56 protein-coding genes (1 of these 56 only partly in view) are annotated in these 54,906 nt (G+C 66.5%); 25 read left to right on the top strand and 31 right to left on the bottom strand.

What is annotated here, in order from left to right; translation table 11 throughout:
* Together EPK82_RS17280 and EPK82_RS17275 are read left to right on the top strand one after the other, a co-directional pair.
* Window positions 1–45, top strand: partial view of an aminotransferase class V-fold PLP-dependent enzyme gene (locus EPK82_RS17280; RefSeq protein ID WP_134677463.1) — the 3' portion only. Its footprint begins 1,161 nt before the window's first position; 45 of the gene's 1,206 nt are visible here — the last part of the coding sequence; the start codon falls outside the window, past its left edge; the stop codon is at window positions 43–45.
* An 85-nt stretch (window positions 46–130) separates the two neighbouring features.
* Window positions 131–535: a SufE family protein gene (locus EPK82_RS17275; protein ID WP_134677462.1), complete on the top strand. Its 405-nt coding sequence runs from the start codon at window positions 131–133 to the stop codon at window positions 533–535.
* Window positions 536–598: 63 nt separating this feature from the next.
* Here EPK82_RS17275 and EPK82_RS17270 read toward each other — a convergent pair whose 3' ends face one another.
* From EPK82_RS17270 to tcdA, 3 genes are all read right to left on the bottom strand, one after another.
* Window positions 599–1,066, bottom strand: coding sequence for a YehS family protein (locus EPK82_RS17270; protein WP_037053711.1), 468 nt, complete (start codon window positions 1,064–1,066; stop codon window positions 599–601).
* 33 nt (window positions 1,067–1,099) lie between these two features.
* Entirely contained in the window at window positions 1,100–1,894 is a 795-nt protein-coding gene (locus EPK82_RS17265; RefSeq protein WP_134677461.1) for a substrate-binding periplasmic protein, read from the bottom strand.
* Between the two features lie 150 nt (window positions 1,895–2,044).
* A complete protein-coding gene (gene tcdA / locus EPK82_RS17260) occupies window positions 2,045–2,854 on the bottom strand; it encodes a tRNA cyclic N6-threonylcarbamoyladenosine(37) synthase TcdA (protein WP_134677460.1) in 810 nt (269 codons plus the stop codon).
* 195 nt (window positions 2,855–3,049) lie between these two features.
* Here tcdA and dapE point away from each other — a divergent pair, with 195 nt between their 5' ends.
* From dapE to EPK82_RS17245, 3 genes are read left to right on the top strand one after another with little or no spacing between them, the layout of a single operon-like run.
* On the top strand, window positions 3,050–4,195 hold the full coding sequence (dapE, locus tag EPK82_RS17255) for a succinyl-diaminopimelate desuccinylase (protein ID WP_134677459.1): 1,146 nt from the start codon (window positions 3,050–3,052) through the stop codon (window positions 4,193–4,195).
* A complete protein-coding gene (locus EPK82_RS17250; RefSeq protein WP_037053699.1) occupies window positions 4,189–5,013 on the top strand; it encodes a putative RNA methyltransferase in 825 nt (274 codons plus the stop codon). The genes dapE and EPK82_RS17250 overlap by 7 nt, the downstream gene beginning before the upstream one ends.
* A gap of 5 nt (window positions 5,014–5,018) precedes the next feature.
* Complete coding sequence (locus EPK82_RS17245; protein ID WP_047592131.1) at window positions 5,019–5,390, top strand: hypothetical protein; 372 nt, start codon at window positions 5,019–5,021, stop codon at window positions 5,388–5,390.
* A 346-nt stretch (window positions 5,391–5,736) separates the two neighbouring features.
* Here the strand turns inward: EPK82_RS17245 and EPK82_RS17240 are convergent, their stop codons facing one another.
* The 7 genes from EPK82_RS17240 to EPK82_RS17210 form a co-directional block, all read right to left on the bottom strand.
* Entirely contained in the window at window positions 5,737–6,051 is a 315-nt protein-coding gene (locus EPK82_RS17240; RefSeq protein WP_134677458.1) for a type II toxin-antitoxin system RelE family toxin, read from the bottom strand.
* Window positions 6,017–6,289 (bottom strand): type II toxin-antitoxin system Phd/YefM family antitoxin, encoded by a 273-nt coding sequence (locus EPK82_RS17235; protein WP_172979170.1) that lies wholly within the window; start codon window positions 6,287–6,289, stop codon window positions 6,017–6,019. Before EPK82_RS17235 ends, EPK82_RS17240 begins: the two co-directional genes overlap by 35 nt.
* 302 nt (window positions 6,290–6,591) lie before the next feature.
* Window positions 6,592–6,801, bottom strand: a complete 210-nt coding sequence (locus tag EPK82_RS17230) for a cold-shock protein (protein WP_024308925.1) — start codon at window positions 6,799–6,801, stop codon at window positions 6,592–6,594.
* Window positions 6,802–7,035: 234 nt separating this feature from the next.
* Entirely contained in the window at window positions 7,036–8,025 is a 990-nt protein-coding gene (locus EPK82_RS17225) for a DUF4340 domain-containing protein (protein WP_134677457.1), read from the bottom strand.
* A gap of 707 nt (window positions 8,026–8,732) precedes the next feature.
* Window positions 8,733–10,565: a GldG family protein gene (locus EPK82_RS17220; protein WP_134677456.1), complete on the bottom strand. Its 1,833-nt coding sequence runs from the start codon at window positions 10,563–10,565 to the stop codon at window positions 8,733–8,735.
* Between the two features lie 9 nt (window positions 10,566–10,574).
* Window positions 10,575–11,306: an ABC transporter permease subunit gene (locus EPK82_RS17215; RefSeq protein ID WP_037053684.1), complete on the bottom strand. Its 732-nt coding sequence runs from the start codon at window positions 11,304–11,306 to the stop codon at window positions 10,575–10,577.
* A complete protein-coding gene (locus tag EPK82_RS17210; protein WP_037053680.1) occupies window positions 11,303–12,226 on the bottom strand; it encodes an ABC transporter ATP-binding protein in 924 nt (307 codons plus the stop codon). The genes EPK82_RS17215 and EPK82_RS17210 overlap by 4 nt, the downstream gene beginning before the upstream one ends.
* 347 nt (window positions 12,227–12,573) lie before the next feature.
* Between EPK82_RS17210 and EPK82_RS17205 the strand changes: the two genes are divergently transcribed.
* From EPK82_RS17205 to EPK82_RS17185, 5 genes are all read left to right on the top strand, one after another.
* The gene (locus EPK82_RS17205; RefSeq protein ID WP_134677455.1) at window positions 12,574–12,849 is read left to right on the top strand and encodes a hypothetical protein; all 276 of its coding nucleotides are present in this window, start codon (window positions 12,574–12,576) and stop codon (window positions 12,847–12,849) included.
* A 111-nt stretch (window positions 12,850–12,960) separates the two neighbouring features.
* Complete coding sequence (rpsU, locus tag EPK82_RS17200; RefSeq protein WP_134677454.1) at window positions 12,961–13,215, top strand: 30S ribosomal protein S21; 255 nt, start codon at window positions 12,961–12,963, stop codon at window positions 13,213–13,215.
* Window positions 13,216–13,297: 82 nt separating this feature from the next.
* Window positions 13,298–13,648, top strand: coding sequence for a VOC family protein (locus EPK82_RS17195; protein WP_134677453.1), 351 nt, complete (start codon window positions 13,298–13,300; stop codon window positions 13,646–13,648).
* Window positions 13,641–14,039: a hypothetical protein gene (locus EPK82_RS17190; protein ID WP_134677452.1), complete on the top strand. Its 399-nt coding sequence runs from the start codon at window positions 13,641–13,643 to the stop codon at window positions 14,037–14,039. Before EPK82_RS17195 ends, EPK82_RS17190 begins: the two co-directional genes overlap by 8 nt.
* Window positions 14,040–14,128: 89 nt before the next feature.
* The gene (locus EPK82_RS17185; RefSeq protein WP_037053676.1) at window positions 14,129–14,761 is read left to right on the top strand and encodes a LysE family translocator; all 633 of its coding nucleotides are present in this window, start codon (window positions 14,129–14,131) and stop codon (window positions 14,759–14,761) included.
* Between the two features lie 42 nt (window positions 14,762–14,803).
* Here the strand turns inward: EPK82_RS17185 and EPK82_RS17180 are convergent, their stop codons facing one another.
* A complete protein-coding gene (locus EPK82_RS17180) occupies window positions 14,804–16,708 on the bottom strand; it encodes a sensor domain-containing diguanylate cyclase (protein WP_244230010.1) in 1,905 nt (634 codons plus the stop codon).
* A gap of 263 nt (window positions 16,709–16,971) precedes the next feature.
* On the opposite strand from EPK82_RS17180, the gene EPK82_RS17175 reads away from it, so the two are divergent.
* The 3 genes from EPK82_RS17175 to EPK82_RS17165 all read left to right on the top strand — a co-directional run bounded on the left by EPK82_RS17175 (window position 16,972) and on the right by EPK82_RS17165 (window position 21,488).
* Window positions 16,972–17,814, top strand: coding sequence for an EamA family transporter (locus EPK82_RS17175; RefSeq protein WP_037053675.1), 843 nt, complete (start codon window positions 16,972–16,974; stop codon window positions 17,812–17,814).
* Between the two features lie 329 nt (window positions 17,815–18,143).
* The gene (gene plsB / locus EPK82_RS17170) at window positions 18,144–20,627 is read left to right on the top strand and encodes a glycerol-3-phosphate 1-O-acyltransferase PlsB (protein WP_037053674.1); all 2,484 of its coding nucleotides are present in this window, start codon (window positions 18,144–18,146) and stop codon (window positions 20,625–20,627) included.
* Window positions 20,628–20,762: 135 nt separating this feature from the next.
* The gene (locus EPK82_RS17165) at window positions 20,763–21,488 is read left to right on the top strand and encodes a S1 family peptidase (RefSeq protein WP_037053673.1); all 726 of its coding nucleotides are present in this window, start codon (window positions 20,763–20,765) and stop codon (window positions 21,486–21,488) included.
* 44 nt (window positions 21,489–21,532) lie between these two features.
* On the opposite strand, the gene EPK82_RS17160 is transcribed toward EPK82_RS17165, so the two are convergent.
* From EPK82_RS17160 to EPK82_RS17145, 4 genes are read right to left on the bottom strand one after another with little or no spacing between them, the layout of a single operon-like run.
* Window positions 21,533–22,216 (bottom strand): LrgB family protein, encoded by a 684-nt coding sequence (locus tag EPK82_RS17160; protein ID WP_037053672.1) that lies wholly within the window; start codon window positions 22,214–22,216, stop codon window positions 21,533–21,535.
* Window positions 22,213–22,566 (bottom strand): CidA/LrgA family protein, encoded by a 354-nt coding sequence (locus tag EPK82_RS17155; protein WP_037053670.1) that lies wholly within the window; start codon window positions 22,564–22,566, stop codon window positions 22,213–22,215. Before EPK82_RS17155 ends, EPK82_RS17160 begins: the two co-directional genes overlap by 4 nt.
* The gene (locus tag EPK82_RS17150) at window positions 22,563–23,090 is read right to left on the bottom strand and encodes a DUF934 domain-containing protein (protein ID WP_134677451.1); all 528 of its coding nucleotides are present in this window, start codon (window positions 23,088–23,090) and stop codon (window positions 22,563–22,565) included. Before EPK82_RS17150 ends, EPK82_RS17155 begins: the two co-directional genes overlap by 4 nt.
* Complete coding sequence (locus EPK82_RS17145; protein WP_134677450.1) at window positions 23,087–24,754, bottom strand: nitrite/sulfite reductase; 1,668 nt, start codon at window positions 24,752–24,754, stop codon at window positions 23,087–23,089. Before EPK82_RS17145 ends, EPK82_RS17150 begins: the two co-directional genes overlap by 4 nt.
* 341 nt (window positions 24,755–25,095) lie before the next feature.
* On the opposite strand from EPK82_RS17145, the gene ccoG reads away from it, so the two are divergent.
* Together ccoG and mapR are read left to right on the top strand one after the other, a co-directional pair.
* Window positions 25,096–26,499, top strand: a complete 1,404-nt coding sequence (ccoG, locus tag EPK82_RS17140) for a cytochrome c oxidase accessory protein CcoG (RefSeq protein WP_134677449.1) — start codon at window positions 25,096–25,098, stop codon at window positions 26,497–26,499.
* A gap of 213 nt (window positions 26,500–26,712) precedes the next feature.
* Entirely contained in the window at window positions 26,713–28,125 is a 1,413-nt protein-coding gene (gene mapR / locus EPK82_RS17135) for a GntR family transcriptional regulator MpaR (RefSeq protein WP_037053662.1), read from the top strand.
* 482 nt (window positions 28,126–28,607) lie between these two features.
* On the opposite strand, the gene EPK82_RS17130 is transcribed toward mapR, so the two are convergent.
* The 9 genes from EPK82_RS17130 to EPK82_RS17090 all read right to left on the bottom strand — a co-directional run bounded on the left by EPK82_RS17130 (window position 28,608) and on the right by EPK82_RS17090 (window position 39,136).
* Window positions 28,608–29,846: a maltoporin gene (locus EPK82_RS17130; RefSeq protein WP_047586076.1), complete on the bottom strand. Its 1,239-nt coding sequence runs from the start codon at window positions 29,844–29,846 to the stop codon at window positions 28,608–28,610.
* Between the two features lie 135 nt (window positions 29,847–29,981).
* Window positions 29,982–31,148, bottom strand: coding sequence for an ABC transporter ATP-binding protein (locus EPK82_RS17125; RefSeq protein WP_134677448.1), 1,167 nt, complete (start codon window positions 31,146–31,148; stop codon window positions 29,982–29,984).
* Between the two features lie 24 nt (window positions 31,149–31,172).
* On the bottom strand, window positions 31,173–32,063 hold the full coding sequence (locus EPK82_RS17120; protein ID WP_244230002.1) for a carbohydrate ABC transporter permease: 891 nt from the start codon (window positions 32,061–32,063) through the stop codon (window positions 31,173–31,175).
* Window positions 32,056–32,964 carry a carbohydrate ABC transporter permease gene (locus tag EPK82_RS17115; protein WP_037053654.1) on the bottom strand — a complete coding sequence of 303 codons (909 nt, stop codon included), beginning with the start codon at window positions 32,962–32,964 and terminating at the stop codon, window positions 32,056–32,058. The genes EPK82_RS17120 and EPK82_RS17115 overlap by 8 nt, the downstream gene beginning before the upstream one ends.
* A 116-nt stretch (window positions 32,965–33,080) precedes the next feature.
* Entirely contained in the window at window positions 33,081–34,349 is a 1,269-nt protein-coding gene (locus EPK82_RS17110) for an ABC transporter substrate-binding protein (RefSeq protein WP_134677447.1), read from the bottom strand.
* Between the two features lie 104 nt (window positions 34,350–34,453).
* Window positions 34,454–35,698, bottom strand: a complete 1,245-nt coding sequence (locus tag EPK82_RS17105; protein ID WP_134677446.1) for a D-mannose isomerase — start codon at window positions 35,696–35,698, stop codon at window positions 34,454–34,456.
* A 252-nt stretch (window positions 35,699–35,950) separates the two neighbouring features.
* A complete protein-coding gene (locus tag EPK82_RS17100; RefSeq protein WP_134677445.1) occupies window positions 35,951–37,408 on the bottom strand; it encodes an ATP-binding protein in 1,458 nt (485 codons plus the stop codon).
* Window positions 37,398–38,132 (bottom strand): response regulator, encoded by a 735-nt coding sequence (locus tag EPK82_RS17095; protein WP_037053646.1) that lies wholly within the window; start codon window positions 38,130–38,132, stop codon window positions 37,398–37,400. Before EPK82_RS17095 ends, EPK82_RS17100 begins: the two co-directional genes overlap by 11 nt.
* Window positions 38,133–38,173: 41 nt before the next feature.
* Entirely contained in the window at window positions 38,174–39,136 is a 963-nt protein-coding gene (locus tag EPK82_RS17090; RefSeq protein ID WP_134677444.1) for a glucokinase, read from the bottom strand.
* 353 nt (window positions 39,137–39,489) lie between these two features.
* Here EPK82_RS17090 and ubiM point away from each other — a divergent pair, with 353 nt between their 5' ends.
* The 3 genes from ubiM to EPK82_RS17075 all read left to right on the top strand — a co-directional run bounded on the left by ubiM (window position 39,490) and on the right by EPK82_RS17075 (window position 42,476).
* Window positions 39,490–40,662, top strand: coding sequence for a 5-demethoxyubiquinol-8 5-hydroxylase UbiM (ubiM, locus tag EPK82_RS17085; RefSeq protein ID WP_134677443.1), 1,173 nt, complete (start codon window positions 39,490–39,492; stop codon window positions 40,660–40,662).
* A 157-nt stretch (window positions 40,663–40,819) separates the two neighbouring features.
* Window positions 40,820–42,253 (top strand): cytochrome-c oxidase, cbb3-type subunit I, encoded by a 1,434-nt coding sequence (gene ccoN / locus EPK82_RS17080; protein WP_134677442.1) that lies wholly within the window; start codon window positions 40,820–40,822, stop codon window positions 42,251–42,253.
* Window positions 42,243–42,476, top strand: coding sequence for a cytochrome Cbb oxidase CcoQ (locus tag EPK82_RS17075; protein ID WP_037057372.1), 234 nt, complete (start codon window positions 42,243–42,245; stop codon window positions 42,474–42,476). Before ccoN ends, EPK82_RS17075 begins: the two co-directional genes overlap by 11 nt.
* Window positions 42,477–42,480: 4 nt before the next feature.
* Here the strand turns inward: EPK82_RS17075 and EPK82_RS17070 are convergent, their stop codons facing one another.
* From EPK82_RS17070 to EPK82_RS17060, 3 genes are all read right to left on the bottom strand, one after another.
* Window positions 42,481–43,149, bottom strand: coding sequence for a TIGR04211 family SH3 domain-containing protein (locus tag EPK82_RS17070; RefSeq protein WP_037057374.1), 669 nt, complete (start codon window positions 43,147–43,149; stop codon window positions 42,481–42,483).
* 229 nt (window positions 43,150–43,378) lie between these two features.
* Window positions 43,379–44,740 carry an EAL domain-containing protein gene (locus tag EPK82_RS17065; RefSeq protein ID WP_134677441.1) on the bottom strand — a complete coding sequence of 454 codons (1,362 nt, stop codon included), beginning with the start codon at window positions 44,738–44,740 and terminating at the stop codon, window positions 43,379–43,381.
* 68 nt (window positions 44,741–44,808) lie between these two features.
* Window positions 44,809–45,708, bottom strand: coding sequence for a LysR family transcriptional regulator (locus tag EPK82_RS17060; RefSeq protein WP_134677440.1), 900 nt, complete (start codon window positions 45,706–45,708; stop codon window positions 44,809–44,811).
* Window positions 45,709–45,806: 98 nt separating this feature from the next.
* Here EPK82_RS17060 and EPK82_RS17055 point away from each other — a divergent pair, with 98 nt between their 5' ends.
* From EPK82_RS17055 to EPK82_RS17035, 5 genes are all read left to right on the top strand, one after another.
* Window positions 45,807–46,670, top strand: coding sequence for an MBL fold metallo-hydrolase (locus EPK82_RS17055; RefSeq protein ID WP_037057380.1), 864 nt, complete (start codon window positions 45,807–45,809; stop codon window positions 46,668–46,670).
* On the top strand, window positions 46,667–47,359 hold the full coding sequence (locus tag EPK82_RS17050; protein ID WP_218953016.1) for an SDR family oxidoreductase: 693 nt from the start codon (window positions 46,667–46,669) through the stop codon (window positions 47,357–47,359). Before EPK82_RS17055 ends, EPK82_RS17050 begins: the two co-directional genes overlap by 4 nt.
* A 331-nt stretch (window positions 47,360–47,690) precedes the next feature.
* Window positions 47,691–48,236 carry a chalcone isomerase family protein gene (locus tag EPK82_RS17045; RefSeq protein WP_134677438.1) on the top strand — a complete coding sequence of 182 codons (546 nt, stop codon included), beginning with the start codon at window positions 47,691–47,693 and terminating at the stop codon, window positions 48,234–48,236.
* An 8-nt stretch (window positions 48,237–48,244) separates the two neighbouring features.
* On the top strand, window positions 48,245–48,778 hold the full coding sequence (locus tag EPK82_RS17040) for a DUF3833 domain-containing protein (RefSeq protein ID WP_134677437.1): 534 nt from the start codon (window positions 48,245–48,247) through the stop codon (window positions 48,776–48,778).
* Window positions 48,775–49,482, top strand: coding sequence for an SDR family NAD(P)-dependent oxidoreductase (locus EPK82_RS17035; RefSeq protein ID WP_134677436.1), 708 nt, complete (start codon window positions 48,775–48,777; stop codon window positions 49,480–49,482). Before EPK82_RS17040 ends, EPK82_RS17035 begins: the two co-directional genes overlap by 4 nt.
* A 6-nt stretch (window positions 49,483–49,488) precedes the next feature.
* Here EPK82_RS17035 and EPK82_RS17030 read toward each other — a convergent pair whose 3' ends face one another.
* A complete protein-coding gene (locus EPK82_RS17030) occupies window positions 49,489–49,890 on the bottom strand; it encodes a hypothetical protein (protein ID WP_037057389.1) in 402 nt (133 codons plus the stop codon).
* A gap of 117 nt (window positions 49,891–50,007) precedes the next feature.
* Between EPK82_RS17030 and EPK82_RS17025 the strand changes: the two genes are divergently transcribed.
* Entirely contained in the window at window positions 50,008–50,685 is a 678-nt protein-coding gene (locus EPK82_RS17025) for a DUF4197 domain-containing protein (protein ID WP_037057390.1), read from the top strand.
* 46 nt (window positions 50,686–50,731) lie between these two features.
* On the opposite strand, the gene EPK82_RS17020 is transcribed toward EPK82_RS17025, so the two are convergent.
* On the bottom strand, window positions 50,732–51,646 hold the full coding sequence (locus tag EPK82_RS17020) for a LysR family transcriptional regulator (RefSeq protein WP_134677435.1): 915 nt from the start codon (window positions 51,644–51,646) through the stop codon (window positions 50,732–50,734).
* Window positions 51,647–51,712: 66 nt separating this feature from the next.
* Here EPK82_RS17020 and EPK82_RS17015 point away from each other — a divergent pair, with 66 nt between their 5' ends.
* On the top strand, window positions 51,713–52,330 hold the full coding sequence (locus EPK82_RS17015; protein WP_134677434.1) for a LysE family translocator: 618 nt from the start codon (window positions 51,713–51,715) through the stop codon (window positions 52,328–52,330).
* Window positions 52,331–52,391: 61 nt separating this feature from the next.
* Here EPK82_RS17015 and acs read toward each other — a convergent pair whose 3' ends face one another.
* Entirely contained in the window at window positions 52,392–54,353 is a 1,962-nt protein-coding gene (gene acs, locus EPK82_RS17010; RefSeq protein WP_047592968.1) for an acetate--CoA ligase, read from the bottom strand.
* Between the two features lie 314 nt (window positions 54,354–54,667).
* The coding region (locus EPK82_RS17005) for a TRAP transporter large permease subunit (RefSeq protein ID WP_134677432.1) at window positions 54,668–54,906 on the bottom strand (239 nt) is incomplete at its 5' end.

Genomic DNA, 54,906 nt, shown 5'->3' with positions numbered 1-54,906 from the left:
CGCTTCTTCGCCGCACTGGACAACGCCCTGGAGCTGTTGCGATGAGCGTGCCCCGGTTTTCCGCAGGAGCCGCCGTTGCAGCCGTGATCGCGGCTGAAGCCGCTCCTACGGGTTCAGGGGGAGATCGGGAATGAGCCTGCCCAATGCCGCTCAGGAAGCTTTCGACGCCTTTACCACCTGCCACGGCTGGGAGCAGCGCGCCCGCCTGCTGATGCAATGGGGCGAGCGTCTGGCGCCGCTGAGCGACGCCGAGCGCAGCGAGGCCAACCGCGTGCACGGCTGCGAGAGCCTGGTCTGGCTGCTCGCCGAGCAGCATGAAGGCCGCTGGCGCTTCCGTGCGACCAGCGATGCACGTCTGCTGCGCGGCTTGCTGACCGTGCTGCTGGCGCGCGTCGAAGGCTTGAGCAGCAACGAGTTGGCGCAGCTCGATCTGAATGACTGGTTCGGCCAGCTGGGCCTGCAACGCCAGCTGTCGCCCTCGCGCAGCAACGGCCTGCATGCCGTGTTACGGCGCATGGCCGAACTGACGGGCTGAGCCTGTTGCCCCGGATTGCATCCGGGCTACGAACTGCTTGCCCCCTGCCAGGCCAGCCCTGGCTCAGGCCTGAGCGCGTTCGCGCTGGGTCAGCCCACGCAGGAAGTTACGCAGGATCTGGTCGCCACACTCGCGGTAGTGCCGGTGCCCCGGCGCGCGAAACAGCGCCCCGAGCTCGGCCTTGGTCATCGGCAGGTCGGCGGCCTGCAGGATGGCCTGGATGTCGTCGTCGCGCAGCTCGAAGGCGACGCGCAGTTTCTTCAGCACGATGTTGTTGCTCAGGCGCTTCTCCACCGCCTGGCGCGGACGGCTGTCATCCCGACCCCGCTTGTGGAACACCAGCCCTTCGAGGACATGGGCGAGCAGCACGTCGCTGCAGGCGCGGTACCCGGCTTCGTCCTCGCGCAGCAGGCAGGCCGAGATCAGCCCGGGCTCCACCGGGTAATCGGCCAGCCGGCACAAGGCCTCCAGCTTGCTGTCGTTGACGTTCAGCAGATAGCGCAAGCTGCGCAGCACATCGTTGTTGAGCATGAAAATCCTTGGCAGGCGCAGGACGAGCGTCGCTCAGTCCTGCGCAACGTGATGTGAGGTACTGGGCTGCCAGCTGTCGGCATTGCCCGAGTTCAGGGCCTGCTGCAGACGCTCCAGATCACCGCGCTTGGCAAAAGCTCGCAGCCCGGCGTTGAACAGGCGCAACAGCTCCGCCCCTTCGGCGTCATCCTTGCGAAACAGCAGGCGCAGCGGCTCCTTGTTCAGGTAGCGCGGATGGTGCGTGATATGACTGGCGTCCTTGGGGAACAGCTGGCGCAACATGGCATAGCCTACCGCACGATCCTGTGGGTGCAGGTCGATGCGCCCCAGTTCCAGCAGGCGGAAGCTGGTGTCTTCCTTGCCGCTCTGCTGCACCATCAGGCGACCGCCGGCCAGCGCCTCGTCGAACTCCGGCCCGTAGGAGTAACCCAGGGTCGTGCCGATGCGATAGTTGAACAGGTCGTCGACCTTCTGCCAGTCGAACGCCTGGTCGGCGCGATGGAACAGGACCACCTCGCCGCGCACCAGCGGATCGCTGCAAACACCGTAATTGAGACGGCTGGGGCTGCAGCTGTAGGGCATGATCGCGCTCAGCTGCCCCTGCTGCAACATCAGCACATTGCGGTCCCAGGGATGAAAGATGTATTCGACCCGATAGCCGGCCTCGGCGAACACCGCACTGACCAGCCGCGCCAGGGCCCCGCCATCGGCGCGCTGCTGATCGACATAGGGCGCCCAGTCACCGGTGCCGATGCGCAGGGTCTGCGGCTCGGCCTGCACCGGGGCCAGCAGCAGGAGCCAGACAGGCAGCGTCAGGGAGGCGAGCATCCGTGCCCTGCGCCCTGTGCGAAAGACGCGCTCAAACCGGTAAGACACAAAATCACCTCTACTACGAATGACGTTCGATGCTTCCCTGTGTTCGTTTGCTGCACCTTTTCCGTTTATCCAGCATAGTCAAATGCGCAACGCGCAACGCCCTCAACCAGCAGCCTTGCGCTCTGCCGGGCGCCGGGCGCCGGCGACCAGCTTGTCCACCAGCCTGGCGGCGGCGGCCATGCCGAAACTGGCGGTGACCATCATCACCGCACCGAAACCGCCCGCGCAGTCCAGCCTCACCCCCTCACCGACGAAGCCCTTGGCCTGGCAGACGCTGCCGTCCGGCTTGGGATAGCGCAGCTGCTCGGTGGAGAACACGCACGGCACGCTGTAGGTGCGCCCCGGCGTACGGGAGAAGCCGTAGTCACGACGCAGCATGCTGCGCACCTTGGCCGCCAGCGGGTCGTTGAAGGTCTTGTTCAGGTCGGTGACCTGGATCTGCGTCGGGTCGACCTGGCCACCCGCACCGCCGGTGGTGACGATCTGGATCTTGCGCCGCTTGCACCAGGCGATCAGCGCGGCCTTGGCCGGCACGCTGTCGATGCAGTCGATCACGCCATCAAGCTGTTCGGTGATGTACTCGGCCATGGTCTCACGGGTGACGAAGTCGGCCACCGCATGCACCACGCACGCCGGGTTGATGGCACGGATGCGCGCGGCCATCTCGTCGACCTTGGCCTTGCCCACCGCGCCCTCGAGGGCGTGCACCTGACGATTGGTGTTGGTAATGCACACATCATCCAGGTCGAACAGGGAAATCTCGCCCACGCCGGAGCGCGCCAGGGCTTCCGCAGCCCAGGAGCCGACGCCACCGATGCCGACCACGGCCACATGCGCCGTAGCCAGGCGCTGGTAACCCTCCTGGCCATAAAGCCGGGCTATTCCGCCAAAGCGCTGATCGTCTGTATTCATCTATCCCCCTGCTGGACGGCGCGCATTATAGAGATAGCACCTTGCCCACCCAACCCCGAAAGGCAGGTCAGCCGTCGGTCGGCGCCATACCGCCAGCGCGTGAATGCATCCGCGCAGGCGCCGGATGACCTGATTGGTAACGACTTTTGCTTTAAGATGGCCAGCCTTCACGCCAGCCGCCGCATCGGAGCCGCAATGACCGCCCCCCTCACCCCGACTCTGGAACTCGCCTTCGACCTGATCCGCCGTCCGTCCGTCACCCCGGTCGACGAAGGCTGCCAGGAACTGATGATGCGTCGCCTCGCCGCCTGCGGCTTCGAGGTGGAGCGCATGCGCATCGAAGAGGTGGAGAACTTCTGGGCCCGGCGTGGTGGCGACGGCCCCGTGCTGTGCTTCGCCGGGCATACCGACGTGGTGCCCACCGGCCCGCTGGACGCCTGGCAGTACCAGCCATTCGACGTGCGCGTGGATGAGGACGGCATGCTCTGCGGCCGTGGCGCCGCCGACATGAAGGGCAGCCTGGCCAGCATGATCATCGCCGTCGAGCGTTTCGTCGCCGACCATCCGCAACACAAGGGCGCCATCAGCTTCCTCATCACCAGCGACGAGGAAGGCCCGGCGCAGCACGGCACCAAGGCCGTGGTCGAGCGCCTGCGCGAGCGCGGCGAGCGTCTGGACTGGTGCATCGTCGGTGAACCCTCGAGCACCACCCTGCTCGGCGACGTGGTCAAGAATGGCCGCCGCGGCTCGCTCGGCTGCACCCTCACCGTGTACGGCAAGCAGGGCCACGTGGCCTACCCGCACCTGGCGAAGAACCCGATTCACCTGGCCGCCCCGGCACTGGCCGAGCTGGCCGCCGAGCACTGGGACCACGGCAACGACTACTTCCCGCCGACCAGCTTCCAGGTCTCCAACCTCAACGCCGGCACCGGTGCCACCAACGTCATTCCGGGGGAGCTGAAGGCGGTGTTCAACTTCCGCTTCTCCACCGAATCCAGCGTCGAAGACCTGCAGCAGCGCGTCAGCGCCATCCTCGACAAGCATGGCCTGGACTACCACCTGGAGTGGGCGCTGTCCGGCCTGCCGTTCCTCACCCAGCCGGGGGACCTGCTCGACGCCGTGGCCGCCAGCATCCGCAGCGTGACCGGTCGCGAGACCACCCCGTCGACCAGCGGCGGTACCTCGGACGGGCGCTTCATCGCCACCCTCGGCACCCAGGTGGTCGAGCTCGGCCCGGTCAACGCCACCATCCACCAGATCAACGAACGCGTACTCGCCAGTGATCTGGACCTGCTCACCGAGGTCTACTACCAGACCATGGTCAAGCTCCTCGCATGCTGATCTGCCCCCTCTGCCAGACCGCGCTCGAACCCAGCGCCAGCGGCCTGGCCTGCGCCAACCGGCACAGCTTCGACCGCGCCCGCCAGGGCTACTTCAACCTGTTGCCGGTGCAGCACAAGAACAGCCGCGATCCGGGCGACAACCAGGCCATGGTCGAGGCTCGCCGGCGCTTTCTCGACGGCGGCCACTACGCACCGCTGGCCGCACGCCTGGCCCAGCTCGCGGCCGAACGCGCGCCGGCTCGCTGGCTGGATATCGGCTGCGGCGAGGGCTACTACACGCAGCAGATCGGCCACGCCCTGCCGGATGCCGACGGCTACGCCCTGGACATCTCCCGCGAGGCGGTCAAGCGCGCCTGCAAACGCGCCCCGCAGCTGAGCTGGCTGGTGGCGAGCATGGCCCGCGTGCCGCTGGCCGACGCCAGCTGCAACCTGCTGGCCAGCGTGTTCAGCCCGCTCGACTGGAGCGAGGCCGAGCGCCTGCTCGCCCCCGGTGGCGGCCTGCTGCGCATGGGCCCGACCCGCGGCCACCTGATGGAGCTGCGGCAGAAGCTGTATGACGAAGTGCGCGACTACGACGACGAGAAACACCTGGCGCTGATCCCGGCGGGCATGCACCTGGCGCACAGCGAGACCCTGCAGTTCCCCCTGCACCTGGCCGAGGCCCAGGCCCGCGCCGATCTGCTGGCCATGACCCCGCACGGTTGGCGCGCCAGTGCCGAACGCCGCGAAGCAGTGATCGCCACGCCCTTCGAAGTGACCGTCTCCATCCGCTACGATTGGATCGTCAAAACCCCGAGCATCAGCTCTCAGGACTAGAAGCCATGCGCCAACCCGATATCGAGATCTACCTGAAAGACGCCGAGCGCGACGCCGTGGCCCAGTGGCTGGGTGCAGCCCTGGGGCCTTGCAGCGACTGGCAGCAGAAAGGCCAGACCTTCAAGTGCAAGGCCGGCGAGGTACCGGTGACCTGGCTGCCCAAGGCGGTGGGCAAATGGCACAGCCTGTACCTGGAAAGCGACGCCACGCCCTGGGCCGACGACCTCGCCTGCGCCCGCGCCGCCTACGCCGCCCTTGGCGTGCAGGTTCGCTGCGCACCCGGCACCTGGGTCGAAGATGAAAGCGATGAAGAGGCCGACCGCTGGATCAAGGTCGATGCCGATGGCGAGACCGAGATCGTCTGGCGCACCGAATGAACGCGGCCGCCCGGCGGCCTGCTGATGCCCTCCCCCATTCATGGGAGAGGGTGCCCGAAGGGCGGGATAGGCTCAGGCGCCCCACGCTATGGGACCTTGCATCACCCCCGTAGCCCGGATGCAATCCGGGACCAGAGCGAGGCATTCACAAAGCGCATATACAGCGTTCAAGTTTCGCTGCGGCCACGATAAAGATCAAAGGGTTAGATTCGGCTAGCCCTTTGTCGTTTCGGAGTGACCACGCAGGTGCTTGCTGTAGCGCACCCCGCAACTCGCTCCCGACGAACCATCCCCGCCACGACTATTACTACGTAGATCAGCGGACCGTCACCCATAGCGAGGCCACTTACAAGCGGTTGGCGGCGCTGCCATAAACCTTGCTGCGCTCTCGCTTGCCCACAGCGATCACCGTCACAACCAAGCGGCTGTCGATCACTTCATAGACCAGGCGATAACCGATGGAGCGCAGCTTGATCTTGTAGCAGTTGGGCATATCCCGGAGCTTGTCCGCCTCGACTCGGGGATTCTCAAGGCGCTCCTTGAGCTTCCTGGCGAACTGCAATTGGATGGTGCTGCCCAGCTTGCCCCACTCCTTCAGTGCCTGGGCGTTGAACTCCAGGGCGTACTCAGTCGGCTCCGCCGGCTTGCGCGATGAGGTCATCGATATCTACTCGCACAGTGGGTTCACCACGTCGCTCGCGCACCACTTCGGCCAGGCGGGCATCGTCGATCATCTCCAGCATGGCTTCGTATAGCGCTGGAGGCACAGCATAGAAGGCTGGTTCATTGCGATTGAGGATCACGACGGTTTCACCACCGCCTTCGCGGATGGTGCCCATCGGGTCTTTCTTGAGGTCGGTCACCGATGCTGCAACATCGGCCAATACGGCATAAGTCATGGGTCTCTCCCTGCTTTCCTGGAAAGCACGGCAGAGCATAGCTCTTTTTAGAGTGCTTTTAAAAGCACTCTTATGGCTGACCCGCCCTGCAAGAGTCGCTATCCCCAGATGAGGCACTTGTTACGATTGGCCATGGCAGGTCGCTGGCGTGTGGCACTGGAGCCCTCGTATCTACTGGCTTACAGTCTCGACCAAGGGAGGTGGTGCTATTTCCCGAGTCGAGCTCAGGCTGGCGGGAATCCGGCCTACCCCAGAAACGAAAAGGCCCGTCGATGACGGGCCTTTGCATTGGAGTCTGGGGCTCAGACCGCAGAGACATCTTCCGCTTGCAGGCCTTTCTGGCCCTGGGTCACACCGAATTCGACCTTCTGGCCTTCGACCAGGGTGCGGTGACCTTCGCCACGGATGGCGCGGTAGTGAACGAACACGTCCGGGCCGCTTTCGCGCTGAATGAACCCGTAACCCTTGGAATCATTGAACCATTTGACGGTTCCGGTCTCACGATCTGCCATTACCAACTTCTCCAAACTCGCTATGTTTTTATTGTCCCGAAGGCGCTTTGACGGCTCGGTAAAAACGTTCTTCTCAGCGTTCGCCAACCCCGGCAATTCGAGCATGGAGCAGGTCAAGCGAGTAGCGTTCTTGCTGCAGCCGAAGGCCGAGTATAAAGCATGAACTGTGACTGAAAAGTACTTTTTTGGAGCCACCCCGCCACCTGGAAAAATGCGCTGTTCAGAGCGTTTTTGTCAGCTTTTGGCCAGCAGATCGCGCAACTTCTTCATCAACCGCTGCGCCTGATCGACGTCGAGGCGATAGGCCCAGTCAGGGCGCGCGCTGACTTCCTCCACCTTGAAACCTTCACGCGCCCCCAGCGTCAGCCAGTACTGTTCTCCCTGCCGGTACAGGGCACCGGCGAGCTGCTGCCCACCGAAACCACTGAGGCTGAAACGCAGCACCGGCGGCTGTTTGAAGCCCACCTGGTCGAGCGGCGCGGCATCAGCGAACTGCAGGCTGGAGAACAGCGTCGCCACGCTGTTGGCCGCGCCCTCGAAAGCGAGCTTCTGCGTTCCGGCCAGTTGCTCGACGGCAAAGTTGTACTGCTTGGCATCGGCCCGGTTCAGGGTGAGCACCTCGCCGTCGGCATGGCGCAGCTCGATGCGCTGGATATCGGTGTAGGGAATGTCACTGATGCGCCGGTCCAGCCAGTCCAGCTCGCGCGGCGGTACGTTCAGCTGGCGATCGATCAACCAGACCTGGTCCTCTCCAGCCAGGCGCACCAGTTGCCCGGTGCCTTGCTGGGCTGCCTTGCCCAGGCGCAGGCCGAGATCGGGGTGGCCGTCGAACTGCAGCTTCAGGCGCAGTGCCTGCTCACCCTCCGCGCCTTGCTCGGCCAGGCCCAGACGCGCGTGCCACTGCGCATTGGCGGTCTTGGCCTCCACCTTCCGCGCCTCGCGCAGCGCCCGCAGCAGGTCGGCCAGTACCTGCCTTGCCGCCGGGTAGTCGGCCTTCGCCGGCACCACCCAGTCCTCGCCGTGACGCTCGATGCGCACCGGAGGCTGGCCCGGCGCCTCGATGTCCAGCGCCTGCAGGCTGCCCAGGTAGTCCTGCTGCGCGGCCAGCCATGGCGCCTGTTCGACCGGCGCGATGGCCTGCTGCTGGTCATGCCGCAGCGCCAGATAGCCCAGCGCGCAGAGCAGCGCGATGACGAGCAATGCGCTCAGACCTTTCTTTCCCATGAAACCCTTCCCCCTTGAGTGAGATGGAGCCGCGTGGAGCGCACCGATGCCTCAGAGGCGGTGCGCCCGCCGCGCCCTTGCGGAAACCTGTCGTTTGCTGGCGGCGCTGCTACCCGCCGGATCGCAGCCGGGCTACGAACCCCCCGGCGTAGGGTGGATGCCGCTTCCTGCATCCACCACAGCGGTGGATCGGTAAAGCGTGATCCACCCTACTCACCACCCTGGATCGCAACCTGGATACAAAACCCTCGGTGTAGGGTGGATGCCGCTTCTTGCATCCACCACAGCAGTGGATCGGTAAAGCGTGATCCACCCTACGCACCACCCCGGATCGCAGCCAGGCCACGAAACCCTCGGCGTCGGGTGGATGCCGCTTCCTGCATCCACCACAGCGGTGGGTCGGTAAAGCGTGATCCACCCTACGCACCACCCCGGACTGCAGCCGGGATACGAACCCCTCGACGTAGGGTGGATGCCGCTTCTTGCATCCACCACAGCGGTGGATCGGTGAAGCGTGATCCACCCTACGTATCACCCCGGATCGCAGCCGGGCTACGAAACCCTCGGCGTAGGGTGGATGCCGCTTCCTGCATCCACCACAGCGGTGGGTCGGTAAAGCGTGATCCACCCTACGCATTACCCCGGATTGCAGCCGGGATACGAAACCCTACGCACACGCGCTGCAGCGCCTAGGGTCGCGCTGGCCGTCAGGCCTGACGACGCCGGCGCCACAGCCACAGGGCCAGCACCAGCAAGGTCAGCAGTGCCGGCACCAGGGCGATGTTGAGCACCTTCAGGGTACGTCCCAGCGCCTCGATATCGGCGTTGAGCTGATAGCGCACGTCGCGCAGCTCCTTGCGCAGCTCCAGTTTCTGCTGGATGAAGCGCTGCAGCGCGGTCTGCTGTTCCGGGGTCAGCTCCAGCGCCTTGTTCGGATCATCGCTGCGTTGCAGCGCGGCCAGTTGCTGCTCGGTCTCGGTCAGGCGCGCCTGCAGTGCCTGTTCCTTGTCACGCAAGCGCTGCTCGGCCGCCCGCTGCAGCTCCTCCACCACCACGAACGGACGGCTGAAGCGGCCACGCGAACGCACGCTGATCAGCGCCTCGGAACCGCTCAGGTTGTCCAGCGCGTTGATGACGAAGCTGCCGTTGTCAGCCCAGGGTTGTGGCATGCGCTGGCCGAAGAAGTCCTGCACCTGCACCCACAGGCGATCGCTGAGGATGTCGGTATCGGCCACCGCGATGACGTTGATGTTGTCGGCCTGCTTGAGGCCATCCTTGCGCCCCTCGATGCCGTCGGGGAAGGCACTCTGCGCCGGGCCATCGACCCGCGCGGCAATGGTGTAGCGCTCACCGGTCGGCTCCAGCTCACGGATCAGCTCCTCCGGGTTGCTGAGCATGGCGAAACGCTGGGCATCGAAGGGCATGGCGTACTCGGAGCTCTGCATCAGCGGCGTGAAGCGGCTCTTCGCCCCCTCCAGCGGTTCGAGGATGCCGGCCGTGGCGACGGTGATGCTCTCCAGCCCGGCCGTGGCGATATCGGTCTGGTCCAGCGCCTTGCGCGGCAGGCTCAGCCAGGCGGCATGACGCACCGGGCGCTGGCCCTGGCCCATGTTCACCGACATGGCATAGGCACCATCGCCCAGTACCTTGTCCGGGACCATGCGCAGGCCCCAGGCCTTGAACAGCGGCGCGAGGTTCGACGCCTTGTCCACCGCCACCTCACCGGGCATCTCGCCGCTGTCGGCCTCCGCGTAGGGGTCGACGAACACCATCAGCTTGCCGCCGCGCAGCACGAACTGGTCGATGGCATAGAGGGTCTGCTGCGGCAGGTTCTTCGGATGCACCAGCCAGAGCACCGAGACCTGCTCGGGAATCTGGTCGACATCGACCTTGAGGTTCTCGATCTTGAACAACTGGCGCACCTGCTCCAGCACCATCCATGGCGGCGTCGGCTGGCGCGCCATCATGTCGAAGCCACCGGTCATCGGCAGCCCGGACAGCACCCCGACCACCGGCAGTTCGGGTTTCGCCAGGGTCTGCACCAGGCGGCTCAGCTCGTACTCCAGGTGTTCCTCCTGATCCAGGGCGAAGAACGGAATGACCTGGGTATCGTCCAGCGAATTGGTGCCCGCCAGGCCGAAGTAGACCGAGTCGCCACCCTGCTGCAGCGGAATCCCCTGCAGGCCGTACTCGGCCGCCTTGTCCTCGTCCTCGGAGAAGGGCTGGGGATCGATGATGTGCAGGCGGATCTTGCCGTTCGCCTGCGCCTGGTAGGCCTTGAGCATCTCCTCCACGCGCTGTGCGTAGGTGCGCAGCGCCGGCAGGTCCTTGGCCACCTTGTCCGAGTAGAAGAAGTACAGGTTGATCGGCTCGTCCAGCTCACCGAGGATCTGCCGGGTGCCGTCGGAGATGGTGTAGAGCTTCTGCTCGGTGAGGTCCAGGCGCGCACCGCCCAGGCCGATACCGGCCAGCAGATTGAAGGCAACGAACGCCACCGCGATCAGCAGCAGCCCGGCGCCGGAATAGATCAGCTTTTTCATGGGCGCTCCTCAGTCGGCTTTCTTCAGATCGATGACCACCGCGGTGGCGGTCAGCCAGGCAGCGATCAGCGAGAGGAAATACAGCAGGTCGCGCAGGTCGATCACGCCCTTGCTGATGGCATCGAAGCGCACCAGGAAACTCAGCGAGGCGACGGCGTCCACCCACCATTGCGGCGCCCAGGCGAAGGCATCGAGCACCATCGGAAAGCCGCTGACGATGAACAGGAAGCAGGCGCTGACCGCGAGGATGAAGGCGATCACCTGGTTCTTGCTCAGCGCCGACATGCACGAACCGATGGCCAGGTAGGCCCCGGCCAGCAGCCAGCTGCCGAGGTAGCCGGTGATGATCGCGCCGTTGTCCGGCTCGCCCAGGTAGTTGACGGTGATGATCATCGGGAAGGTCAGCAGCAGCGCGATGCCGGCGAACACCCAGGCCGCCAGGAACTTGCCGGTGACCGCCTCGAAGCGGGTGATCGGCAGGGTCATCAGCAGCTCGATGGAGCCGGACTTGCGCTCCTCCGCCCACAGGCGCATGGCGATCGCCGGCACCAGGAACAGGTACAGCCAGGGGTGGAAATTGAAGAAGGCCGAGAGGTTGGCCTGGCCGCTCTCGAAGAAACCGCCCAGGTAGAAGGTGAACACCCCGGACAGCACCAGGAAGATCACGATGAACACATAGGCCAGCGGCGTGGCGAAGTAGCTCGCCAGCTCGCGCTTGAAGATCACGGGCAACTGGGTCATGGCTGCTCTCCTCGGGTCAGGCTGCGGAATACTTCATCGAGCCGACCGCGTTCCACGTTGAGCTCCCTGACCCTCCAGCCGCGCTGGGCGATCAGTGCATTGACCTGCGGGAAGATCACCTCGCCCGGCTGCGCCAGCACGCTCAGGCTGTGCTCGCGCGGGTTCTCCTCGACCCCGGCGACACCGGGCAGCGCCGCCAGCGCGGCCAGGTCCAGGGCCTCATCGGCCACCAGCGTCACCGCCTGGTGGTAGCGCGAACGGCTCTCCAGTTCCAGCGGCGTGCCATCGGCCAGCAGGCGGCCCTGGGCGATGACCACGGCGCGGGTGCAGAGCGCCGTGACTTCTTCGAGGATGTGGGTGGAAATGATCACGATCTTGTCGCGGGCCAGGCCCTGGATGAGCTGGCGCACCTGATGCTTCTGGTTCGGATCGAGGCCGTCGGTGGGCTCATCGAGAATCAGCACGCGCGGATCGTGCAGGATCGCCTGGGCCAGGCCGACACGGCGCTTGAAGCCCTTGGACAGCGTTTCGATGCTCTGCTCCAGCACCGCCTGCAACTCCACCTGGGCCACGGCATGCTCGACCCGCAGCGCCTTCTCGGCACCACGAAAACCGCGCACCTCGGCGATGAAGGAGAGGAAGCCGCGCACACTCATGTCGCCGTAGCACGGCGCGCCTTCGGGGAGGTAGCCGATCTGCCGCTGGGCCTTGAGCGTCTGCGTCTGGATATCGCAGCCGAGAATGCTCGCCGTGCCGGAGGTCGGCGCGAGAAACCCTGTGAGCATCTTCATCGTGGTGGATTTGCCAGCCCCGTTGGGGCCGAGAAAGCCCAGCACTTCCCCTGGCTGGACACTGAACGACAGGTCATCGACTGCCGTGTACTGCGCAAAACGCCTGGTCAGGTTTCTTATTTCGATCATGGCCTCTCACCGTCGCGAAAACGCCCGAGTCCCGCGTAACCACCGCGAGAACGCAGGCCGCAAGAATGCCGGGCAAAAGCGCACGCCCGGACGAAGGCATGACAACCCTCGTCCGGGAAAGTTCAGCGGCCCCGCATACCTCGGCAGAATGCGTCAGGCGAGGTTCAGCCTGCTCGCCCGACAAGGCCCGGGCGAGTGCTCGTGACGGTCGTTGCAGCCGCTCCGAAGCCTGCCTGCGAGCGGTCCAGCACCGTGATTGCCGGGCAGACGAAACGCCCCGCCCCATCCCCCGGCGCAGAGAACCTGCTAGGCTCAGCGCCCAGACCTACTTCGGAAAGCATTCACGGATGAATAATCAGACGCCTCGTTCGAAAGGGCTGCGAGCCTTCAATGCCCTGTGCGCCACCTGCCTGATCGGCGCGCTGATCTATCTGCTGACGATGGGCGTGCACGCCGTTGCCGTGGCCGCCATGCTGGTTTCCATCGCCGCAGTGGCTGTCCCGCTCACCTGGGGCGACGGCGGCATTCTGGAGGTGGTAACCGGGACGGTCGAGGCGATCATCGATGGACTTCTGGCCCTCATCGAGGGGATGATCAGCGCCGTCTCCGGCCTGTTCAGCTAGCCGCCGGAGCACGACCGGAATCACCCGCCGCGCCGGAACCCGGCAAGGCAACTCCCTTCCAGCGCATCAGCGCTACTGAATGGACAGGCGTCAGTCCGTAAAACGCCAGACATGCCCGTAACCGTCGACGTGACATCCGCTGACTCACTGGAAGTAGCACTCGCAAGATTGAACCGCCAGGTAAGCACCGAACTGGGCCGCCGCTGGTACAAGCGGCGGTTCGGCTACTTCGAGAAGCCTTCGGCGCTGCGCCGCAAGCGCAAGCAGATGGACAAACTGGCCATTGCCTCCGGCGGCGGCCTGTGCCTGAAAATCGGGCTGAAGGAGCAGTTCTGCAGACATGCAGGCAGTGGCGTCGGCCGCTGACGTCGGTGCAGGCGCACTCGCTCAACCCGGTGACTTGGCCTAACCTCGATAGCGCACGCTCGCTTACCCCCAAGGAAGCCACATGAACGTCAAACGGATCATTGCCAATCTTCACGCAGCGCAACCAGCGGAAGTGGATGAGTTCTATCGGCTGATCCTGGGCCTCGAACTGGTCATGGACCATGGCTGGATTCGCACCTATGCCGGTTCCGAGAGGATGGCGGTGCAGGTCAGCTTCGCCAGCGAGGGCGGCTCGGACACGCCAGTGCCCGACCTGTCCATCGAGGTGGATGATCTCGACGAGGCGTTGCGGCGTGTCGCGAAACAGCGGATTCCCATCGAGTACGGGCCGTCGCATGAGCCCTGGGGCGTTCGCCGCTTCTACGTCAGGGACCCGCTCGGCAACCTGATCAACATCCTCCAGCATGTCTGAAGCGCCTCTGCGCGCGTCGACGATCGAGACCCTGAACATGTTCATCCCCCTAGCCACTGCGGTACTGCTCGGCCTGGCGACACCCCTGGCCCATGCTGACGACTCGAACCCGCCTGACGGGCTGCTCAGACCCAATGCCGAGGAGGCCGCGGATGTGATCGCGGCGCTGACCGGCCTCGAGCAGATGCGTGCGGAGATGACCGTGACGCTCGGCACCTGCGTGCCTGCACTCGAGGCGCAACACCCTGGGCAGATCGCCTGCACCTTCGCCCTGAAAGTCGGTGCAGGCAGCTCGGAATCACAAGCGGACTTCTACAAGATCGACGACGCATGGCAGGCTCAGCCAAGCGTCTCCCAGGACCTGCTTCCATTTCCTGATCCGGCGCTCTAATGTGGCTGCTCGCGGCCCTGGCAGAGCCTCTGCGGATTCGCCGGGCGGCCGCGTAGACAGCCACGTTCCAGCCAATCAGCAGGCACTCCATGAATCTCGAAACAGCCGTTGCCTTTTCCGCCGTGGCCGGCATCGCAGTCGTCAGCCCCGGACCGGCGATCCTGCTGGCGTTACGCAATGGGCTGAGCTTCGGCGTGCGGGCGGTGGTGTGGTCGTCGCTGGGCAACATCATGGGCCTGTTCTGCCTGTCCGCCGCGGCGATGCTGGGCCTGGGGCTGCTGCTCAAGTCCTCGGCCCTGCTGTTCAGTGTCGTCAAGGTGCTGGGTGCCATGTACCTGTTCTACATCGGCCTGCGCCATCTGCTGGGGCGTGCCTCGCTGCTCCAGGTGGAGGCCAGCCAAGCCGCCGAACGCCGCGCCTACAGGCCCTTTCGGCTCTATCGCGAGGCGCTGTTCATCGCCGCGTTCAACCCCAAGCCGATCCTGTTCTTCACGGCGCTGTTTCCACAGTTCGTCGACACCCGTGAGCCGTTGCTGCCGCAGTTCTTCATCCTCACCGGTATCTTCATGCTGCTGTCGTTCATCACCCTGGTCGCCTATGCCTCGCTGGCGGCACGGGCCAGGCAGGCATTGCAGCGCCCCTCGTTCGTGACCTGGGTGAACCGGGTATTCGGCAGCGTGTTCATTGCCTTCGGCGCAGCGCTTCTTGCGCTGCGGCGTTAGAACCGAGGCCCTCGACGTCGTCCAGCGCCGGGCAGTAGCGCCCTACTCCGGCGCGCAGTGAAAGCGGTTCTTGCCGGCGTGCTTGGCCACGTACATGGCCTGGTCCGCCTGTTTCAGCAGGTCCGCGCCATTGTCGGCCTGCAGCGGATACAGGGCGGCGCCCACGCTCGCCGATATGCGTGCCGGATGGCCGTCCAGGTCGAACGGCTGCGCCAGGACATCCAGCACCTTGAGCGCCACCGCCGCGCAATCCTGGCGGCTGTGCAGGCTGGCGAGCAGGATGCCGAATTCGTCACCGCCGAAGCGCGCGACCATATCGCTGCTGCGCACACAGCCTTCCAGGCGCCTGGCGGCCATCTGCAACAGGCAGTCGCCTGCCGTATGACCGTGGCGGTCGTTGATCGCCTTGAAGCCGTCCAGATCGATATACAGCACGGCGCACAGCTGCTCCTGACCGCGTACCGCGTCGAGCGCCTGGTCGAGCCGCTGGCGGAAGCGGACCCGGTTGGCCAGGCCGGTCAGCGCATCGTGCTGCGCCTCGTGGGACAGACGTGCCTCCAGGCGCTTGCGCTCGGTGACGTCCTGCGCGACCAGCACCAGGAACGCCGGGTGGCCCTGGCGCTTGCGCACGACGCTCACGGCCTCGCACACCCAGAGCAGCGAGCCATCCTCGCGGCGGTAGGTCTTCTCGATCTCCGGGGAAAGCGCGCCGCCGTCGCTGGCCAGCTGCTCGCGCAGGAAAGTCCGGGCGGCGCTGGCCACCTCGGGGTCGCTCAGGTCGAAGATGTTGCCGCCCTGCAAGCGCTCGGGCGGGCGTCCGAGCATGCGCGAGAAGGTCTCGTTGACACGCAGGATCCGGCCTTCGGGGCTGATATGGGCAATGCCCATGGCCGCCTGGTGGAAGGTCGCACGAAACAGCGCTTCGCTGCCTTGCAGGGCATCGGTCGCCGCGCGCTGGCGGACCAGCATCAGCGCCAGCACGCCGACGAACAGCATCACCACCAGGGAGACACCGACAGCCGCCAGCAGATAGGTGGTGCGGCGCTGCAGGGTCGTGGCCATTTCCTCGTCGTAGGCCGTGGCCACGGTGACCATCAGCGGATAGTCGGCCATGCTGCGGTAGCTGACGATACGGGCGACGCCATCGAGCCCCTGGCCGCTGTCGTAGAAGTCGTCGGTACGGCGCTGTTTCTGCCGCTGAAACCAGGCCAGCACCTCGCCGCTCAGGCCGAACTCGCTACGTGCGCCGATCTTGCGCGCGCGCACCACGCCATCCAGACCGCCGAGTTCGAGCAGCCCCTGCGCGCCCAGGTCGACCTGTTGAAAGAAGTGCGTGACGTCCTGCGGACTGATGGCCATCACCACCACCCCGGCGAAACGGCCGTCCGCGTGCTCGATACGCAGCGACATGGGGATCAGCCAGCGCTTGGACACACGCCCGAAGACCGGCTGGCTGATGAACAGATGGTCGATGCGCGCAGCGCGTTGCGCAGTGAAGAATTCGCGATCGGCGTAGTTGACCGGGCCGGTGCTCCGGCTGCTGCTGACGATGTCGCCATGCTCGTCCACCACGCTGATGATGGTGAACATCTCCTCGCGGATCACCCCCTCCTCGACCCAGCGCCGCAGGTCGATCTCCCTGCCCTGCAGACGGTACTGCTCGCGCACGAACGCCGCCACCTGCTCGGCCGCCTTCAGCGCGCGGGACACCTGCTGCTCGAAGGCGATGGCCAGACTGGCATTGGCCTTCATTTCCGCCGCCAGTGCCTGCTCACGCTCGAAGGCGATGCGCTGCAGGGTGATCAGCCAGACAACCAGGATGAAGACGCTCGCCAGTACCACCAGCAGGTTCAGGGGCGTTGCGGTTCGGGGGCCTCTGGCGACGCGTTCAGGTGCGTCACTCGGCTGTCTGGGCGGGGTCATCGCCTTGTTCTCCAGGGCATCCACGGGCTGTATCCTGCTAGTCGTTGGGCGAGGAGCACGCCCCTGAAACCCGCTATCGTTCAGCGTCACGGGGCTTGATCCAGCGCCTTGCGTTGAATCATAGGCACTGCCGCGCCACTGTGCTGCCATCAGTCTGCAACGGATTTTGCCCGATAATGCGGCATGCGGCAGACTGACACCCCTGCTTGACCCATCATGGCAAGCCGAGCGACATCGGCGCCGATCCTGCTGATTTTCTTCGACAATCGCTACCCTCGAGGCACGTCTTGGACACCACGGTCTTTCTCGCCGTCATCGCCGCCGCTGCCCTGCATGCCGGCTGGAACGCCCTGCTCAAGATCGGTCTCGACCGCTTCCTGACCGCCACCCTGATCCAGGTCGGCGCCGGCCTGGTGGCGCTCTGCGCACTGCCGCTGGTCGCCGTACCGCAGGCCGCAGCCTGGCCCTGGATCGCGCTGTCGGCCGTGCTGCACATCGGCTACAACTTCTTCCTGGCCCGCGCCTACCAGTACGGCGACCTGGGCCAGGTCTACCCCATCGCGCGCGGCAGCTCGCCGCTGATGGTCGCCCTGCTCTCGCTGCTGCTGTTGCATGACGGGCTGGGCACCCAGCAGCTGCTGGGCCTGCTGGTGCTGGTGATCGGCATCTGGTTGATGGCGCTGCGCGGCGGCCACCACCAGGCCCCGCAGCGGGCGATGCTGTTCTGCGCCCTGATGACGGCCCTGTTCATCGCCGGCTACACCCTCAGCGATGCCATGGGCGCCCGCGCCAACGGCGATGCGCTGAGTTATTCGCTGTGGTTGTTCAGCGTCAACGGCGCGGTGATGGCGGCGGTGCTCGCCGTCAGCCGCGGGCCGCGCGCCTTTCTCCAGCTGGGCCCGCACTGGCGCGGCGGGCTGGCCGGCGGGGCGATGTCGATGGCGGCCTACACCATCGTCATCTGGGCCATGACCCAGGCACCGGTGGCCCTGGTGTCGGCGCTGCGCGAAACCAGCGTGGTGTTTGCCGTGCTGCTCGGGGTGCTGTTGCTCAAGGAACCCATGCGACCGATCCGGCTGCTGGCGTGCGGGGTGATCGCGCTCGGCGTGGTGCTGATGAAGCTGGCGTAGCCGATTCGAGGACCGACATGGCCGATACCCCTCGCGCGGCACGCTGCAGAGGCTGACCCGGCATTCCGCTCGGGAACCCGAAGCCGCCTTTGTGGTTCTGTTGAACAACGGGGGCCGAGGCGTCGACCGTTTTTCCGTCATGTGCCGGCGGCATGCTGGCCAGGCTGACTGCACGGACACCCACGTGGTGCCAGCCCTGTCGGCCGTGGCAGCCCCGTCAGGCCGCGGCGCCAGCGGCTGGTCCCGGAAGTTTTTTGCCCGCCAGGCAGGCTTGCGGCACACTAGCGCCCTTCCCGAGCATCCGCTCGTTTATCTGCTCAAGAGTCCGTATGACCCGTTCTCCCTTGCGCCGCATGGCCTTCAGCGCGCTGCGCCGCCTGCTGTACCTCTGGGTACGCTCGGAAACCATCAACCAGTCCGCCTTCACCCTCAAGCTCGATCGCAGCAAGCCGGTGTTCTACGTGCTGCAGCAGCCCTCGGTGAGCGACCTGGCCGTGGTCGACCGCGAGTGCACCAAGGCCGGCCTGCCGCGCCCGGTGCTGCCGGTGGCCGTCGGGGAACATGTCGAGCCGGCGGCCTTCTTCTACCTGACGCCGGAACCGGACTGGTTCGGCCGCCAGGACAAACGCGGGATTTCGCCCACCCTGGATCGCGTCGTCAGCGCCCTCGGCCAGCATGCCGTGGATGACGCGCAGATCGTCCCGGTCAGCGTGTTCTGGGGGCAGTCGCCGGATCGCGAGACCAGCGCCTGGAAACTGCTGTTCGCCGACAGCTGGGCCGTTACCGGCCGCCTGCGCCGCCTGGTCAGCATCCTGATCCTCGGGCGCAAGACCCGCGTGCAGTTCTCCACACCGATCCACCTGCGCGAACTGGTCGAGCAGGACAAGGGCCAGGAGCGCACCCTGCGCATGGTGCACCGCATCCTGCGCGTGCACTTCCGCAACCAGAAGGCCGCCGTGATCGGCCCGGACGTGTCGCACCGGCGCAACCTGGTCAAGGGCCTGGTCCACGACCCGCTGGTACGCCAGGCCATCGTCGACGAGGCCGAGCGCGAGAAGATCAGCCTGGAAAAGGCCGAAGCCCAGGCGCTGCGCTACGGCAACGAGATCGCCTCGGACTACACCTATACGGTGATCCGCTTCCTCGAGCTGGTGCTGTCCTGGTTCTGGAACAAGATCTACGACGGCATCAAGGTGCACAACATCGAGGGCGTGCGTGACATCGCCCAGGGCCACGAGGTGATCTACGTGCCCTGCCACCGCAGCCACATCGACTACCTGCTGCTCTCCTACCTGCTGTTCCGCAACGGCCTGACGCCGCCGCACATCGCAGCCGGCATCAACCTCAACATGCCGGTGATCGGCGGCCTGCTGCGCCGTGGCGGCGCCTTCTTCATGCGCCGCACCTTCAAGGGCAACCCGCTGTACACCGCAGTGTTCAACGAGTACCTGCACACCCTGTTCAGCAAGGGCTTCCCGGTGGAGTACTTCGTCGAGGGCGGCCGTTCGCGTACCGGGCGCATGCTGCGACCGAAGACCGGCATGCTGGCCATCACCCTGCGCAGTTTCCTCCGTTCGCATCGCCTGCCCATCGTCTTCGTGCCGGTGTACATCGGCTACGAGCGCGTGCTCGAAGGCCGCACCTACCTGGGCGAGCTGCGCGGCGCGAGCAAGAAGAAGGAATCGATCTTCGACCTGTTCAAGGTGCTCGGCGCGCTCAAGCAGCGTTTCGGCCAGGTGTCGGTCAACTTCGGCGAGCCGATCAAGCTCGGCGAATTCCTCGACCAGCAGCAACCCGGCTGGCGCCAGCAGGAGCTGGGCCCGCAATACCGGCCGAGCTGGCTCAACGAAACCACCAACCGCCTGGGCGAACACGTGGCGCGCCACCTCAACGAGGCGGCGGCGATCAACCCGGTCAACCTCGTCGCCCTGGCACTGCTCTCCACCAGCAAGCTGGCGCTGGACGACCGCGCCCTGGCGCGCGTGCTCGACCTGTACCTGGCGCTGCTGCGGGCCGTGCCCTACTCGCCCCACACCACCCTGCCGGAAGGCGACGGCGCGGCGCTGATCGAGCACGCCAAGGGCATGGACCTGCTGGCCGAGCAGAAGGATGCCCTGGGCAAGATTCTCTACCTGGACGAGCAGAACGCCGTCCTGATGACCTACTACCGCAACAACGTGCTGCACATCTTCGCCCTGCCGGCACTGCTGGCGAGCTTCTTCCAGAGCAGCGCACGCATCAGCCGCGAGCAGATCCTGCGCTTCACCGGCGCACTCTATCCCTACCTGCAGTCCGAACTGTTCATCCGCTGGGAGCAGAGCGAACTGGAAGGCGTGGTCGACCAGTGGCTGGCCGCGTTCGTCGAGCAGGGCCTGCTCAAGGTCGAGGGCGACGTCTACGTGCGTCCGGCACCCAGCTCCCGCCAGTTCGTCCTGCTGACGCTGCTGTCGCGCTCGGTGGCGCAGACCCTGCAACGCTTCTACATGGCCATCGCCCTGCTGCTCAATGCCGGGCAGAACGCGATCAGCGCCGAGGAGCTGGAGGACCTGTGCACGGTGATGGCCCAGCGCCTGTCGATCCTGCACGGCCTGAATGCGCCGGAGTTCTTCGACAAGAGCCTGTTCCGCCACTTCATCCAGAGCCTGCTGGACCAGGGCGTGCTGCGCCAGGACGAGGCCGGCAAGCTCAGCCACCACCCGCTGCTCAGCGAGCTGGCCGAAGGCGCCGCCAAGCGCGTGCTGCCGGCCGAGATTCGCCTGTCGATCCGCCAGGTGGCGCTGGACCGCAACGAGGACGAGCCGGCCAGCGTCTGACGCCGCTGCCGCACCGGGTGGATGTCGTTTTCCCCATCCACCCGCATGGCTCGATACGCCAGGCGTGAACCAAAGCGAACCTGGCAGGCGTCTGGCAGTCAGTCGTCAAGCCACACACCGGCAGGAGGCCCGGCCATGATCGACTCCCTGATGTTGAGCGCTGCACGCATCACCACCCTGGCGGCCGGGCAGATACTGACCAACGCCAGTGGTTTCTTCTTCCGCCGCGAGCAGCGGCTGTTTCTCGTCACCAGCCGCCACGTCGTGCTCGACGAACCCAGTGGCCATCAACCCGACAGCCTGCAGATCGAACTGCATACCGACGCCAGCAACCTGGCCAGCACCGTCAGTTTCTCCATCCCGTTGTATGACGGCGAGCAGCATCTGTGGCGGCAAGGCATGGACAGCGCCGGCGAGATCGATGTGGCGGTGATCGAACTGGATCAGGCAGCCCTTCCCCATGACGGCGCCTATCACGCCTTCACCCCGCAACACCTGCTGCAGCCTGACGAAGATGTCGAGATCGGCTCGACGCTGCTGGTGGTGGGCTTCCCGCTCGGCTTCCAGGACAGCCTGCACCGCATGCCGGTCGCCCGGCATGCCGGCCTGGCCTCCTCGTTCGGCCTGCGCTTTCAGGGGCTCGGCTACTTCCTCACCGATGGCCGCACCCATCGCGGCATCAGCGGCGCACCGGTGGTCAAGCGCGCCGAGCTGGACAGCGAACTGCCCTGGCGCCTGCTCGGCATCCACTCCACGCGCCTGCTCGGCAACCGCGACGAGGATCAGGACGAAGCCCTGGGCCTCAACTGCACCTGGTATGCCGATATCCTGTTAACGCTGACCGAATCACCCGCCCCGTAGGAGCGGCTTCAGCCGCGAGCGCTTCGCCGCAGCGCGCGGCGGCCTCAGGCCAGCAGCAGCGGCAGGAGCAACGCGGTGCCGATACCCAGCAGGCTCATGCCCAGGGCGGCGAACGCGCCGCACTCCTCGCCCTCCTGCAAGGCATGGGCGGTGCCGATGGCGTGGGCGTTGATGCCATAGCTCAGGCCGCGCGCCGCCGGATGATCGACACCGGCCCAGCGCAACAGCAACGGCCCCAGCGCCGTGCCGATCACCCCGGTGAGCATCACCATGACCGCGGCCAGCGACGCGACCCCGCCGATCTGCTCGGCCACCGGCATGGCGATCGGCATGGTCACCGACTTCGGCGCCAGGCTCATCACCACGCTCCAGTCGGCGCCCAGGGCCCAGCCGATGGCCAGGGTCAGGCTGACCGAGAGCACGCCCCCGGCGAACAGGGTGATCATGATCGGCCAGAACAGCTGGCGGATGCGCTTGATGTTGTGTTGCAGGGGGACCGCCAGCGCCACGGTGGCCGGACCGAGCAGCCAGGCCACCGGCTCCGCACCGGCGCGGTAGGTCGCGTAGTCCACCCCGCACAGCAGCAGGGTGGTGACGATCAGCGTCACCGAGACCAGTACCGGCTGCAACACCAGCCAGCCACTGCGGCGATACAGCCAGGCAGCGATCAGGAAAGCGGCGAGCGTCAGGGCGATGGCAAACAGCGGGTGGTGAGTCAGCAGCGTCATCCCTTGCGCTCCTGGCGGCGAATCAGCGTCTGCAGCAACCAGCCGCAGAATGGCACCGTGACCAGCAGCGACAGCACCAGCGCCGTGGCGATCACCGGCAGCTCGCCGAGCAGCAGGTCAGTGCTGGTCATGATCCCCGAGGCCGGTACCGCGAGCAGCAGCGGCAGGTAGGGCAGCAGGCCGCCGGCGGCCTGTTGCAGGGGCTCGGGCACGGCGCCGCGCCACATCAGCCAGACCGAGAGCAGCAGCAGGCCGATGATGGACGCCGGCAGCATCGGCAACAGCCAGTGGTTGAGGGCCACGCCAAACAGTTGCAGCAGGACCAGCCAGAACAGGCCACGCACCATCATGATCTCGATTCCTCCTTATGGCGCCCACGACGGAACAGCGGGCGCGGCTCAATGACCGAGCGACCATACAACACACTGAGCCCGTCGAGGCCCTTGAGTGCATCGGCCACCGACTTGTCGGCACGCACGGCGAAGGCATCGAAACCACACTGGCGCATGTGCGCCAACTGATCGCGCAGCACGTCGCCCACGGCCCGCAGCTCCCCACGCCAACCCAGGCGCGTGCGCAACAGGTAGGCCTGGCTGTAGCCACGGCCATCGCGGAAGCTGGGAAAGTCGATGGCGATCAGCGTCAGGCTGGCGAGCAACGGCTGCAGCGCTTCCGGCTCGTCATCCACCTGCAGCAACAGGCCATCGGCGCTCATCGCCCTGCCCTCCAGCACCGCCACAGGCTGCCGTGCGCGCCAGGCCGCCAGCGGCAGGATCAGCGGCGCCGACGGGGCGTCGTCGCCGTCGTGCAGCTGCCAGGGATCGTCATCGACGATACGGGCCTGGCCCCCGACCAGGCGGATCAGGTTGTTCATGCCGCCACCTCCCGGCTGTACACGCGCTCCTTGAAGGGCTCCAGGCCAATGCGCTGGAAGGTGTCGAGAAAGCCTTCGTTGACCTCGCGGTAGTCCACGTAGGTGCGCACGATGCGCTCGATCACCTCGGGCACCTGTTCGGCGGCGAAGGACGGGCCGATCACCTTGCCCAGCGCCGCCTGCCGGCCCTGGCTGCCGCCGAGGGTGAGCTGGTACCACTCGCTGCCGTTCTTATCGACGCCGAGGATGCCGATGTTGCCGATATGGTGGTGACCGCAGGCGTTCATGCAGCCGGAGATGTTCAGGCTGATCTCACCCAGATCATGCAGGTAGTCGAGGTCGTCGAAGCGCTGCTGGATGGCCTGTGCAACGGGAATCGACTTGGCATTGGCCAGCGCGCAGAAGTCGCCCCCCGGACAGGCGATGATGTCGGTGAGCAGGCCGGCGTTGGCGGTCCCCAGGCCGGCGGCCATGGCCTGCGTCCACAGCGCGTGGAGGTCGGCCTTGCGCACGTCGGGCAGCACCAGATTCTGCTCATGGGCGACGCGGATCTCGCCGAAACCGTAGCGTTCGCTCCAGTCGGCCAGCGCCTCCATCTGCTCGGCGCTGACATCGCCGGGCGGGGCGCTGATGCCGGGTTTGGTCGACAGCAGCACGCTGACGTAGCCGGGAACCTGATGCGCCATGACATTGCGCGAGACCCAGCGGGCGAAGGCCTCGTCGTGTGCCAGATAGGTGCCGAAGTCGAGATCGATGGCATCCAGCGGCACGTAGGCCGGCTTGCAGAAGGAGGCCGCAACGCGCTGGTACTCGTCGTCGGTGAGCTGCGCCGGGCCATCCTTGATCATCTGCCATTCGCGCTCCACCTCGGCGGCGAACGCCTCGATGCCCAGCGCCTTGACCAGGATCTTGATGCGCGCCTTGTACTTGTTGTCGCGCCGGCCATGGCGGTTGTACACGCGCAGGATGGCCTCGACGTAGGACAGCAGGTCACGCCAGGCCAGGCCCTCGCGCAGCATCCGGGCGATGATCGGCGTACGTCCCAGGCCTCCGCCGACCAGTACGCGCAGGCGCAGCTCCTCTGCCTCGTCGCGGTAGAGCTGCAGGCCGATGTCATGCACCTGCACCGCCGCGCGATCCTCCTCGGCAGCGCACAGGGCGATCTTGAACTTGCGCGGCAGGAACAGGAATTCCGGGTTGACCGTCGACCACTGGCGCAGGATTTCGGCCAGCGGGCGCGGGTCGAGGTACTCGTCGGCGGCGACCCCGGCGAAGGCCTCGGTGGTGATATTGCGCACGCAGTTGCCGGAGGTCTGGATGGCGTGCATGTCGTGCTCGGCCAGCCAGTCGAGGATGTCCGCCACGCGCTCCAGCTCGATCCAGTTGAACTGGATGTTCTGCCGCGTGGTGAAGTGCCCGTAGCCCCGGTCGTATTCGCGGGCGATATGCGCCAGGGCGCGCATCTGCCGTGCCGACAGGGTGCCGTAGGGAATCGCCACGCGCAGCATGTAGGCATGCTTCTGCAGGTACAGGCCATTCTGCAGGCGCAGCGGCAGGAACTCCTCCTCGCTCAGCTCGCCACTCAGGCGCCGCTGAATCTGGTCGCGGAACTGGGCGACGCGCTCGCGCACCAGCGCGCGGTCGTAGTCGTCGTATTGGTACATGCCGGCTGCCTCCTGATCACGGGGTGTCGACTATGCCTGCCGGCCGTGCACCGAAAACAGCGCCAGAAAAGCCTAAAAAAACCGGATCAGACGGACCGGGGAACGACCGGCAACCGGCTCTGATCAGCGCGGCGCGATGTCGCAGGGGGCGCGCCACTGGGCGCCTGACCGCAACGCTGGACGCCTTGATCGACGCGACCTGCAGCCAGCCGAAGGCGTTTCCGGAGCGCCGACCGGGGGCATCTGATCTGCTTTTTTAACGAAAACCTGAGCCTGTTTTGCGAACAGCCCCGCTCGGATCATGGCGCCAGCCTGATAAACGCCTGATGAGGGCAACGCACATGACCGACCTGATTCCCGCGCGGAACCTCGACACCGCCAAACCCATCCGCCTGACCCCGGCCCAGGCCGGCGGCCCGATTCACACCCGCAGTTTCAGCGGGCGCTACCGCAACCTGCGCCTGCTCGGTGCCGGGCTGCTGTTCCTGCTGTTCTTCGGTACCGCCTGGATCAACTGGAACGGCCGCCAGGCCGTGCTCTGGGACCTGGACAACCGCCAGTTCCACATCTTCGGCGCGACCTTCTGGCCGCAGGATTTCATCCTCCTCTCGGCCATCCTGATCATCGCCGCCTTCGGCCTGTTCTTCATCACCGTGCTGGCCGGCCGCGTCTGGTGCGGCTATGCCTGCCCGCAAAGCGTGTGGACCTGGATCTTCATGCGCGTGGAACAGATCACCGAGGGCGATCGCGGCCAGCGCATCAAGCTCGACGCCGCGCCCTGGTCGCTGCAGAAGCTGGCACGCCGTGGCGCCAAGCACGCCCTGTGGCTGGCGGTGAGCCTGGTCACCGCGCTGGCCTTCATCGGCTACTTCACGCCGATCCGCACGCTGACCCTGGAGCTGGCGACGCTGCAGGTCGGCGCCACCACCGCGTTCTGGGTGCTGTTCTTCACCGCCGCCACCTACATCAACGCCGGCTGGCTGCGCGAGAAGGTGTGCCGCGACATGTGCCCCTACTCGCGCTTCCAGAGCGTGATGTTCGACAGCGATACGCTGGTCATCTCCTACGACGCCGCCCGTGGCGAGAACCGCGGCCCGCGCCGCAAGGACGCCGACTACAAGGCCGAAGGCCTGGGCGATTGCATCGACTGCACGATGTGCGTGCAGGTCTGCCCCACCGGCATCGACATCCGCGATGGCCTGCAGCTGGAATGCATCGGCTGCGGCGCCTGCATCGACGCCTGCGACAGTGTGATGGACAAGCTCGGCTATGCCCGTGGCCTGGTGCGCTACAGCTCCGAACACGAACTGGCCGGCGGCAAGACCCACTGGCTGCGCCCGCGCCTGGTCGGCTACGCGGCGATGCTGGCGGTGATGATCGGCGCCTTCGTCTGGGCGCTGAACGAGCGGCCGCTGATCTCCCTGGACGTGACCCGCGACCGGGGGCTGTTCCGCGAGAACGCCCTGGGCCAGATCGAGAACATCTACAGCCTGAAGATCATCAACAAGACCCAGCAACCGCGCAGCTATGCCATCGCCCTGGTCGAACCCGGCGACTTCGAACTGCACGGCCCGCGCACGCTGAACCTGGCACCGGGGGAAATTCGTGACCTGCCGCTGAACGTGGCACTCACCTCCGCCGAAAACGCTGCCAGCACACGCACCCTGGAGTTCGAGGTCCGCGACCAGGCCAACCCGGACAGTCGCGTCAGCACCCAGAGCACCTTCCTCGCGCCGCTGCGTTGAGGCCTGGCACGGCGTGCTGCCTCCTCAACCGGAGCGCCCCTCTCTCCCCACGGGGAGAGGGTGCAGGCACGCCTCACCTTGCTCCATCGCCGGGTGGCGACAGCACGCTCGCACCCGCGCCCCCTCTTCACCGATTCACGAGGCACTGCCATGTCTGCCGCTCACCCCGTAAAGTGTTCGCCCATACCCTTTGCTGCGGTGAACCAGGACAGGATGAAGCGCTACGAAAAATTCGCCGACGAGATCGCCGAACTGATCCGCACCGGCGTGCTCGGCCCCGGCGAGAAGGTGCCCTCGGTGCGCCACGCCAGCCGGACCTACGGGGTCAGCCCGTCGACTGTGTTCCAGGCCTACTACCTGCTGGAGGATCGCGGCCTGATCCAGGCGCGGGCGCGCTCCGGCTACTTCGTTCGCGAACACGCCAAGCGCCCCCTGCACGAACCCGAGCTGACCAGCCACGCGGCCCACACCACCGACGTGGACGTCAGCGAGCTGGTGTTCTCCGTGCTGGCCTCGCTGAAGGACCCGCACACCGTGCCCTTCGGCTCGGCCTTCCCCAGCCCCGACCTGTTCCCCCTGCCGCGCCTGGCCAAGAGCATGGCGCATGCCCTGCGCATGCTCTCGCCGCACGAGATCATCGCCGACATGACCGCCGGCAACGCCGACCTGCGCCGGCAGATCGCCCTGCGCTACATGGTCAGCGGCGTGATGCTGCCGATGGAGGAACTGGTGATCGGCAACGGCGCCATGGAGGCGCTCAACCTCTGCCTGCAGTGCGTGACCCAGCCCGGCGATCTGGTGGCCATCGAATCGCCGACCTTCTACGCCTGCCTGCAGGTGCTGGAACGGCTGCAACTCAAGGCCGTGGAGATTCCCGTGCACCCGCGCGAAGGCATCGACCTGAGCGCCCTCGAACAGAGCCTGGAGCAGTTGCCGATCAAGGCCTGCTGGTTCATGAGCAGCCTGCAGAACCCGCTCGGCGCCAGCATGAGCGAAGCCAAGAAGCAGGCGCTGTACGAACTGCTGGTCAAGCACCAGGTGCCGCTGATCGAGGACGATGTGTACGCCGAGCTGTATTTCGGCAGCCACCCGCCCAAGCCGGTGAAGAGCTTCGACCGCGAGGGCCTGGTGATGCACTGCAGCTCCTTCTCCAAAAGCCTGGCGCCGGGTTACCGCATCGGCTGGGTCGCCGGCGGACGCTATGCCGAACAGATCGCCCGACTCAAGCTGATGACCACCATCTCGCCCTCGGTGCCGGCCCAGGCGGCGCTGGCCGACTACCTGCAGCACGGTGGTTACGACCGCCACCTGCGTAAGCTGCGCCATGCCCTGGAGATGCAGCAGAGCGCGATGCTCGCCTCGGCCGCCCGGCACTTTCCCGCCAGCACACGAGTCACCCGCCCGGCCGGTGGCTACTTCCTCTGGTTCGAGTTTCCCGAACGGCTGGATTCGCTGCAGCTGCTGCGCCTGGCCCTGGCCCAGGGCATCAGCCTGGCGCCGGGACCGATCTTCTCCGCCAGCCAGGGCTTCCGCCACTGTGCGCGGCTGAATTACGGCCATGCCTGGAACGCACGCAGCGAGCAGGCCATGGAAGTGCTCGGACGGCTGGTGGCGGGGCTGCTCTGACGCCGCGCACGTGCCCTCGTAGGGTGGATGACGCTTTTTCATCCACCACACAGGCCACCACGGTGGATCGGTGAAGCGTGATCCACCCTACGCCTCGCCATCCACCCATCCATACCCCGTAGGGTGGATGACGCTCTTTTCATCCACCACCCGGGCCACCACGGTGGATCGGTGAAGCGCGATCCACCCTACGCCTCACCATCCACCCATCCATACCCCGTAGGGTGGATGACGCTCTTTTCATCCACCACACAGGCAGCCACGGTGGATCGATGAAACGCGATCCACCCTACGCCTCGCCATCCAGCCCCATCCGTACCCGTAGGGTGGATGACGCTCTTTTCATCCACCACCCAGGCAACCACGGTGGATCGGTGAAGCGTGATCCACCCTACGCCTCGCCATCCACCCATCCATCCATCCATGCCCGTAGGGTGGATGACGCCTTTTTCATCCACCACCCATGCAACCAGGGGGCGGCCCTACTTCCACCAGTACTCCACCTGCACCCCGAAGTTGGAGCCGTTGCGGGCGCTGCCGAAGGCGCCGTTCTCGGACAGTGCCGAGCCGTCGGCCAGCAGGTTGGCGGCCCGTTGCGCCGCCTTGTTCCAGCTGGCGTAGGTGTAGTACAGGCGAATTTCCGGGCGCTGCCAGAAGCCCGGGCCGGCCGGCGACCAGGTCGGCGCGATGGTGAACTTGGTCAGTTTGCGCGTACCACCGGGAGCCTCGACCTGATCGCGGCCGAGCTCGCCCACCAGCTTGAACTGCTCGGTGAAGGCATAGCTGGTACGGCCACCGACGGACAGCCAGTTCTGGTCCGCGCCATCCGGGCGCTTGTCCTTCTGATACACCAGCTGCACCTGGCCACCGAGACGCGGGGTCAGCTGGAAGTCGAAGAACTCCACCAGCCGCCAGCTGCTACTGCTGTTGTCCAGGGTCGGGTCGCCGGTGTATCCCAGGCCGGTGCCCGGCCCACGCCCGTACTGCAGGGCGAAGGTATTGACGCCGCCGAGGACGTCCTGCTGCTTGTGCTGCGCGGTCACCGCCCAGCCACTGTGGCCGTCGGTGCTGTCCGGCTTGTCGATGTAGCTGACGCCGACTTCCAGCTCGCCACCCGGATTGACCTTGAAACCACCGACGTTGAAGTCGTGGCGGTTGATGTAGGGCTCCTGATCGTAGTTGTCCTTGCGCGAGAACACGTAGCTGTACTTGAGATCACCGATGACCATCTCGTCGATACCGAAGCCGGTGGCACTCTGGTTCCAGTAGTAGAAGTCGGAGATGTGGATGTCGTTACGCTTGTAGAAACGTCGCCCGGCCCACAGCGAACCGCCATTGAGGGCCGGCATGTTGCTCCATTCCGCGTACATCTGGTTCATCCGCGCGAAGCCGTAGTCACCGGTGAACTTGGGCGTGTGCCCGTACTGGTTGTAGAGCTGCGCCATGCCCTCGACGCTGATCACCGAACCATCATCGAGTCGCAGCAGGTCCTGGCGCAGGTCCAGCTCGGCGTACTGCTCGCACTCGTTGCCCAGGCGGTACTTCGATTGCGCCCCCGGCAGCTGGAAGCATTGCTGGGTGCCGCCGGTATCCGCGCCACCGATGCCGCTGCGCACGTAACCGCTGAATTCGACGGCCTGTACCTGCGGCGTGGTCATGGCCAGCGCCAGCACGCAGGGGACGCCGAGTGAACAGGTGAGGCGTTGCTGTGTGGTCTTCATCGTTGCTCCTGATTGTTGTTATTGAGCGATGCTGCGGATTACCGCCGCAGCGGCGGTTTCGTTGCCCTGCTGCAGCGTGGCCCGGATGCACTCCCGGGCGGCTGGGCAGCCCCGGATTGCATCCGGGCTGGACGATCAACCTCTCTTCAAGTGCGCGACCTTGCCGTCACCGGCCTGGCGCTTCTTTGCCAGCAGGCGCTCGCCGCTCTGCGCGTCGAACAGCAGCACCCGGCTCGGCTCGAAGCGCAGCGCCAGGCTGGCGCCGACCTGCGGCACCTGGTCCGGCGCGAGGCGGCAGCAGACCTTGGTCTGGTTGAGGTTGACGAACACCAGGGTGTCCGGCCCGGTGGGCTCGGTCACCTCCACCTCGGCGCAGATGCTCGGTGCCTCGGCGGCGCCGTCAGCGGCCAGCTGGATCTGCTCGGGGCGAATGCCGAGGATCAGGTCGCGGTTCTCCAGGCCCGGTGCCAGATCCCCCAGCGGCAGTTCGCAACGCGCCTGGCCGGCGACCCCGAGCGCCGAGTCGAGTGCGGCCCAGCACTGGCCATCACGGCGTTGCAGGCGCACGGGGATGAAGTTCATCGGCGGCGAGCCGATGAAGCTGGCGACGAACAGGTTGGCCGGGTCGTTGTAGATCTGCTGCGGCGTGCCGAACTGCTGGATGATGCCGTCCTTCATCACCGCCACCTTGTCACCCAGGGTCATGGCCTCGATCTGGTCATGGGTGACGTACACCGTGGTGGTCTTCAGACGCTGGTGCATCAGCTTGATTTCGGTGCGCATCTCGACGCGCAGCTTGGCGTCGAGGTTCGACAGCGGCTCGTCGAACAGGTAGATCTTCGGCCTTCGCGCCAGCGCCCGGCCCATGGCCACGCGCTGCTGCTGCCCGCCGGAAAGCTGGCCGGGCTTGCGCTGCAGCAGATGTTCGATCTGCAGCAGCCGGGCCACCCGGGCCACCTCCTCGTCGATGGCGGCCGGCGCCAGCTTGCGCATCTTCAGACCGAAGGCGATGTTGTCGCGCACGCTCATGGTCGGGTACAGCGCGTAGGACTGGAACACCATGGCGATGTCGCGATCCTTCGGGCTCATGCCGCTGATATCGGCGCCATCGACCTCGATAGCGCCGCCGCTGATGTCCTCCAGCCCGGCGATGCAGTTCATCAGGGTGGATTTGCCGCAGCCGGACGGGCCGACCAGGATCAGGAACTCACCGGAGTCGATCGACAGCTCGATGTTCCTCAGGGTGTCCGGCAGACCGCTGCCGTATGACTTGTTGACGTTGCGCAGTTCGAGGGTAGCCATTTCATTTCTCCAATCGCCGAGGCGTCAGCCCTTCACCGCGCCGGCCGTCAGGCCGCGCAGGAAATACTTTCCGGCCACGATGTAAACCAGCAGCGTCGGCAGCCCGGCGATCATTGCCGCGGCCATGTCGACGTTGTATTCCTTGGCGCCCGTACTGGTGTTGACCAGGTTGTTGAGGGCCACGGTGATCGGCTGCGCGTCACCGCTGGCGAACACCACGCCGAAGAGGAAGTCGTTCCAGATCTGGGTGAACTGCCAGATCATGCAGACCATGATGATCGGCACCGACATGGGCAGCAGGATGCGCCCGAAGATGGTGAAGAAGCCGGCGCCATCGAGCCGCGCCGCACGCACCAGGGCGTCGGGCACGGTGACGTAGTAGTTGCGGAAGAACAGCGTGGTGAAGGCGATGCCGTAGACCACGTGGACCAGCACCAGGCCCGCGGTGGTGTTGGCCAGGCCCAGCTTGCCGAGGGTGAACGAGGCCGGCAGCAGCACGGTCTGGAACGGCAGGAAGCAACCGAACAGCAGCAGGCCGAAGAACAGCTGCGAGCCACGGAAGCGCCACATCGACAGCACGTAGCCGTTCAGCGCACCGATCGCGGTGGAGATCAGCACGCCTGGCACGGCGATCTTCACCGAATTCCAGAAGTAACCGTCGACCACGCCCCAGGCCTTGACCCAGCCGATGAACGTCAGGGTCTCGGGCCAGGACAGCAGGTTGCCGCTGCGGATGTCCTCGGGCGTCTTGAGGCTGGTCAGCAGCATCACCACCAGCGGCACCAGGTACAGCGCGGCGGCGAACAGCAGGGTGGCGTGGATGGCCAGACGGCTGGGGCTGAGCGCCCGCGTCCGGCGCTTCGTCCCCAGGCGGTCATTAGTGGTGGGTCGCGGCGCGACGCTCGCATCAGTCATGGCGTTTGCCCCGCAGTTCGGAATAGAGATAGGGCACCAGCAGCGAGAGGATCGCGGCCAGCATCAGCATCGCGCTGGCCGAACCGATGCCCATCTGGCCGCGGCTGAAGGTGAAGGAGTACATGAACATCGCCGGCAGATCGGAGGAGTAGCCCGGCCCGCCCGCGGTCATCGCCGCCACCAGGTCGAAACTCTTGATGGCGATGTGCGCGAGGATCATCACCGCGCTGAAGAACACCGGGCGCAGGCTCGGCAGGACGATGCGCAGGTAGATGGTCGGCAATCCCGCGCCGTCCACCTGGGCAGCGCGGATGATCGACTGGTCGACGCTGCGCAGGCCGGCCAGGAACAGCGCCATGACGAAGCCCGAGGCCTGCCATACGGCGGCGATCACCAGGCAGTAGATGACCCGGTCCTGATCCACCAGCCAGTCCAGGCGAAAGCCTTCCCAGCCCCAGTCACGCAGCATCTTGTCCAGGCCCAGACCGGGGTTGAGCAGCCACTTCCAGGCGGTGCCGGTGACGATCATCGACAGCGCCATGGGATACAGGTAGATGGTGCGGATGAAGCCTTCGCGGCGGATGCGCTGGTCCAGCAGCACCGCGAGGAACACGCCGATCAGCAGGCTGATGCCGATGAACAGGCCACCGAACACCAGCAGGTTCTGGCTCGCCACCCACCAGCGGTCGTTGTCCATCAGGCGCATGTACTGCTGCAGCCCGACCCACTTGTAGCTGGGCATGAAGCTGGAGTTGCTGAACGACAACACCAGGGTCCAGAGGATGTAGCCGTAGAAACCGACCAGCACCACCAGCATGCTGGGCGCCAGCACCAGCTTGGGCAGCCAGCGTTGCAGCATGTCGAGGGGCGAGGCCTTGGTCATTACCGGGGTGAGACTCATCGGGCAGTACCAGTCAGCGCAGTGAAATTCGGGCCGAACGCTGCCCCGACCAGGCCAGGGCCCGGTCGTGCGAGGCAGGGTTCAGGAGAGGGGCCGGGCGTGCCGGCCCGCTGGTGCTACTGGGCGGCCTTGATCGCCGCGTAGATCTGCGCGCCGGCCTTGCTCGGGTCGGCGTCCTTCTCGCTCATGAAGTTGGTCACCACATCGAAGATGGCGCCCTGCACGGCGAGGTTGGTGGCCATGCTGTGGGCCATGCTCGGCTCCAGCTTGCCCTGCTTGTCCGCGTCGAGGAAATCCTTCATCGAGGCCTGGGCACAGCTGTCGAACTGGCTCATGTCCAGGTCGGCGCGCACCGGGATCGAGCCCTTGTTCTGGTTGAACACGTACTGGAACTCGGGCTCCAGGGCGATGCGCGCCAGGGCGTGCTGGGCAGCGATGTCGCCTGCGTCCTTGAGCCGGAACATGGCCATGGAGTCGATGTTGTAGGTGTAGCTGCCGGCCGTGCCGGGCATCGGCACGCACTGGTAGTCCTTGCCCGCCACCTTGCCGGCGGCGGTCCACTCGCTCTTGGCCCAGTCGCCCATGATCTGCATGCCGGCCTTGCCGTCGATCACCTCGGCGGTGGCCAGGTTCCAGTCACGTCCGGCGCGGTTCTCGTCCATGTAGGTGGAGAGCTTCTTCAGCGCGGTGAACACCTCGGTCATCTGCGGGCTGGTCAGGGTCGCCTCGTCGTTCTCGACGAACGCCTTGTGGAAACCGTCGGCGCCCATGATGCTCAGCACCAGGCCTTCGAACACGGTGCTGTCCTGCCAGGGCTGGCCACCGTGGGCCAGGGCGACGAAACCGGCGGCCTTGAGCTTGTCACCGGCGGCGTAGAGTTCGTCGAGGGTGGTCGGCGCCTTGTCGATGCCGGCCTTGGCGAATACCTGCGGGTTGATCCACAGCCAGTTGACCCGGTGGATGTTCACCGGCACCGCGACGTAGTGGCCGTCGTACTGCATGGTGTTGGCAACGGTCTTCGACAGCAGGCCATCCCAGTCGTTGGCCTTGGCCACCTCGTCCAGCGGCGCGAGCAGGTCCAGCGCCCCCCACTCCTGCAGGTCGGGCCCCTTGATCTGCGCCGCACCCGGCGGGTTGCCGGAGACCACGCGGGTCTTCAGCACGGTCATCGCGGCGGAGCCGGCGCCCCCGGCCACTGCGCCGTCCTTCCAGGTGAAACCATCCTTCTCGACCAGGTCACGCAGGACCTTCACCGCGGCGGCCTCGCCACCGGACGTCCACCAGTGCACCACTTCCACCGTACCTTTGGAGTCGGCGGCCAGGGCGGCGAAAGGGAACAGGGACGCGAGAGAGACGGCAGTGGCGATGCGAGTAATAGCGTTCATCGGAATACCTTTCTTGTTGTTATCGGGCAAGTCGTGGTGCTTGCGTTGTCAGGGAGTGTACTCAGGGTCGCCGGCGGCTCGGGTAACGAAAGGATGCATGAATGTCACTGCCTCGTTACATCGGCGGCGAGCGCCGTGGCCAGGCTCGGAGCCAGCGCCAGACGCGGCAGCAGCAGCGCCTGGTAGGCGTGGTAGAGGTCGGGTTTGCCCGGCCAGATGCTGGCAGCCGGCCGGTTGTCGCTGTCGAGTTCGTGGTGCCAGCTGCCACCGCGCAGGTCGATGAAGTGCGCGCCGATGAAGGCCCAGAACTGCCGGTACCACTGTTCGTAGAGCGCCTCGCCGGTGCGCTGCAACAGTGCCGCCGCTGCCGCGACGGCCTCGGCGTGCACCCAGTGCAGGCGTGCGCGAACCACCGGCTGCTGCCTCCAGTCGAGGCTGTAGACCAGCCCCGGCGCGCCGTCGGCCTGCCAGGCCTGCGCGCAGGCGCGGGCGAACAGACCCCGGGCGTCGGCCAGCAGCCAGTCCGGGGCGGCGCACCCGGCCTGTGTCAGCGCGGCCTGCAGATGCAGCAGCAGGCGCGCCCACTCGAAGGCGTGGCCAGGCGTACTGCCGTAGGGGCGAAACGGGTCGGCGCGGCGCTCGGCGTTGTACTCCGGCAGCGCCTGCCACTGCGCATCGAAATGCTCGAGCACCACATGCCCGCGCGCGGCGGCGTGCCGATGGATCAGGCGTTCGGCGATGCGCAGCGCACGCTGCAACCAGCGCGTATCGCCGCTGACATCGGCCAGGGCGAGAAAGGCCTCGGTGGCGTGCATGTTGCTGTTCGCCCCGCGGTAGGCCTCCTCGTCACGCCAGTCAGCACTGAAGCTTTCGCGCAGTGCGCCCTCCTCTTCGCTCCAGAAGTGCCGTTCGATGATCCCGATGGCGTCATTGAGCAGCGCCTGCGCGGCGGGACGCCCCGCGACCCTGGCGGAGCTGGCCGCCAACGCGACGAAGGCATGCAGGTACGCGGACTTGCCGCCGCTGCGCGTCGCATCGCTGAACCAGCCGCCATGCGTCTCGTCCCACAGCGCACCGCGCAACGCGGCGAGGCCATGGTCGACCAGCGCAGCGTAACCAGGCAGGCCCTGGATGTGAGCCAGGGCGAAACAGTGGGTCATGCGCGTGGTGTGGATCAGTTCGGCCACCGCCCCCTCGGCGACGCGCCCCTCGGCATCGAGCGCGGCGAAGCCCTGCTCGACCTGCGCCCGCCGCGCGAACGGCAACAGGCGCAGGCCTTCGTCGGCCAGCCAGGTGAGGTGGGCGGGCTGGCGCAGCCAGCTGTCTGGATTCAATGCGGCTCCGCTCATTGTTCTGGTTCCCTGCAGTTGGGGCCGAGCGCCGCACAGCAGCGCGGCAACGGCGACGAGACAGGACAGACGACGGCGCATTCGGCCCGCGCGGCCCCGGCTGGATGAAAAGCCGGATGCCGCTTCACCCATCCAGCAGAAAGGTGCGCTGCGAAACGCCCAGCAGCCACTCGTCCCCGCAGCGGATTCTAACGAGCGCCCCATCAGCGCCAGGTAACGAACGGGTCTGCCTTTGTCACCGAACGGTGACATTCAGTCCGGCGTGCGCGGCAGGCGCAGGGTGACGCGCAGGCCGCCCTCCCGCAGGTTGCGCAGGCTCACTTCGCCGCCATGGCTATGGGCGATGTTGCGGGCGATACCCAGGCCCAGGCCATAGCCCTGCTGCTGGCCGGCCAGGCGGAAGTGCGGTTCGAACACCTGCTCCAGGCGCTGCTCGGGCACCCCCGGCCCTTCGTCATCGACATGCAGGACAAAGGCCACGCCGTCGTCCTCGATGTGCAGGTGGGCATTGCTGCCGTACTTGCGGGCATTGTCGATCAGGTTGCCGATGCAGCGCCGCAGCGCCAGAGGCTTGCCCGGATAGGCGCTGCTGGCCTGGCCATCGAGGGTCACGCTGCCGTTGCCCGCTGGCGCCAGGTAGGGCTCCACCAGGCAGTGCAGCAGGTGGTTGAGATCCACCGGCTCGATGTTCTCGTGAATGTCGGTGTCCTTCACGCATTGCAGCGCGCCTTTGACCAGCAGCTCCAGGTCGTCCAGGTCGCGGCCGAACTTGGTCTGCAGGCCTTCGTCGTCGAGCAGTTCGACACGCAGGCGCAGGCGCGTGATCGGCGTGCGCAGGTCATGGGAAATGGCGCTGAACAGCTGGCTGCGTTCGGTCAGGTAACGGCTGATGCGCTCGCGCATGGCATTGAACGCACGGGCCACTTCCACCACCTCGCGCCCACCGCCTTCGGCCACCGGCTCCACCTCCGCGCCCAGCGACATGTGCCGCGCGGTGCGGGCCAGGCGCTTGAGCGGGCGACTCTGCAGGTGCACCAGCAAGCCGATGAACAGCAGCAGGAAGACGCTGGTCAGCAGGATGAACCACAGCTGCTGCGCGGGCAGGATGGGTTCCTCCAGGCTGGTGTAGGGCTCGGGCAGCAGCGAGGCGATGTACAGCCACTCGCCCGGCGCCAGCTGGATCTGTGTCACCAGCACCGGCGGATTGACCGGTTCCAGGGTCAGGGCGTAGTGCGCCCAGGAGCGCGGCAGTTCGTCGAGCTTCAGGCCGCCATTGAAGATGCGCAGGTCCTCCGGGCTGACGAAGGTCACCGAGATGTCTGCGCTGCTACCCAGGGACTTGTGCAGCACCGCGGTCACCGCCTCGGTCACCGCCTGCGTGCGTGGCGTGTTCGGCAGCAGCTTCATCTGCAAGGGGCGGTCGTTGAGGCTGACCACGAAGCGCGTGCCGCCCATGCTGCGCAGCTGGTCGAGAACCAGTGGCCGGTAGGCGACCGGCAACGAGCGGAAGTAGCGCACGCTGGCGGACATCGAGTGGCCCAGGCTGCGGGCCGTGGTGACCAGCCCTTCGAGCTGGGTGGCGCGCAACTGCGACAGCCAGATGACGCTGGACAAGGTCTGCGCCGCGAGTATCGCCAGCAGCGTGAGCAGCAGCATGCGCCCCAGCAGCGAGCGTGGCAGCGGCAACCAGCGCCGTGGCTCAGCGCCCATCGCCGGCCTGCACGCTGACCATCGCCGCCAGCTGATAGCCGCTGCCGCGCACGGTGCGGATCAGCCGTGGCGGCTTGTCGGTATCACGCAGGCGCTGACGCAGGCGGCTGACGGCCATGTCGACGATGCGCTCCAGCGGCATCACCTCACGGCCACGGGTGGCGTTGCCGATGGTGTCGCGGTCGAGAATCTGCTGCGGGTGATCGAGGAACAGCTTGAGCAGGGCGAAATCGGCACCGGAGAGGATCACCTCCTCGCCGTCGCGGTGGAACAGCCGGTGGCTGACCATGTCCAGGCGCCAGTCCTCGAATGCCAGCACCTCGCCGCTGCGCTCCTGGGTGAACTGCGCGCGACGCAGCAGCGCCTTGATCCGCGCCAGCAGCTCGCGCGGGCTGAACGGCTTGCCGAGGTAGTCGTCCGCCCCCAGTTCGAGGCCGATCACGCGGTCGGCCTCGTCGGAGCTGGCGGTCAGCATGATGATCGGCACCTGGGCGAAGCGCTGGTGGCCACGCACCCAGCGACACAGGCTGAAGCCGTCCTCGTCGGGCAGCATCACGTCGAAGATGACCAGGTCGGCCGGCTGCGCGCACAGGCTCTGGCGGAATGCGCTGCCATCGGGCACGGCGCGCACCGCGAAGCCGACACGGCTCAGGTAGGTTTCGAGCAGTTCGCGAATTTCCTGGTCGTCATCGACCAGCAGTATCGACTTGCCGGGCTGGCTCATGGTCCACCCTCCTTGTTGTATTCATGCCGCCACGCGCCGCACTAGTCGGCGCCGTACGCCTGCTGCAAGGCCACGCCGGCACCGGTCAGCCCCGGGTACTCGGCCGTCACCAGCCACACCGGAATGCCGTCAAGGTAATGGCTCATGCAGCCCTTGTCGCTGAAACTCTTGGCAAATCCACTGGCGAGAAAACGCTCGGCGAAACGCGGCACGACGCCGCCGACGATGTACACGCCGCCACGCGCGCCAAGGGTCAGCACGTTGTTGCCGGCAACCCGTCCCAGCCAGCGGCTGAACTGCTCCAGCACCTGGCCGGCGAGCGGCTCGCCCGCCAGACCGGCGGCGCTGATCGCGGCAGGCGTCGAATGCACCTGCGGCTGCCCGTCCAGCGTGCAGATCGCCCGGTACAGCGCCAGCAGGCCGTTGCCGCTGAGCACGTCCTCGGCGCGCACGTGGCCCAGCTGCTGGTGCAGGACCTGCCACAGCTCGGCCTCGCGCGGGCTGCCGATGGGCAGGTCGACATGGCCGCCCTCCCCCGGCAACACCAGCCAGCGACCGTCCTCCAGCCCCAGCAGGGTGCCGACGCCAAGCCCGGTGCCAGCGCCGATCACCAGCGCCGGACGTCCGGCCTGGGCTTCGCCAGGGCAGACCTGGAGGCGCTCGCCGTCACGCAGGCGGGTCATGCCCAGGGCCATGGCGGAGAAATCGTTGATCATCAGCAGGTGCTCGATCTGCAGCGCCGCGCAGAAGGCGGCTCGCTCGATGCGCCAGTGATTGTTGGTGAAGCGGAACAGATCACCGCTGACCGGCCCGGCACAGGCCAGGCACACGGCATCCACGGCGCCCAGGGGCAGGCCCTGGGCATGCAGGTAGGCGGCAATGGCCTGCTCGGGCCCAGGAAAATCGGCGGTGGCCAGGACCTGCACCGCCTGCAGTTGCTCGTCACGCCACAGGGCGAAGCGTGCGTTGGTGCCGCCGATATCACCGACCAGCGCCAGCTTCACGGGCGCAACTCCCGCAACAGGGCGCTGCACAGAAGGGCTACCTCAGGGGCATGAGGGGGCATGCTTTCGACTCCAAACCGGAATTATTTTTGTAGTTCAGACAACGCACGACACAGTAAACCGGAAAATCATGCCCTTCAATCGGATTAAAGTAGTGATAACAACAATATTTCACAGAACACGTGACGCACGTCCCGAGCCCCTGCGGCAACGGACGGGGCGCCGCCGCATTCACGCCTCGGCATGACCCCGGACAATATCCGCGGCATGGCCGCCCCCTAGACTCGCACTGTCCATGGGCGCACGGCGGGCGCGATCCGCCGCCCTTCCGGTAATCCGCACGGAGAAGCAACATGTCACCCGATATCGTCATCGTCGGCGCCGGCCCAGCCGGCCTGTGCCTGGCCAGGGCCCTGTCCGGGCACGGTCTGTCGATCATGCTGCTGGAGCGCCAGGCCGAGCAAGCCCTGGCCGACCCCGCTTTCGACGGCCGCGAGATTGCCCTCACCCATGGCTCGCAGGCACTGCTCGAGCGTCTGGGGTTGTGGTCGCGGCTGCCCGCCGAGGATGTCGCCGTGCTGCGCGATGCCCAGGTGTTCAACGGCCCTTCGCTGTTCGCCCTGAAGATCCGCGCCGAACAGGCCGGCGCCGAACGGCTCGGCCACCTGGTGGCCAACCAGGCCATTCGCCGCGCCGCCTATGAGGCCGTCCGTGCATGCAGCGACGTGCACCTGCTGTGCGACACCCAGGTGCGCGCCATCCAGTCGGGCGAACACGAGATCAAGCTGGTCCTGCAGGACGGCCAGGTGCTGCAGCCGCGCCTGCTGGTCGCCGCCGACAGCCGCTTCTCGGACACCCGGCGCCAGCTCGGCATCGGGGCGCAGCTCAAGGACTTCGGCAAGAGCATGCTGGTGTGCCGCATGCAGCACGAGCTGGAGCACCAGCAGGTGGCCTGGGAGTGGTTCGGCTACGGCCAGACCCTCGCCCTGCTGCCGCTCAACGGGCGGCAATCGTCGACGGTGCTGACCTTGCCGCCACGCGAGATCGAACGCCTGCTGGCGCTCGACGAGTCCACCTTCGCCCGCGAGATGGAGCAGCGCTTCGACCGCCGCCTGGGCGCCATGCAACTGCTCGGCAGCCGCCATGCCTACCCGCTGGTGGGGGCCTACGCGCGGCGCATGGTCGGCAAGCGCTGCGCGCTGCTCGGCGATGCCGCGGTGGGCATGCACCCGGTCACCGCGCATGGTTTCAACTTCGGCCTGATCGGCGTGCAGTTGCTGAGCGAGGCCCTGCTGGCGGCCCACGCCAGGCACCAGGACATCGCTGCACCAGCCACGCTGAGCCGTTACGAGCGCCAGCTGCGCCTGGCCACCTGGCCGCTGTACCAGGCCACCAACCTGCTGGTGGAGCTGTACACCAACGACCATCTGCCCGCCCGCCTGCTGCGCGGTGCCGGCCTGCGCATGGCCGAGGGCCTGCTGCCACTGAAGAAGGGCATCGCCCGCCATCTCACGGCCCGCGCCTGAGCCGCCCCGCGGGCGCGGCGCACCCGGCGCGCCCTCGACCGGCTCATCTGATACGCATCAGACAGCACTTTCTGAGTCTGTTTTGTTTTACCCGGCCTCCCTACAGTTTCGCCATTCGCGCGGCTGCGCGCGCATTACTGTATGGAAGGTTACCGCGATGCAATCTGCTGCTTCCCACCCGGCCTACAACTACAAGGTCGTCCGCCAGTTCACCCTGATGACCATCGTCTGGGGTGTCGTGGGCATGTGCACCGGCGTGCTCATCGCCGCCCAACTGGTGTGGCCGGAACTCAACTTCGACACCCCCTGGCTCAGCTTCGGCCGCCTGCGCCCCCTGCACACCAGCCTGGTGATCTTCGGCTTCGCCGGTAGCGCACAGTTCGCCGCCAGCTACTACGCGCTGCAACGCACCTGCCAGACGCGCCTGTTCTCCGACGGCCTCGCCGCCTTCACCTTCTGGGGCTGGCAGCTGACCATCCTGATCATGCTGGTGACGCTGCCCATGGGCCTGACCACCACCAAGGAATACGCCGAGATCGAGTTCACCGGCGCGCTGTGGATGGCTGTGGTCTGGGTCGCCTACGGCATCGTGTTCTTCACCACCCTGACCCGCCGCAGGACGCCTCACATCTATGTCGGCAACTGGTTCTTCGGTGCCTTCATCCTGGTCATCGCCATCCTCCACGTGGTCAACCACCTGTCGATCCCGGTGAGCTGGTTCAAGTCCTATTCGGTGTATTCCGGCGCCACCGACGCCATGGTGCAGTGGTGGTACGGGCACAACGCCGTGGGCTTCTTCCTCACCACCGGCTTCCTCGGCATGATGTATTACTTCGTGCCCAAGCAGGTGAACCGGCCGGTGTACTCGTACCGCCTGTCCATCGTGCACTTCTGGGCGCTGATCACCCTGTACATCTGGGCCGGCCCGCACCACCTGCACTACACCGCCCTGCCGGACTGGGCGCAGAGCCTGGGCATGGTGATGTCGATCATCCTCCTGGCGCCGAGCTGGGGCGGCATGGTCAACGGCATGATGACGCTGTCCGGCGCCTGGCACCTGCTGCGCACCGACCCGATCCTGCGCTTCCTGGTGGTGTCCCTGGCCTTCTACGGCATGAGCACCTTCGAAGGCCCGATGATGGCCATCAAGACCGTCAACGCCCTGTCCCACTACACCGACTGGACCATCGGCCACGTGCACGCCGGGGCCCTCGGCTGGGTGGCGATGATCACCTTCGGCTCGCTCTACCACCTGATCCCGAAGGTCTTCGACCGCGAGCGCATGTACAGCATCGGCCTGATCAACGCGCACTTCTGGCTGGCCACCATCGGCACCGTGCTGTACATCGCCTCGATGTGGGTCAACGGCATCACCCAGGGCCTGATGTGGCGCGCGGTCAACGAGGACGGCACCCTCACCTACTCCTTCGTCGAAGCGCTGGAGGCCAGCCACCCCGGCTTCGTGGTGCGCCTGGTCGGCGGCCTGTGCTTCCTCAGCGGCATGCTGCTGATGGCCTTCAACACCTGGCTGACCCTGCGCGCCGGCGAACGGGCCACGCAGCCTGCGCCGGAGGTCGCTCATGCCCGCTGAGGCCTGGGGGATACTCGCGCTGCTGCTGTTCTACCTCGGCGTGCAGATCAGCCTCGGCCGAGCGACGCAGCGCGAGCTCGACGAAGCGACCATGCTGCCCTTCGTCGACGACCCCGAAGTGGCGCGCCGGGTGGAACGCGACACCGGGCGCAGCACCAGCGGCTGCGCCTGCCCGGGGGCCTGCGACGGACGTTGCGAGCACCTCGGGGAGCGCCTGTTGTAGCGCCTCAGACCCACTGATCGTTGCGCTTGCGGCGCACGCGCAGCATGGTCGGCAGGATCAGGCCGAGCAGCAGCCCGGCACCGGCGATGCTGCCGCCGTAGGCCATGTAGCGCATCAACGCCTGCTGCTGTTCGTTGCCCAGTTGCGCCTGGGCATCGCGCAGTTGCGAGCGCGTGGTGGTCAGCTCGGCATCCAGCGCGCTGCGCGCGGCCTGCAGTTCCTCGATGAGCTTCTTGCGCGAGTCGAGGGTCTCCTGCATGCCCTGCACGCGCGCCTTCCAGGCATCGTCGATGCCCTTGAGCTCGGCGCTCAGGTCGGCGACCTTCTGCTCCAGCTGCGGCAGGCGCTCGGCCTGGCCGGGCACCGACTGCAGGTCACGACTGGGAATCCACACCGCATTGCCGCTGGCGCCGCGCACCTGGCTGTAGTCGCCCTGGGTACGCAGCAGCTCCACCTTCTCCCCGGACGTCAGCGTGCCGACGATGCGGTAGCCGTCGGTGGGGCCACTGCGCACATAGGTGTTGAGGCTGTCGCTGACCCAGCGCTGATTGCCGGCGGTCTCTTCGGCGTGCAGCAGGGTACTGCCGAGCAGCCCCCCGAGCAGCAGGCAGGCGCCCAGGGCACGGGTGTGGAGCGGAGCGATGCGACAGGAGAAATGACGGGATAAAAGCATGGGAGGATCTTCACGTGGCAGTCAGACGAACCCGGCGAGCGGGATGGGCGATGACGGCGAGCACGGCAAACGCGCTGCAACACGATACGAGCAGAATCTGCGACGAAGACGCCACACTAGCGGCAATTAGCCATCTACCCCTCCCCGTTCGGGCCGACAGCAGACAGACATTGGCGGACGGCTTCGAGTTCACTCGCCGCTGACGATGAACGATGGACGCAGCAGCGCTTCAACCATTGTGGCGCTGGACGAAGGCGCGAAAATCCGCCAGCGGCATCGGCCGCCCGAGCAGGTATCCCTGGAACTGGTTGCAGCCGTTGCTCGCCAGAAAGTGGCGCTGCGCCTCGGTTTCCACGCCTTCGGCGATCACCGTCATGCCCATGCTCTGGCCGAGGGCGATGACGCTGCGCACGATGGCCTCGCTGTTGGCATCGCTGAGCACGTCGCAGATGAACGAGCGGTCGATCTTCAGCTTGCTCAGCGGCAAGCGCTTGAGATGACTGAGAGAGGAGAAGCCGGTGCCGAAGTCATCCAGCGAGAAGCGCACGCCACGCTCCACCAGCGCCGTCATCTTGCGCGTGAGGTCCTCCATGTCATGCACGATCAGCGTCTCGGTCAGCTCCAGTTCCAGGCGCTGCGCGTCGATCCGATGCCGCTCGATCAGCCCGGCGATCTCGGCGACGAAGCTGTTCTGCGAGAACTGCTTCTGGCTGATGTTCACCGCCAGGTCGATGTCGCGGTACAGCGGCTCGTCCTGCCACTGGTGCAGCTGCTCGGCGGTCTGTTCCAGCACCCAGTGGCCGATGGGGATGATCAGCGCGGTGTGCTCGGCGTGGTCGATGAACTCCCCCGGCGCCAGCAGGCCGCGCTGCGGATGCAGCCAGCGAATCAGCACCTCGGCGCCGATCACCCGGTTGGCGCCGTTCAGTTGCGGCTGGTAGTGCAGGACGAACTGGCGCTCGCGCACAGCCGCGCGCAGGTCCCGGTCCAGCTCGGAGCGCTCGGCGGTGTCGGTCTGCAGGATGTGCAACAGGAAGAAGAACATCAGCATGGCCACCAGCGCCTGCACCCAGGAGCCGACCACGCGCACCTCGTCCGGCAGCGCATGCAGGTCGGTCGGCCGCCAGGTGGAGGCCGCCAGCGCGACGAACAGCAGCAGGCAGAACAGGGAGATGCCGTAGCGCAAGCCCATGGGCTCGTCGCGAAACGCCATCAGCGCCGCCACGGCCATCGGCAGCAGGTACAGGTGAGTGGCGCGCGGCGCGGCGAGCGTGGGCGGGTCGAGCAGCAGGGTCGAGGCGACCACGACCACCAGCAGTGCGCCGAACAGCACCAGGTTGGCGCTGAGCGCCCGGTTGCGCAGGGTCAGGAGGAAGACCGCCACGCCACTGAGAATGATCGCCAGGTCCATCAGGGCGATGGCCGTGTAGCCGTGCGAGAGAAAGAACAGCCCCCAGAGCACACCCATCCCGACCATGACCAGGCTGGCCAGCATGCGCATGCGCCGCTCGCGGCGCTGACCGACCAGCGCCAGGTCCGCGCCATGCCAGAGCTGGCGGACACGTTTGCCGAAGATCGAGAGTGATGGCATGGGAAAGTCCTTGAGCGATCACTCTCATTCTTGAAGCTGCTGGGCCGAATGCAAGTTTCGGCACCGCTTCAGTAGCGCCAGTGCGCCTTGCTGGCCAGGCGTTCGGCGAGAAAATCCAGCAGCAGACGCATGGCCGGCAGCATCTGCCGGCGACTGCCGTAGAGCGCATGGATGCCCAGTTCCGGCGAGCGATAGTCGGGCAGCAGCTGCACCAGCCGGCCCTCGCGCAGCAGCGCCTCCACCGAATACAGCGGCTGCAGGCTGACGCCAGCGCCGGCCAGCGTCGCCTCCAGCAGCACCATCGACTCGTTGGCGCTGAGGCTGCCGGAGACCGACACCGCAGTCGCCTCGCCCTGGTGCGCGAACTCCCACAGGCTGCGGCCGAAATAGGCGTAGGCCAGGCAGTTGTGCCGGGTCAGGTCCTGCGGATGCTGCGGCGTGCCCTGGCGCGCCAGGTACGCCGGGGCGGCACACACTACCGAACGACATACCGCCAGGTGCCGGGCGATCAGGTTGGGGTCGAGCTGGTTGGTGATGCGCAGCGCCAGGTCGATGCGCGCCTCGACCAGGTTGACGGCCTCGCTGCCGATCAGCAGGTCGATGTTGACCTGCGGGTAGCGGCTGGTGAAGTCGTGCAACGCATGCACCAGCCAGGCCTGGGCGAAGGACTGGCTGCTGGTGATGCGCAGCGTGCCGCGCGGCACGGCGTCCACGCCCTGCCCCAGGGCCTGCATGCGCTCGGCCAGTGCCAGCATCTCGCGGCACTGCGGCAACATCTGCTCGCCGGCCGCCGTCAGGCTCAGCTTGCGCGTGCTGCGGTGCAACAGGCGCACTCCGGCCCAGCCTTCCAGCTCGGCCAGGTAGCGCGAGACCATGGCCCGCGACATGTCCAGCGCCTCGGCCGCAGCCGTCTGGCTGCCGCGCTCCAGTACCTCGACGAAAACCCGTGCCGCTGTCAGTCGATCCATAATTCGCTCGATTCATGCAACAAACATGACCAGCTTACGGGGCTTTTCGCTCGCCAGGTAGCGCATAAGATGCGCCCCTCACCTGCCTGGAGACCACCATGTCCCTCACTTCCCGTTTCTTCGCCGGCCTCGGCCTGCTCGCCGTGGCGGCTGGCGCCCTCGCCCAGCCCCTGACCCTGGACATCTACAACCCGCGCGAGAATGCCGTGTTCCCGGTCAGCTCGACCCTGATCAGCGGTGAGAAGGACGCCATCCTGGTGGACGCGCAGTTCTCCAACACCGAGGCCCAGGCCCTGGTCGAACGCATCCGCGCCAGCGGCAAGCGCCTGACCACCATCTTCATCAGCCATGGCGATCCCGATTTCTACTTCGGCCTCGATACCCTGACCCGCGCCTACCCCGACGCCAAGGTACTGGCCACCCCGGCCACCGTCGCCTACATCGAGAAGACCCGCGCGCCCAAACTGGCCTACTGGGGCCCGATCCTGAAGGACAGCGCCCCGGCCCGCACCCAGGTGCCCGAGCCCCTGCAAGGCAATGCGCTGGAACTCGAAGGGCAGCGCATCGAAGTGGTCGGTCACGACCCACAGCACACCAGCCTGTGGATTCCCGCCATCAAGGCCGTGGTCGGCGGCGTGCTGACCAGTGCCAATATCCACCTCTGGGTGGCCGATGCGCAGAGCGCCGAGGCGCGCCAGCGCTGGCTGAAATCCCTGGATGAACTCGAAGCGCTGCAGCCGACCACCCTGGTGCCCGGGCACTACCTCGGCAAGCCGGCGATGGGCCTCGACGACCTGCGTTTCACCCGCGAATACCTGCTGACGCTGGAGCAGCAACTGCCCAAGGCCAAGGACAGCCAGGCGCTGATCGCCGCCATGCAGGCGCGTTATCCCCAGCTGCAGGATGACAGCAGCCTGGAGCTGAGCGCCAAGGTGCTCAAGGGCGAAATGCAGTGGCCATGAGTGGCCGCATCCTGATCTGTGGCGCCTCGCGCGGACTGGGCCTCGGCCTGGTCCGCGCGTTCGTCGAGGCGGGCTGGGAGGTGCTGGCGGTGGTGCGCGAACTGCGTCCGGCCAGCCCGCTGGATGCCCTGCGCACCCGCCACCCACAGGCGCTGCAGGTGATCGCCTGCGACCTCGCTCGCCTCGACGCGGCCAGCACCCTCGAAGCCGCCCTGCATGGCAGGCGCCTCGACTGCGCACTGTTCAATGCGGGGGTCTATGGCCCGGGCCACCAGGACCCGCGCCAGGCCCTGTTCGACGATGTCGGTCAGCTGTTTCTGGCCAACGCGGTGGCCCCGATCCGCCTGGCCCAGTGCCTGGCCGAGCAGGTGGCCGACGGTGGCGTGATCGCCTTCATGAGCTCGCAGATGGCCAGCCTGACGCTGGCACGTGCCGCCGACATGCCGCTGTACGGCGCCAGCAAGGCCGCGCTGAACAGCCTGCTGCGCAGCTGGCAGGCGCAACTGCCACGCCTGCCCTGGAGCCTGCTGGCGCTGCACCCCGGCTGGGTGCGCACCGACATGGGCGGTGAGGCCGCCCCGCTGAGCGTGGAGCAGAGCGCCAGTGACCTGCGCCAGGTGATCCTCGATCAACTCGGGCGTCGCCAGTGCGCCTTCCTCGATCATCAGGGCCAGTCACTGCCCTGGTGACGCCCCGCCACACGCCTGCCCGTGCCTCGCCCGAACGAGGCACAGGGTCTTCGACGCTCCCGCCCCGCCGCCCGCACAACCTCACTGCATTCGCACACAGCTATACAATTCTTTTACAAAACTAGATTTTGTACATATATTGAATAGCAACATGCCTCATGGACGCCGTACCGGGCGCCCGTGAACGCTCGAACTCGACACGCTGCGCAATCCGGCAACCCTCTTCTCCCCCCTTTCTTGGTTGCCGGATTTTTTTATTCATCGCCCGTCGCCGCCGGGCCACTCGCTGCACGGCTGGACGCGGCCACCACCAGCCCAGGAGGAAGCGCCCATGGCGACCTCGCTTCGACCGCTGCCAGCAGCCCTCCTGGCGCTGCTCCTGCTGGCCTGCGTCACCGCGCCGGCCTGCGCCCAGGGCAGCTGGCGTGCCCAGGTGCCACAGGCGACCCTGATCGGCAGCGGCGACTTCAGCTGGTTCGGTTTCTCGGTATACAACGCCAAGCTGTGGAGCCCGGTGGCGCAGGTGGACTTCTCGCAGCCCTTCGCCCTGGAGCTGACCTACCGGCGCCGCATCAGCCGCGACACCCTGGTGGACACCAGCCTCGACGAAATCCGCCGCCTCAACGGCGAGCCGCTCGATCGCGAGCAGCAGGCAGACTGGGTCCGGCAGATGCAGCAGGCCTTCGTCGACGTCGAGGACGGCACGCGCATCACCGGCGTGTTCCTCCCCGGCCGGGGCTGTCGCTTCTACGTCAATGGCCAGCTGCAGCACGTCATCGAGGATGACGAGTTCGCCCGCGCCTTCTTCGCCATCTGGCTCGACCCGCAGACCCGCAGCCCGAAACTGCGTGCCGCGCTGCTCGGCCTCAACCGATGAGGAGTGCCATGAGAACGCCTGCCATCCTGCTCGCCTGCCTGCTGCTGGTCAGCTGCGGCCAGGTTCCCGTCGAGCGCTACGCCGACCAACGCCCCGTACTGGACCTGCCCACCTTCTTCAGCGGTCCGGTACAGGCCTGGGGCATGTTCCAGGATCGTTCCGGCGAAGTGATCAAGCGCTTTCACGTCGACATCGACAGTCGCCGCGACGGCGACAGGCTGATTCTCGACGAGCGCTTCCTGTACAGCGACGGCACGCGCCAGCGCCGGGTCTGGACCCTCACGCCGGACGGCGCCGGGCGCTGGCTCGGCAGCGCCGACGACGTGGTCGGCCAGGCCGTCGGCGAAGTCGCCGGCAACGCCCTGCGCTGGCGGTATCACCTAAGTCTGCCGGTGGATGACAGCACCTACGTCGTCTACTTCGACGACTGGATGTACCTGATGGATGACGACACCCTGATCAACCGTTCCAGCATGAGCAAGTTCGGCATCGAGCTGGGCCAGGTCACGCTGTTCTTCCGCCGCGCGGCGGCCACACCATGAACACGCCACTGCTCGGCAGCCTGGGGACGCGCTACAAGGCGCTGGTCATAGGCGCCAGCGGCACCCTCGGCCAGGCCTTCTGCCAGCTGCTGCGCGCCGACGCCCACTGCGCCAGCGTGCGCGAGCTGAGCCGTGGCAGCTCACCGGCGCTGGACCTGGAAGCCCCGTCCAGCATCGCCGAGGCCGCCGCTGCGCTGGCCGATGAAGGGCCCTATCAGCTGATCGTGCATACAGCCGGGCTCCTGCATCGCGCCGGCATCGCCCCGGAAAAGAGCCTGGCAGCCATCGAGGCCGAGGCGTTGCAGGCGGTGTTCCAGGTCAACGCCCTGGGGCCCGCGCTGGTGCTGCGGCACTTTCTGCCGCTGCTCGACGCGCAGGGCGCCATGGCCATGCTCTCGGCCAAGGTCGGCAGCATCGGCGACAACCGCCTGGGCGGCTGGTATGCCTACCGTTCGTCCAAGGCGGCGCTGAACATGCTGATCAAGACCGCGGCCATCGAACTGGCGCGCAGCAAACCCAGGGCGCGCCTGCTCAGCCTGCATCCCGGTACGGTGATCTCCCCTCTGTCGCAGCCCTTCCGTGGCGCGCTGGCGGCTCGCCCGGCCGAGCAGGCCGCCAGGGAGCTGCTGCGGGTGATCGACAGCCTGGGAGCGGAGCACAGCGGCAGCTTCCATGCCTACGATGGTCAGCCGCTGCCCTGGTAGGGCGAGCTACGAGCCACCGAACAGATCGAAGGAGTCGAGCAGGCGCCAGGCGATTTCCGGCGTCTTTTCCATGGCCCGGCGAATCGCGGCGGGGATGCTCTGCCGGGTCTTGCGGCACAGCCCCGGATGCGCCTCGAAGTGCATGTGGATGCCACGCATGCTGCGCACCTCGCCATGGCTGGGCTCGATCTGCAGGCGAATGCCCAGCTGTTCGTACATGCGCTGCTGCATGCGCTGCAGGTCCTCCAGACTCTGCAGGCTCTCCAGGCGCTCGAGCAGGCGCTGCTCCTCCTGCCGGGTCAGCAGCAGCACACGCGTATCGGCGCCCGGCAACGCCAGCAGCTCATCGCGCTGACAGTCACAGGCACCCGGCGGACAGGGGTTACGCAGAGGCAGGGGTGAATTCATGCCCCTGATCATAGCCATAGCCAGGCGCGCTGCCCATCCACGCCCATCGGCCGGCTTGCCAGCGTGGCAGACTTCGTTAAGCTCACAGCATTCCCCCTCGATGCAAGGATGAACACCATGTTGCGCTTCACCACGTTCGCCGCTGGCCTGCTGCTCTCGGCCAACGTCTTCGCCCTGTCCCTCTCCGACCTGAGCCAGCAGGACGCCAGCGGCGGCCTGAAGGACGCCCTGATCCAGGGCGCCCAGGTGGCGGTCAAGCAACTGGGCACGCCCGGTGGCTTCAGCAACAATCCCGACGTGCGTATCGAACTGCCGGGCAAGCTCGGCAAAGCCGCCAAGACCATGAAGATGATGGGCATGGGTGCCCAGGTCGAACAGCTGGAAAGCAGCATGAACAAGGCCGCCGAGGCCGCCGTGCCGCAAGCCCAGGCGCTGCTGGTCGATGCCGTGAAGAAGATGACCGTGGCCGACGCCAAGGCGATCCTCAGCGGCCCGCAGGACTCGGCCACGCAGTACCTGAACAAGAGCAGCCGCGAACAGATTCGCGCCAAGTTCCTGCCCATCGTCAAGCAGGCCACCGACCAGGTCGGCCTGGCCCAGCAGTACAACGCCTTTGCCGGCCAGGCCGCCAGCTTCGGCGTGGTCGACGCCAAGAGCAGCACGGTGGAAGGCTACGTCACCGAACAGGCGCTCGATGGCTTGTTCGAGATGATCGCCAAGCAGGAAGCCAGCATCCGCGAAAACCCGGCCGCCGCCGCCACCAGCCTGGCGAAGAAGGTCTTCGGCGCGCTCTGAGCCAACCCGGCGCCTGCGACGCCCCGCAACGGGACGTCGCAGGCCCTCAGCCCACGGCGCGCAGCCAGACGAGCAGCTCGCTCGCCAGTGAGTCCTCTGCCGGGGCGGCCGGCAGGTACAGACAGTAGCGCGAGCCATCGCCGAAGAACCCCGACGGCGCCGCCAGAACGCCACTGCGAATGTCATCCTGCACCAGGTGCCAGGGGCCGATGGCGACCCCCAGCCCGGCGACCGCCGCCTGCAGGCTGAAGTAGAAGTGCTCGAACACCTGCCCGCCCTGCGCCTTGACGGACTGTCCGGCAGCCTGCGCCCAGGCGCTCCAGGCCGTGGGCCGGGTGCGCGTATGCAGCAGCGGCGCCGACGGGCGCAACCGGCCATCGGCGGTGAACCATTGCTCGACCCTGTCCGCGCGGCACACCGCCGCCACCTGCTCCTCGAACAGCGGTTCGCGGTGGTAATGCGCCGGGCAGGGAAAATCGTCGCGGCGAATGGCCAGGTCGATCCCCTGCTCGAAGGAAAAACCACCGCCGCCCGCCACCAGATGCATGGGCAACTGCGGATGGCGCGCCTGGAACTCGCTCCAGCGCGGGATCAGCCAGCGCATCAGCAGGGTCGGCTCGCAGGAGATCACCAGTTGGCGCCCGCGCCGGGCCCTGGCGCGCAGTTCAGCGACCGCCTGTGCCATCACCGCCAGCCCCTCCTCCACGGACCGGGCCAGCTGCCGCCCCTCGTCGGTGAGAAACACACGCTGCCGACGCCGCTCGAACAGCGTCACCTCCAGCTCGGCCTCGAGCAGGCGCACCGCGCGGCTGATGGCACCGGGGGTCACGTGCAACGCCTCGGCCGCACGGGCGAAGTGCTCCTCGCGCGCCGCTGCCGCAAAGCAGCGCAGGGCCGTCAGCGAGGGCAGGCGGACGCCAGAAGATGACGACTCAAGCTCACGATATGCATCAGAAATCATCGTTACAGACCCATGCAGCAAACGAGGAAAATATAGGCGTTAACTAACCGAGAGACACCATACCTCATGAGCGAATGGATAGTTGTAATCACCATCACCCTACTCGCCTGCATCAGTCCCGGCCCGGACTTCGCGCTAGTCTGCCGGCAATCGCTGATGCTGTCCCGGCGCGCCGGCCTGTTCACCGCTGTCGGCATCGGTCTGGGCGTGCTCGTGCACGTGGCCTACACCCTGCTCGGCCTCGGCCTGCTGCTGCAGCAGTCCGCCTGGCTGTTCACCCTGTGCAAGTTCGCAGGCGCCGGCTACCTGCTCTACCTGGGGCTGCGCATGCTTCGTAGCCGCCCCGAGGAACAGGAGACGAACAGCCCGGCGCTGGCCGTCGACGCCTTCGCCGCCCTGCGCATGGGCTTCCTCGGCAATGCACTGAACCCCAAGACATCGCTGTTCATCGTCAGCCTGTTCATGGGCGTGGTCAGCCCGCAGACCTCGCTGGCCAGCCAGTTGGGTTATGGCGCATTCATCGCCATCGCCCATGTCGCCTGGTTCGCCTTGGTCGCCCTGGGCCTGTCGGCGCAGGCCGTGCGGCTGCGCCTGCTGGCAATGCGGCAGCGCATCGAGCAACTGTTCGGCACCTTGCTGGTCGGCTTTGCCCTGTGGCTGGCCACGACCTCGCAACCACGCTGAGCGCCATGAAAAAGCCCCGCCGGGCTTGTGGCCGGGCGGGGCTTTCGTTTGCCGTTGCCGGTCAGGCGCAGGCGGCTTGCATCTGGCGATGCGTATCGATGAGGTGCTGCACCACGCCAGGATCGGCCAGCGTGGAGATGTCGCCGAGTGCAGCGTATTCGGCGGTAGCGATCTTGCGCAGGATACGGCGCATGATCTTGCCCGAGCGGGTCTTCGGCAGACCTGGCGCCCACTGGATGACATCCGGCGTGGCGATCGGGCCGATTTCCTTGCGCACCCAGTTCTTCAGTTCCTGACGCAGCTGCTCGGACGGTTCCTCGCCCGCGTTCAGGGTCACGTAGACGTAGATGCCCTGGCCCTTGATGTCGTGCGGTACGCCGACCACCGCGGCCTCGGCCACCTTGTTGTGGGCGACCATGGCGCTCTCGATCTCGGCGGTGCCCATGCGGTGGCCGGAGACGTTGAGCACGTCGTCGACACGCCCGGTGATCCACCAGTAGCCATCCTCGTCGCGACGGGCGCCGTCGCCGGTGAAGTACATGCCCTTGAAGGTCTTGAAGTAGGTGTCGACGAAGCGGTCGTGGTCACCGAACAGGGTACGCGCCTGGCCCGGCCAGGAGTCGATGATCACCAGGTTGCCTTCGGCCGGCCCGTCGATGATGTTGCCCAGGTTGTCCACCAGCGCCGGCTGCACGCCGAAGAACGGACGCGCGGCGGAACCTGGCTTCATGGCGTGAGCGCCCGGCAGCGGCGTCATCAGGCAGGCGCCGGTTTCGGTCTGCCACCAGGTGTCGACGATCGGGCAACGGCTCTGGCCGACGTTCTCGTAGTACCACTGCCAGGCTTCCGGGTTGATCGGCTCACCGACCGAACCGAGCAGGCGCAGGCTGGAACCGTCGGCGCCTTCCACGGCAGCCTTGCCCTCGGCCATCATGGCGCGGATGGCGGTCGGCGCGGTGTAGAGGATGTTGACCTTGTGCTTGTCGACGATCTTGGCGACACGGGTCACGTCCGGGTAGTTCGGGATGCCCTCGAACATCACGGTGGTGGCGCCATTGGCCAGCGGTCCGTAGACCAGGTAGCTGTGGCCGGTGACCCAGCCGATGTCGGCGGTGCACCAGAAGACCTCGCCCGGACGGTAGTCGAACACGCGTTCGTGGGTCAGCGAGGCGTACACCAGGTATCCGCCGGTGGTGTGCAGCACGCCCTTGGGCTTGCCGGTGGAACCGGATGTGTAGAGGATGAACAGCGCTTCCTCGGCGCCCATTTCCTTCGGCGCGCAGACGCTGCCGGCAACCTTCATCAGGTCTTCGTACCAGATGTCGCGGTGCTGGTTCCACTTGATGCTGCCACCGGTGCGGTTGACCACGATGATCTTCTGCACGCTGTTGGTTTCCGGGTTGGTCAGCGCGTCATCGACGTTGGCCTTCAGCGGCACTTTCTTGCCGCCGCGCACGCCCTCGTCGGCGGTGATCACCACCTTGGACTTGCAGTCGATGATGCGACCGGCCAGCGCCTCGGGCGAGAAACCACCGAACACCACGGAGTGGATGGCACCAATACGGGCGCACGCCAGCATGGCCACCACGGCTTCCGGGATCATCGGCATGTAGATGGTCACCACGTCGCCGCGGTGGATATCCTGGCCGCGCAGGGCGTTGGCCAGCTTGCACACCTGCTCGTGCAGCTCGCGGTAGGTGATTTCCTTGTGCTCGGACGGGTCGTCGCCTTCCCAGATGATCGCGATCTGGTCGCCGCGCTCTTCCAGGTGACGGTCGAGGCAGTTGTAGGACACGTTCAGGGTGCCATCGGCGTACCACTTGATATCGACATGGTGGTCGTCGAAAGAGGTCTGCTTGACCTTGGTGTAGGGCTTGATCCAGTCGATGCGCTGGCCCTGCTCGCGCCAGAAACCCTCGGGGTTGACCACCGACTGTTGGTACATGGCCTTGTAGGTGGCCTCGTCGGTCAGTGTCCGCGCGGCCACTTCGGGGCGCACAGGGTAAAGAGACGCAGCACTCATGGAATCACCTCGGTGGGTAGTTGTTTTTGTATGCTGCCTTTTGTATCTCCCGACCCTTCGTGAGGCCATTCGACCATGGTCTTACCGCTCTAAGACCATGGTCTCGAGGCCCTGCCCTGCAGGTGTCGAGCCCATGCGGCAGCGTCATGCACCGTTCGACACGACGCGTATCGACAGCGTTCCTCGCGTTTCGTCAGGCGCATGCCCCCGCGCCGGCGGGTCCACCGAGCGTTGCCCTTGCGCACTGCACGCCCGCCGAAAAAAAGCCCGGCACAGGGCCGGGCGCAGAGGTAGACGCGGTATCGTCGGTGGTCCTAGTTCATGCCCAGCCAGTTCGGCAGGGCCATGGACACGGCCGGGATGTAGGTGATCACCAGCAGGAAGCTGATCAGCATCATCAGCCACGGCAGCGCGGCGCGGATCACTGCGGTCAGCGGCATGCCGGTCACCGCCGAGGTGACGAACAGGTTCAGCCCCACCGGCGGGGTGATCAGGCCGATCTCCATGTTCACCACCATGATGATGCCCAGGTGGATCGGGTCGATACCCAGCT

The sequence above is a fragment of the Ectopseudomonas khazarica genome, from assembly GCF_004521985.1.
Classification (GTDB): domain Bacteria; phylum Pseudomonadota; class Gammaproteobacteria; order Pseudomonadales; family Pseudomonadaceae; genus Aquipseudomonas; species Aquipseudomonas khazarica.
Note: the sequence above shows the minus strand (reverse complement) of the source record. Positions and strands in the feature narration are given on the sequence as shown.

What these genes read in the sequence shown, in the direction of transcription:
- EPK82_RS17275 (WP_134677462.1), top strand. Translation starts at nt 131, where the DNA reads ATGAGCCTGCCCAATGCCGCTCAGGAAGCTTTCGACGCCTTTACCACC.
- EPK82_RS17270 (WP_037053711.1), bottom strand. Translation starts at nt 1,066, where the DNA reads ATGCTCAACAACGATGTGCTGCGCAGCTTGCGCTATCTGCTGAACGTC.
- EPK82_RS17265 (WP_134677461.1), bottom strand. Translation starts at nt 1,894, where the DNA reads ATGCTCGCCTCCCTGACGCTGCCTGTCTGGCTCCTGCTGCTGGCCCCG.
- tcdA (WP_134677460.1), bottom strand. Translation starts at nt 2,854, where the DNA reads ATGAATACAGACGATCAGCGCTTTGGCGGAATAGCCCGGCTTTATGGC.
- dapE (WP_134677459.1), top strand. Translation starts at nt 3,050, where the DNA reads ATGACCGCCCCCCTCACCCCGACTCTGGAACTCGCCTTCGACCTGATC.
- EPK82_RS17250 (WP_037053699.1), top strand. Translation starts at nt 4,189, where the DNA reads ATGCTGATCTGCCCCCTCTGCCAGACCGCGCTCGAACCCAGCGCCAGC.
- EPK82_RS17245 (WP_047592131.1), top strand. Translation starts at nt 5,019, where the DNA reads ATGCGCCAACCCGATATCGAGATCTACCTGAAAGACGCCGAGCGCGAC.
- EPK82_RS17240 (WP_134677458.1), bottom strand. Translation starts at nt 6,051, where the DNA reads ATGACCTCATCGCGCAAGCCGGCGGAGCCGACTGAGTACGCCCTGGAG.
- EPK82_RS17235 (WP_172979170.1), bottom strand. Translation starts at nt 6,289, where the DNA reads ATGACTTATGCCGTATTGGCCGATGTTGCAGCATCGGTGACCGACCTC.
- EPK82_RS17230 (WP_024308925.1), bottom strand. Translation starts at nt 6,801, where the DNA reads ATGGCAGATCGTGAGACCGGAACCGTCAAATGGTTCAATGATTCCAAG.
- EPK82_RS17225 (WP_134677457.1), bottom strand. Translation starts at nt 8,025, where the DNA reads ATGGGAAAGAAAGGTCTGAGCGCATTGCTCGTCATCGCGCTGCTCTGC.
- EPK82_RS17220 (WP_134677456.1), bottom strand. Translation starts at nt 10,565, where the DNA reads ATGAAAAAGCTGATCTATTCCGGCGCCGGGCTGCTGCTGATCGCGGTG.
- EPK82_RS17215 (WP_037053684.1), bottom strand. Translation starts at nt 11,306, where the DNA reads ATGACCCAGTTGCCCGTGATCTTCAAGCGCGAGCTGGCGAGCTACTTC.
- EPK82_RS17210 (WP_037053680.1), bottom strand. Translation starts at nt 12,226, where the DNA reads ATGATCGAAATAAGAAACCTGACCAGGCGTTTTGCGCAGTACACGGCA.
- EPK82_RS17205 (WP_134677455.1), top strand. Translation starts at nt 12,574, where the DNA reads ATGAATAATCAGACGCCTCGTTCGAAAGGGCTGCGAGCCTTCAATGCC.
- rpsU (WP_134677454.1), top strand. Translation starts at nt 12,961, where the DNA reads ATGCCCGTAACCGTCGACGTGACATCCGCTGACTCACTGGAAGTAGCA.
- EPK82_RS17195 (WP_134677453.1), top strand. Translation starts at nt 13,298, where the DNA reads ATGAACGTCAAACGGATCATTGCCAATCTTCACGCAGCGCAACCAGCG.
- EPK82_RS17190 (WP_134677452.1), top strand. Translation starts at nt 13,641, where the DNA reads ATGTCTGAAGCGCCTCTGCGCGCGTCGACGATCGAGACCCTGAACATG.
- EPK82_RS17185 (WP_037053676.1), top strand. Translation starts at nt 14,129, where the DNA reads ATGAATCTCGAAACAGCCGTTGCCTTTTCCGCCGTGGCCGGCATCGCA.
- plsB (WP_037053674.1), top strand. Translation starts at nt 18,144, where the DNA reads ATGACCCGTTCTCCCTTGCGCCGCATGGCCTTCAGCGCGCTGCGCCGC.
- EPK82_RS17165 (WP_037053673.1), top strand. Translation starts at nt 20,763, where the DNA reads ATGATCGACTCCCTGATGTTGAGCGCTGCACGCATCACCACCCTGGCG.
- EPK82_RS17160 (WP_037053672.1), bottom strand. Translation starts at nt 22,216, where the DNA reads ATGACGCTGCTGACTCACCACCCGCTGTTTGCCATCGCCCTGACGCTC.
- EPK82_RS17155 (WP_037053670.1), bottom strand. Translation starts at nt 22,566, where the DNA reads ATGATGGTGCGTGGCCTGTTCTGGCTGGTCCTGCTGCAACTGTTTGGC.
- EPK82_RS17150 (WP_134677451.1), bottom strand. Translation starts at nt 23,090, where the DNA reads ATGAACAACCTGATCCGCCTGGTCGGGGGCCAGGCCCGTATCGTCGAT.
- EPK82_RS17145 (WP_134677450.1), bottom strand. Translation starts at nt 24,754, where the DNA reads ATGTACCAATACGACGACTACGACCGCGCGCTGGTGCGCGAGCGCGTC.
- ccoG (WP_134677449.1), top strand. Translation starts at nt 25,096, where the DNA reads ATGACCGACCTGATTCCCGCGCGGAACCTCGACACCGCCAAACCCATC.
- mapR (WP_037053662.1), top strand. Translation starts at nt 26,713, where the DNA reads ATGAAGCGCTACGAAAAATTCGCCGACGAGATCGCCGAACTGATCCGC.
- EPK82_RS17130 (WP_047586076.1), bottom strand. Translation starts at nt 29,846, where the DNA reads ATGAAGACCACACAGCAACGCCTCACCTGTTCACTCGGCGTCCCCTGC.
- EPK82_RS17125 (WP_134677448.1), bottom strand. Translation starts at nt 31,148, where the DNA reads ATGGCTACCCTCGAACTGCGCAACGTCAACAAGTCATACGGCAGCGGT.
- EPK82_RS17120 (WP_244230002.1), bottom strand. Translation starts at nt 32,063, where the DNA reads ATGACTGATGCGAGCGTCGCGCCGCGACCCACCACTAATGACCGCCTG.
- EPK82_RS17115 (WP_037053654.1), bottom strand. Translation starts at nt 32,964, where the DNA reads ATGAGTCTCACCCCGGTAATGACCAAGGCCTCGCCCCTCGACATGCTG.
- EPK82_RS17110 (WP_134677447.1), bottom strand. Translation starts at nt 34,349, where the DNA reads ATGAACGCTATTACTCGCATCGCCACTGCCGTCTCTCTCGCGTCCCTG.
- EPK82_RS17105 (WP_134677446.1), bottom strand. Translation starts at nt 35,698, where the DNA reads ATGAGCGGAGCCGCATTGAATCCAGACAGCTGGCTGCGCCAGCCCGCC.
- EPK82_RS17100 (WP_134677445.1), bottom strand. Translation starts at nt 37,408, where the DNA reads ATGGGCGCTGAGCCACGGCGCTGGTTGCCGCTGCCACGCTCGCTGCTG.
- EPK82_RS17095 (WP_037053646.1), bottom strand. Translation starts at nt 38,132, where the DNA reads ATGAGCCAGCCCGGCAAGTCGATACTGCTGGTCGATGACGACCAGGAA.
- ubiM (WP_134677443.1), top strand. Translation starts at nt 39,490, where the DNA reads ATGTCACCCGATATCGTCATCGTCGGCGCCGGCCCAGCCGGCCTGTGC.
- ccoN (WP_134677442.1), top strand. Translation starts at nt 40,820, where the DNA reads ATGCAATCTGCTGCTTCCCACCCGGCCTACAACTACAAGGTCGTCCGC.
- EPK82_RS17075 (WP_037057372.1), top strand. Translation starts at nt 42,243, where the DNA reads ATGCCCGCTGAGGCCTGGGGGATACTCGCGCTGCTGCTGTTCTACCTC.
- EPK82_RS17070 (WP_037057374.1), bottom strand. Translation starts at nt 43,149, where the DNA reads ATGCTTTTATCCCGTCATTTCTCCTGTCGCATCGCTCCGCTCCACACC.
- EPK82_RS17065 (WP_134677441.1), bottom strand. Translation starts at nt 44,740, where the DNA reads ATGCCATCACTCTCGATCTTCGGCAAACGTGTCCGCCAGCTCTGGCAT.
- EPK82_RS17060 (WP_134677440.1), bottom strand. Translation starts at nt 45,708, where the DNA reads ATGGATCGACTGACAGCGGCACGGGTTTTCGTCGAGGTACTGGAGCGC.
- EPK82_RS17055 (WP_037057380.1), top strand. Translation starts at nt 45,807, where the DNA reads ATGTCCCTCACTTCCCGTTTCTTCGCCGGCCTCGGCCTGCTCGCCGTG.
- EPK82_RS17050 (WP_218953016.1), top strand. Translation starts at nt 46,667, where the DNA reads ATGAGTGGCCGCATCCTGATCTGTGGCGCCTCGCGCGGACTGGGCCTC.
- EPK82_RS17045 (WP_134677438.1), top strand. Translation starts at nt 47,691, where the DNA reads ATGGCGACCTCGCTTCGACCGCTGCCAGCAGCCCTCCTGGCGCTGCTC.
- EPK82_RS17040 (WP_134677437.1), top strand. Translation starts at nt 48,245, where the DNA reads ATGAGAACGCCTGCCATCCTGCTCGCCTGCCTGCTGCTGGTCAGCTGC.
- EPK82_RS17035 (WP_134677436.1), top strand. Translation starts at nt 48,775, where the DNA reads ATGAACACGCCACTGCTCGGCAGCCTGGGGACGCGCTACAAGGCGCTG.
- EPK82_RS17030 (WP_037057389.1), bottom strand. Translation starts at nt 49,890, where the DNA reads ATGAATTCACCCCTGCCTCTGCGTAACCCCTGTCCGCCGGGTGCCTGT.
- EPK82_RS17025 (WP_037057390.1), top strand. Translation starts at nt 50,008, where the DNA reads ATGTTGCGCTTCACCACGTTCGCCGCTGGCCTGCTGCTCTCGGCCAAC.
- EPK82_RS17020 (WP_134677435.1), bottom strand. Translation starts at nt 51,646, where the DNA reads ATGATTTCTGATGCATATCGTGAGCTTGAGTCGTCATCTTCTGGCGTC.
- EPK82_RS17015 (WP_134677434.1), top strand. Translation starts at nt 51,713, where the DNA reads ATGAGCGAATGGATAGTTGTAATCACCATCACCCTACTCGCCTGCATC.
- acs (WP_047592968.1), bottom strand. Translation starts at nt 54,353, where the DNA reads ATGAGTGCTGCGTCTCTTTACCCTGTGCGCCCCGAAGTGGCCGCGCGG.